The organism is Paenibacillus sp. FSL R5-0519, assembly GCF_037974275.1.
In the GTDB taxonomy this organism is placed as follows: Bacteria; Bacillota; Bacilli; order Paenibacillales; family Paenibacillaceae; genus Paenibacillus.
This window is the reverse complement of the sequence record NZ_CP150234.1, coordinates 5,302,721-5,360,391: the sequence shown is the minus strand read 5'-3', so window position 1 is coordinate 5,360,391 and position 57,671 is coordinate 5,302,721. Positions and strand designations below refer to the sequence as shown.

The window sequence follows — 57,671 nt, the reverse complement described above, 5'->3', positions numbered from 1 at the left end:
GTAACGCTTTTGAAGCAATGACAGACCCAGGTGAGGTTCACATGGATTTGTTGCAGGACGGAGACGCAGTACTCATCTCAATTACAGATACAGGAAGCGGTATTCCCGAAAATTCGCTATCTACAATCTTTAATCCCTTTTATACAACCAAAGAAGAAGGTACGGGACTGGGACTTGCACTCTGCCAGAAAATCGTTCAGGATCACAATGGTAAAATTACCGTCCACAGCGAAATGGGGGTAGGTTCCACCTTCACGCTTCATTTGCCAATGGAGACGTAAATCGTATAACTTACCCAGAGACAGCAATTACACAGTCATTAGACAAAATCATAAAAACGCCGCCTGGGTCCTGAAGAACCCCATGCGGCGTTTAGTATTTTGATTAAACGAATGTGCAGAAGCCACATCGGTTCAGATCAGACTATATTGGGTTGAACTAATCATTTACACGTAACGGAGAGGACAGAAAAAACTGAAAAAGCGGAGCTAAAAGCTTTCTGAAAGAAAGCTACTTCGGAAGCATACATCTCGCCTTTATCCACGGATTTTCCCCTTGTGAAAGGGAATCGATAAAATCTGGGGCTAACCGCGATTGGAAGGTTATTCTGTCATCGTAGTGTCTGTGTGAATAATCATTAGTTCGACTTATTTAGATGCCCCTGATGTAACTGATAGTAGAATCCTTGTTGCTGCATCAATGCGTCATGACTTCCACGTTCAGCGATCTGTCCATCATTAATGACGAGAATCTGATCGGCTTCACGAATTGTGCTCAGTCTGTGGGCGATGACAAAGCTGGTACGATCCTTCATTAACGTCCGCATCGCTTCCTGGATCTTCATCTCAGTACGCGTATCAATGCTGCTTGTTGCTTCATCCAGAATAAGAATGGCCGGATCAGCCAGAATTGCCCGGGCAATGGTCAACAGCTGTCGTTGTCCTTGGCTTAGATTGCTTCCCCCGGAAATAATGGGGGTATCGTAGCCCTGTGACAGTTTGCGGATGAACGAATGTGCATTCGCAAGCATAGCCGCTTGCCTGATCTGTTCATCCGTTGCATCCGGCTTGCCGTAGGCGAGATTGTCGCGAATGGTACCCGAGAACAGGTAGGCATCCTGAAGTACAATGCCGAGTTGCCGACGGAGTTGATCCTTCTCCAGTTCCGAGATATCACATCCATCGATGGTGATCCGTCCACCTGTAATCTCGTAGAAACGGGGTAACAGGTTGATAATGGTCGTTTTGCCTGCGCCGGTGGGTCCAACAAGTGCAATCATCTCGCCAGGTTTGGCAGTAAAGCTAACCTTCTTCAGAATGTCTCGCTCCGCACTGTACCCGAAGGAGACGTCTTCAAATACAACTTTACCTTGAATCTGCTCCAGTTGTTTCTTCTGTTCCTCCACATATTCACCAGGCGTATCCATGATGTGAAACACACGTTCAGCACCTGCGATGGCAGCCTGAATCAGATTGTACTGATTGGCCAGATCGCTCAGCGGCCGCTCAATCTGACGGGAGTAAGCGAGAAAGCTGACAATGAGTCCGATGGACGTCAGATCATGATAAGCCATCCATCCACCTACAGAAGCCAGTATGGCAAAACCGATATTGTTCATCACGTTCATCGTTGGCCCAACCAAACCCGAAACAGTCTGGGCCTGGGTGCTGGATGTACGAAGTTTCTCGTTCAGGTTCTCAAAATGTTGATGTGCTTGATCCTGACGGTTATAAGCGGCTACGACTTTTTGTCCAGCAATGGTCTCCTGCGCATACCCATTAAGCTCACCAAGTAACTTCTGCTGGGCCGTGAAGTGTTTGCGAGTTTTTGAAGCGATGAGACGAGTAGCAATGGTTATTAAGGGTACCGTTATCAGACTGAGCAATGTAAGCCGAACATCGAGTGCAAACATGATCGACAAGGAGCCAACGAGCAGAATGGCACTGGACATCAATTGGGTTACGCTTTGATTCAGCGTTGTAGATACGTTATCAATATCATTGGTGGCCCGGCTCATCAGATCCCCGCTTTGATTTTTATCAAAAAACTGGACGGGCAGCTCTTGCAGTCGGGAGAACAACGCGTGTCGCAGATCTTTAACGGTCAGTTGGGACACACCAATCATGACATAGGATTGAGCCCACATCAGGAGTGATCCAAGGACATAAACACTCAGCAAGAGGAGGCATTCCTTCAGCAATCCCGTTGTTACTTTGGGCACGATATGTTCGTTAACGGCGCGTCCGAGAAGATAGGGTCCTGCCAGATTCAGCAGTGTTCCGAGAGCGGTCAGCACTAATGCAGCAATGACGCCTTTGCGATGACGTCCCATGTATGACCATACCCGAATCAGGGCGTGGCGAGCATTCTTGGCTCTGACTTTGGGAACAGGTCCTCTGCCCGCTGGTCCGGGTCTTCCGATGGGAGGCACGACCGTTTGGTGCATGGAGGAAGAGGCGGGTTTAGCCAAATCGAACATCCTCCTTCCGTTGCTGCGAATAATAGATGGCCTGGTAGTGGGATGAATGAATCATAAGATCATCATGTGTGCCCCTGGCAACGATCTGTCCTTCATCAATGACATAGATACAGTCTGCATCCTTCACCGAGGAGATCCGCTGTGCAATCAAAAAGGTCGTGCTGTCTTTCATCAAGGATTGCAATGCCTTCTGAATACTTGCTTCCGTGCTCAGATCCACAGCACTGGTGCTATCATCCAGAATCAGCACTTCCGGTCGCATAAGCAGGGCGCGTGCAATCGATATACGTTGTTTCTGCCCACCGGACAGATTGACCCCGCGCTGACCCAGTTCCGTGTCATACCCGTCCTTCAATTTCATAATAAAATCATCCGCTGCCGCAGCTTGTGCCGCAGCACGCAATTCAGCATCCGTTGCACCGGGCCGGCCGAAGCATATGTTATCCCGGATGCTACCGCTGAACAGAATGGATTCCTGGAGCACAATGGACACACGGCTGCGAAGATCCTGAAGATCCCATTGACGAACGTTCACTCCATTCACGAGCACCTCACCTTGCGAAGCATCATACAGACGGGGAATTAGCTGTACCAGCGAGGTTTTGCCTGAACCTGTTGAACCGATCAGGGCCACTTTCTCACCTGGACGAGCGATCAGATTAATGCCGGTAAGTGCATGTTCTCCGTCATAACGGAAGGATACGTCTCTGAACTCCACTTGACCGCCTGTGTGCGAGGGAAGGGGAGACGATTGGTATGAGTTCTTATCCCGGACAGACGGCAGTGGCTGAACTTTCCCGAAGTTATCGGTACCCGATTGGATATCTGGCTGAGTATGTAACACCTCGTTGAGCCGGGCAGCAGACACCTTGGCGCGCGAGAAGCTCATCATCATCATGCCAATCGACGTGAGGGAAGAGAGTACAACTGTGACATAGTTGATAAAAGCAATCAGATCTCCGGCAGCAATATCGCCTCCAACTACCTGAAAGCCTCCGAACCACAGCACCGCTACAATGGTAGCGTTCAGCATCAGGCTGAGCACGGGTGCATTCAGCGTGACTATACGCCAGGCTTTGACGGCGGTTGAAGTATAATCTTCGTTGGATTGCTTGAACCGCTTTTTCTCCAGACGTGCACGTGCAAACGCCTTGACGACACGGATGCCGGCAAGATTCTCCTGGAGCACAGCATTGACCTGATCAAGTTTGCTCTGAACACTGGCGAACAGCGGATAGGAAGCCTTGATCAGAATAAATAAAATAATAAACAGTATCGGCACAGTGGCAATAAGAATCAAAGCCAGCTTCACACTGATCGTAAATGCCATGATGATACTACCGATGATCAGCATGGGTGAACGGATAAACATCCGCAGCAGCATCTGTACAAAGGTCTGCATCTGTGTAATATCACTGGTCAGACGAGTGATCAGCGATCCTTCCTGAAATGTATCCAGATTGCGGAAGGAGAAGGTTTGGATATGGTCAAACAGTTCCTGACGCAGATCGGTGCCGTATCCCACGGCAGCTTTGCTTGAATAAAGTGTGCAGCCTGCGCCGCCAACCCAGCCGATTAATGCAACAAGCAGCATGATCAGACCTGTAGTCACAATATGGGGTAGATTCCCTGCAAGTACACCATCATCCACGATGCTGGACATCAGCTTGGGCTGGAGCAGGTCCATGGCAACCTCAAGTACCATGAGCAGCGGGGCGATGATCGCCGCTGACTTATATGGTGTCAAGAATCGTTTTAACGTCCACAATAGGAAATCACCTCAGTTTTAATTGCATAAGTGAATCAATTTCATCAACCTTTAGCTGCTTCAAGCCAGTTGTTATTAGCGATGTCGAGAGTTTGCATCACCTCAGGATTCACGCAGGTTTTGGAGCATACGCTGTGCAAGTGCAGACATGATCTCGGATTCTTCCGGCGTAAAATCTTTCTGAGCCTGCTGTTCCAACTCCTGAATCACGATCCTCAATTCTTGCAGCGCGGAGCGTCCCTGATCCGTCAGGTATACCCGCAGACTGCGCAGATCCTTCGGGTCTGCTTCACGTCTCACATAACCGGATGTTTCCATGCGTTTGAGCATGACGGTTACCGTTGCGGGGCTGCGCTGAAGTTGTTCGGCCAGTTTTTTCTGGGATTGGCCATCTTCCCGTTCAAGCTGGAACAACAAAGGGGGCTGCCCCGGGTATAACTCGGGGTGGTTCACAAGTTTCTCATGAACCTTGTAACGTTTGAGTTTCACGAGCTCGGATAGCTGTCCCATTAACCGATCATTTTGGATTGGGTTCATATCATCTACTCCATTTCTACCTTCATTCCATCTTCTCGGTACTGAAAACCAAACCTTTTGAACACGCACATTTAGTTAGTTGACTAACTAAATCTTAAGTTTGATTTGACATATCGTCAAGTGAATACAGATCATTTATTTTGGATTGGAAATATTGACCTGAGATAAAACGATGTGATAAATTGATATTATCTAATTGTTAATAACAAAAAGTTAATAACAGAATGGGGTTTATATCGTATGACTAACGAAGGTTCCTCTGGAGGAAAAGCCCCCGATCACCGGGAGCATCACGATCAGGCACATATCAGTGAAGAACAGTTTTTGGACAGCTATGATGCTGGCGATTACGAACGTCCTTCCGTCACCGTGGACATGTTGGTATTTACGATCCGCAGTGAAGCTCAGGAGAATTATCGCAAGCTCGCGGAACCCGAACTCCAGTTGTTGCTGATCCGGCGGGGCGGTCATCCCTATCTGGGACAGTGGGCGTTACCGGGCGGATTTGTCTCCATGCAGGAATCGTTGGAAGATGCCGCTCGGCGGGAATTGTTGACGGAGACCGGGCTGGATGATATTTATCTGGAACAACTGTACACCTGGGGAGATGTGGAACGAGATCCGCGTACACGGGTCATCAGCTGTTCCTATATGGCGCTGGTTGATAGCAGTGAGCTGGAACTTCAGGCTGGTGATGATGCCAGTGAGGCCAATTGGTTTCGGGTGGAACAGCGGCTTCTGGAAGAGAAACGCCATATCCATGAGCGTGGACGTGTGATAGAACGCAGGCTGCAGTTGATTTTGACCAATGGAACAGAAGAGTTGTCGGCCATTGTTGAGACAAAAGAAACGATAGAAGGAAAAGTGCGGAGCCATCATGTGACGTTGGGTGAGGTTCAGGGGATTGCATTTGATCATGCCAAAATCATTCATTATGCACTTGAGCGTCTGCGATCCAAGATCGAGTATACGGATATTGCATTCAATCTGATGCCGGAGACGTTCACACTGACTGGACTTCAGAAAGTTCATGAGATCATCACTGGCAAAAAACTGCTGGCTGCCGCTTTCCGGCGCAAAATTGCCGATTGGGTCATTGAGACGGGAGAGTATGCGAGCAGTGCCGGTCATCGACCCTCACGTTTATACAGATTGAATCCAGAGAGGCAGAACCCATAGAAGATGGGATGCATCAACGAAATAGAATGAAGTCATTCAATACGTTTGCGGGATAATTGCATACATGAGGATCAAGTAAAGAGGGGATAAGGATGGAAAAGTTTACGTTTTTCTGGAGGACAGCATCGCCGTTCTCACAGTGGCACCCAGCGGATTTTACCGTGAACGGGGTTCACTACACGAGTGCGGAGCAATACATGATGCACCAGAAAGCACTGCTGTTTGGGGATCAGACCATGGCCGACAAGATTCTGAAGGCAAGCTCTGCTTCGGTACAAAAAAAGCTGGGCAGACAGGTCGCAGGTTTCAACCAGACGTTATGGGAAGCTGAGTGCCAGCGCATCGTTTACGAGGGAAATAGGGCCAAATTTACACAAAACGAAGAACTGCTCACCGCGCTGCGCGCCACTCGTGGAACGACCCTTGTGGAAGCAAGTCCGGATGATCGCATCTGGGGTGTGGGACTGGCGGAGGAAGACCCGCGTATTCGCAATCGAAGAACATGGCGGGGAACCAACTGGTTGGGTGAGATTCTGACCCGCCTAAGAGAAGATATAGGAAGTGATTCAGATGAGTGATAAGCGCGTCTCCAATTCACGTTCCAAGCGGGCTAATATCGCACAGCAGACGTTGGCTATTTTGGATGAAGGGCATTACGTAAATGGGTATGATCGCAAGGTTGGGATCGGTACCGATGTGCAGCAAGCCATCCGAAATTCGGTGTTATACCGTCCAGCAGCATTGTCCGCGCTCAGAGAAAAGCGTCGTATAGCACCTCGCATTGCAACTTCATCGGCAGCCCCATCCGCTGAAGTTGAAGCTGTGTCAGTTCGCATTGAAGTTACTGGTGAGACGACACTTGGAGCTGCTTTACGTTTGACCGTAGCTGAAGGAAGAGAAGATGTGGTCTGTCTAAACTTTGCATCAGCGAAAAATCCGGGCGGCGGCTTCCTTGGCGGAAGTCAGGCACAGGAAGAGAGTCTGGCCCGAGCGACAGGTCTATACCCGTGTATCGCTCAAATGGATGAAATGTACGAATACAATCGCAAACAGCGATCGGGTCTATATTCGCATTATATGATCTATTCACCGGAGGTTCCGGTAATCCGTGATGATGAAGATCGATTGCTGGACAAATATTATGTATCATCATTCATTACTGCGCCGGCGGTGAATGCGGGTGTGGTGAAAGAGCGTGGAGAAGCGGATGATTTACAGATTGAATCGGTGATGAAGGAACGCATCCGTTATATTCTGGACGTGGCTGTTGCGAATGGTCACCGCACGATTGTTCTGGGTGCGTACGGTTGCGGCGTATTTCGTAATGAACCGGCAGTAGTGGCGAAGTATTTTCATGATGTGTTAGTGGGAGAGGCTTATAAGGACGCCTTTGAACGCATTGTATTTGCCGTATATGATCGATCAGCAGGTCAGAGAACATTAAAGGCATTTCAACGTATTTTGGCAGAGGTCTAATAAATAAAAAAAGGATCTGTGTAAATAGGATAAAGGAGAGAGATGACATGCAATTTCATGAAAGACAGCAGGATTTGTTTGATCTGGGAGATGATTACTCTCTTGCGCACTGCATATCAGCCGATGCAAAGATGGGCAAGGGCATTGCGGTACAGTTCCGGGAGCGATTCGGATTGGAGAATCTTCAAGAACAGGCCAAACAAGAGCCGCTTGAGATTGGACGATGTTATCCGGTAGGACGGACGCTTAATCTGGTCACCAAGGCAAAGTTCTCCAACAAGCCGACATACCAATCGTTGACGAATGCGGTAGAATCCATGCGTGACGTATGTGTGATGGAAGGGATTACGAAACTGGCGATGCCTCGGATTGGATGCGGGTTGGACAGACTGAAATGGGAGAAAGTCAGCCCAATTATTCAGGAAGCTTTTGCCGATACGGATGTTGAGATTGTTGTCTGTACAGTGTGAGTACGCAGAGTGGGGAAGGTAGATTGCAGCTTGCTGATAGATTCAAAAGAAAAAACCTCAGCTTTGACCGGAATAGAGCGTCAGTATGATTTATACCAACGTTGTTCCCATTTCAAAGTGAGGTTTTTTTGGTTATTTTTTGGAGAACATTTCTTTCGCTTCATCCATGGCCATTTTATTGCCGATCGATGAGTAATCTAGCCAAGGTTGTGCCCCAATCGGGTAGACATGACCGGCTTTGACTGCTTTTAGACCTTGCCAGATCGGATTGTTTTGCAGCTCCTTGAACATGGTTTGAGCTTCATCATCCGAATTCACAACCACAAAGATCGCATCTGCATTATAGTCCGGCAATATTTCACGAGAGACGACCTGGTACGGTTTGGTTGAATCGATATCCGTAATGCCTTTGGCAGGCGTCAGACCGAGATCCTCATACAAAATGGGACCCATGGGACGGCGTGTACTGAACACACGCAACTCTTTGGCAGTAACACGAATCGCCATTACGGTACCATCACCAATCGTGTCATGAATCAGAGATTTCACTTCTTCCGTTTCGGTCGCATAGTCTTGAATGTACTGTTCGGCTTCCTTCTCGCGATTCACGAGTTTGCCAATGTCTTTCAGATGGTCGCGCCATGTACCGTCATCCAGATTGAAGACATGCACTGGAGCAATTTTCTCGAATTTGGCAATATCATCACCGGAGAATTCTTCGTCCAGATAGATTACATCGGGTTTCAGGGCAAGCAAAGCTTCCATATCCGGGTCTTTAACCGGACCAAGTGGCGTTGTATTTTTGAGCTGATCAGCAACATGGGACAGGAAGCCTTTGGCTTCGCCACCAATAACGGAACCCACCGGCGTAATACCGAGAGACAGCAGATCATTGGTCAGATGGATCGACATGGAGGCAATACGTGGCTCTCCTGAACTTGTACTATTGTCCTGATTCTCGGTTGATGTATCCGTGGATGAACCACCGGAAGCAGTTGATGAATTATTGGCCGTTCCACAGGCAGCGAGCACAAGCACCAGACAGATATTCATGACAAGCATAAGGTTTTTCTTTAACATGGGTAGTCACATTCTCCTTGAACATCTCTGGGATGTCTTTATTGTTTTTGTAAAAAAAGATCACTTGCTTCGTACTAACAGGTACAAAAAGTAAGGTGCGCCAATCGCGGCAACTACTACACCTGCCGGTATAGCGTTAGGCTGAAAGATCGTTCGCCCGATTGTATCAGCGCTCACCAGAATAACCATCCCAATGAGTCCGGCAGCAGGGATCAGATGCCGATGCATCGGACCGACAAGTCTGCGCGCCAGATGTGGTGCGGCCAGACCGATAAAGCCAATCCCCCCGGCCATCGATACACTGACGGCAGACAAGGCTACGGCACAGAGCAACAAAATAATACGCTGGGATCGAACAGGCGTCCCAATGCTGGTTGCGGCAGCATCTCCAAGGTTGAAGGCATCGAGCGTTTTGGATCGACTCCAAATGTACGAGATACATAGCACCACCCAGGGAAGCAACGCTTGCACATGAATCCAATCCCGGCCCCAGACGCTACCTGCCAACCAGCGAGCGGCAAAGGAATAGGTGTCTTCATCCAAACGCAGGGATAAGTAGAGGGTCAACGCGTGGAACCCGGCCGCTACTGCGATTCCCACAAGAATCAGCTTAATGGGAGATACGCCGTTATGGCGATCATAAGATAACAGCATGATGATCAGGGCGGCGGCAACACTGCCTGCAAAAGCGAACAACGGAATCAGCAAGGCTACAGAGCCATCCATTGTAAAGGAGAGACTAACAAACACCATTAGTCCAAATGCTGCCCCTGCATGTAATCCCAGAATACCCGGGTCCGCCAGCGGATTGCGGGTAATCCCTTGCAAGGCTGCTCCGGCAATACCAAGTCCCGCTCCGGCCAGTACTGTGACCAGGATGCGAGGCAGTCGGTAATCAAACAGTACAATCTGATCATCCGAACTGCCATGACCAAGCAAGGTCTGTAACACAGCTACTGGGGAGAGGCGAATGGTTCCCGTGTTCAGGCTGATCACAATTACGGCAATGGCGATGCATAGCAGTGTGATGCTGACGACTAACGAACGTTTACCTCGTGATCGTGAAGGTGTATTGAAATTCATCGCTACAAGGCCCTCCTTTCTTTACGGGCCAGATAGAGGAAGAACGGTACACCGACAAAGGCAACCATAATGCCTACTGCGAGTTCCTCCGGCGGGTTCACGATGCGTGAGCCCAGATCGGCGAGCACCAGTAATATCGCCCCAAGCAGCGAAGACATCGGAATGATGAGTCGATAATCCACACCCACCAGTTTGCGTGAGATATGGGGGATGACGAGTCCGACAAATCCAATTGAACCTACTGCCGACACGGACACACCAGCCAGCACAACAACTGCTGCGAGGGCGAGAAACCTCGTCCAGCGCAGGTTGATCCCGAGATTAATCGCGACTTCTTCACCGAGTGACATAAGGGATACACGCCGGGCGAGTGGCATAATCAGCACCAGTGTTGCGAGCAGCACGGGAAGAATCAGCTTCAGATGCCGCCATTCGATTCCGCCAAACCCTCCCGCATACCAGAAGGCCAGATCCTGACTCAGGTCAAAATAAATGGCAACGCCTGTGCTGAGCGAGGTTAACATGGCTGCAATAACGGCTCCGGCAACGGTCAGTCTGATGGAATTCAGACCACCAGGTGCTGCCATTCCAAGCAGGAAGATTAGCAGTGTGCCCAGAACAGCCCCCACGAATGATAAAACCATGATCCAGCCATATGACAGTCCGGGCCAAAAGGCGAAGCTCAGTGCTACGACAAAAGTGGCTCCAGCATTGATGCCCAGAATGCCCGTGTCTGCCAGTGGATTACGCGTTATACCTTGCATTAAAGCTCCTGCAACGGCAAAGGCAGCACCGATAATAACCGCGGCAAGGACACGAGGCAGCCGCAGCTCATGAATAATCTGATGTGGTGTCAAAGCTGGGTTGTACTGAAATATGGCAGCCCATACGGTTTCCAGCGTTAGCCCTTTGGCACCTAAAGAGATGGCGACAAACATACTTAGCAGCAGTATGGCTATGGCCGACAAAAACGTCAGCCCAACGGTTACCGCAGACTTTTTTGAATTAGATGGACGATGTGGCAGTCCCGGATGTTGAATACGGGTCACTCCTTTGGTACCAACAACGAATTTCACTGTTATTGATTATCATTATCAATTAGTCAACATTATAGAATCTTAATTCAGGCCCGTACATGGCATAAATTAAGATTTGGGAGATGGACATTTTTTAGATTACAAAAGTAAAGGTTTGTTCGTCAACATAGAGAGCGCTTCATCGAGCTGGATGTTAATGGAATATGGAGCATATACCACCCATGAGTTCCAGTCGATGAGATGCACACGTCCGTTTTTTACGGCAGGATGGCTGTTCCATAGTGGATTCGATGCCATCTCTTTCAACAGTGTTGCCTTTTCATGCATGGAATTAATCGCAAGTACCATCACATCTGCTTCCAGTCCATCCCATTCTCCTGGTGTGAAGGGTAACCAGTTGAATCCGACGCCAGGTGATTTGCCAGCCAGTTCGCGCTGAATCCGCTGAGGAGCGGTCAATCGCAGACTGCGATAGAAGACATGTCCGAAGTTGCGATGGCTGTACATCCGGGGACCTTTAGGTGTTAACGTGCCAACAGCGACGGTAATATCTCCGACGAGTTCCTTCATTTTTTTGCGTGCACGCTCCGCTTTGCGCTCATGTCGATCCAGCCAATCTGTCGCGGCTTGGGTACGATCCACAATCGATGCAATCTGATGCAGATGACCAAAGACGTCAGTCTGGTTCCAGGGAATCGTGATGATGGGGGAGACATCGCCAATATGCTCCATAGCTTTTGTGGTCGCATTGTCCTTGGTCAGAATCAAATCAGGATTCACATTGAGGAATGCCTGACGTCCTTGTTCCCACGGTTCGTAAGCATGGAAGGGCAGTGCCAGCGATTTGGGCAGATGAGGCAGGTGCCCCTGGATCTGAGCTGCGCATGGTGTGACGCCAAGTGTCATCAGATGGTCCGTGTATGGGTAGGAGAGCGACACGATATTCCGATGCACCTGCTTCGCATAGGAAGTGGGAGCATATCCAGCATGGTTCCGGAAACGTCGGCTGAAATAGAATTCGTCACGGTAACCCACTTCACGAGCCACATCACGGATACGCAGATCGGAAGTGAGCAGCAATTCCTTGGCCCGGTTCATACGCAGATGAGTGATATATTCAATCGGATTCTTCTGCATGCGGCTCTTGAATAGCTGCGAGTAATAGGATGGATGCATGTCAGCCAGCTCGGCCAGCTTTTCCAGCTTGATCTCGTGCATGTAGTTTTCGCGCATGTATTGCAGGGTGGACCTGAGCCACTGTTCCGGTTCCTCCTGCCCAGCCGCTGCGTCCGTCTGATCTTCTTGAGGCCACAGTATATGTAACAGTTCCGTCAGGAAGAGCTGTGCTTTCAAGTCTTTTTGCGAATCTGCGTTATTAAGTTGTGTAAGCTGCACGGCAATGCGCTGTATACCGTAAAATGGACCCTGAATCCAGCCTGTAACCGGTGAACTGAGTTCACGTTCGTAGATGCGTCTGGCTTTGGTTTTCTCCGTAGCCCGATATAGATCGAAGTGAATGATATACAGTTCAATATCATGGTCTTCATTTCCGATCAGTTCAATTGAAGCACCGGGTGTACACAGACAAGCTGATTTGTGAACCACGTGGGATTCGGTCCCATTCATGATCAGTTGGCCTGTGAATTTGTGCATGTATATAAAGGTATGATGAGCAAGTTCAGTAGTGGACCAGCGCCATTTACCACGGGTTATGATATGTTCTGCCTGACGAAGTTCGATTAGGGTATCATTCAGGAATGCATCCAGATCTGCCCGGTTTGAGGGTTCCTTTTCTGAACGGGGATTTGTCTGCTGATGCAACAGGTGTGATGTTATGCTGCTGTTGGCGGTACCTGGGATGGTTGTCATGGTGCTAAGCGACCTCCTTTCTTTTTTAACAGCTATTTAGGTCATGATTGAAGCAGGAACGTGCTATATATTTGCGGACCTGAACGTTTTTCTTGAACATTTATTGATGCGCGTAGCATTAGGCAAGAATTCTATCGATTGAACAGGGGGATACCCGGTTTTTGCCGTGTGGACACATGTGTAAAATCTGGATCGCATCTTTGTGATAACGATATATCTAGAGCTTACCGTAGGCTCGGAGAAGTTGGAGTATAGTTATTGGCTGCCTTGTCTGTCAGGGCCCGTTCGCGGTATAGTCTATTTTTTTTATATCTGTAAGACAGGGATATGATGTGGTTGATCAGGTGTGATGGTTAATTTAACAGGATTACTTGTTTCAAGCGTGTATAGGACAAGATGGCTTGGCCCTGGTCTGCTGATAATCTTAGCAAATCTATTGAAGAATTGAAATGTACACCAATATGTTCGAGATGCTGATGAGGTGGAAGTCTCATGAACGTAAATAAAAGTTAATAATCGAAAACGTTTTCTGACGTGAACGTTTCTTTTTGGTAAAATAAAGGGGATACCATGTTGGCCTGATCTGAATCATGAACCTTTTCAACTAAATATGCAGTAGGGAGGCTTCGATATGACAGAAGTAGTGGGACGGGATAAAGTACGTTGGGGCATTATGGGCACCGGATGGATTGCATCCCAGTTCGCAAAGGATCTGGAGCATGCCGGGAACGCGGTGAAAGCAGCGGTAGGTTCACGGACGGCGGGAAGCGCGGAGAAGTTTGCAGCTGAATATGGTTTTGCACGCGCTTACGGCTCGTATGATGAGATGCTGCAAGATCCTGAAGTGGATATTATCTATGTGGCAACGCCTCATCCTGTGCATAAAGAAAATGTGATGGCTTGTCTGGAGGCAGGCAAGGCGGTGCTCTGTGAAAAGCCGTTCACGATGAATGCGCGTCAATTGGAGCAACTGGTGGAAACGGCACGGGAGCGCAACCTTTTTCTGATGGAAGGCATGTGGACACGCTTTTTGCCGCCGATCGCTCAAGCCCGAGCATGGATTGCAGAAGGACGGATCGGTGAAGTACGTTTACTCCAGGCAGACTTTGGATTCCGTGTCGGCTGGGAGCCGGAAGGAAGGTTGCTTAATCCAGATCTGGGTGGGGGAGCTTTGCTGGATGCAGGGGTGTATCCGATCTCCTTTGCTTCAATGATCTTTGGCGAACAGCCCCAGCATGTATGGAGTACGGCCAATATCGGTGAGACGGGTGTAGACGAGCAGTTTTCGGTGTTGTTGTCCTACTCCGAGGGACGGTCTGCCTCACTGAGTGCGGCCATTCGTCTGAACCTCAGCAATGAAGCGGTCATATATGGTACGGAAGGCAAGATTCGTCTACCTTTATTCCTGGCGGGCAAAGAAGCCTATCTGCATGTGAACGGTCAGGACGATCCGGAGAAATTCACGGATGATCGGACATGTATTGGTTATGCTTTTGAGGCGGAAGAAGCGGGACGTTGTATCTTGGAAGGCCGCACGGAGAGCAATACCATCAAACTGGACGAGTCCCTGGAAATCATGAAGCTGATGGATACCATTCGGGGTCAGTGGGGACTGCGTTACAAATCGGAGTAACAGACGGGAGCTGACATATGATGGTGAAGATTCTGATATCCGGGTTTGAACCTTTTGGCGGGGATACGGTGAATCCAACAGGAGCGTTAATGGAAGCTCTTGCGAACGAAGTGATGGAGGGTGCTGAGCTAAAAACAGTGCTGTTGCCAGTACACTTCGATGAATGTGCAGATCTGCTCATCGCAGAGATGGAAGCCTATCGGCCTGACGTCGTCATCGCTTGCGGGCTGGCCAAGGGCAGAACATGCATCACACCGGAGCGAATCGCCGTGAATGTCAAAGACATTCCGCCTGGTTCCTACGCGGATAACCAGGGACAGGCTCCGGTGGACGAGCCCATTGTAGATGGCAGCCCCGACGGGTTGTTCTCCACATTGCCCATCCGAGCCATGGTGAATGACATGTCAGCAGCAGGTATTCCCGCAGCCGTCTCTAATACAGCAGGCACGTATATCTGCAACAACACGATGTACCGGGTGCTGGATCACATTCGAATAGGGCAACTTCCGATCCGTGCCGGATTTGTACACTTTCCGGCTTCGACAGAGATAGCTGTTTTGCAGCCATCCGTCCCTTCGTTACCTATACCCGTGATGCTGGATGCGCTGCGGATGATGATTCGCACCATTGTGGCTGAATCATAGGGAAGGTTTGCTATCGTTCGGTTGTGGTTGCAGCAGATCGTAGGCGATGGTTGGATTTGTAGCTCACAGTTGTGAATGGGATAGCAGTGGGTTGGGATGATGGAGTACAGTAGGGTTCAAGATGACGTGGAGAGCATGGAGTTGCATGGGGTTCTTTCTGCTTTGATCTTGGGTTGAGTAGAGTGATAGATATGAAGTTGAACATGAAGTAGAATAAAAAGTTGAAATAAGAAGTTGAATATAGAATTGTATATAGAGTCAAAAAAAAGAGTTGTCCCATCGTCATGAATCTGACGTTAGGGGACAGCTCTTTCTGCTTCTATGTCGAGATCGTGTGTCGCTCAAGTCTAACGAACCCAGCGCACGCTATTCGCTTGAAATTTGCACATACCCATTTCTAACGAATCGTAGAAGCGTTATTGTGTGGAATGATCCAAGTTTGTTGGTGCTATGACCCATTTCTAGATGAATAGAGTGTCTGAGATTCGTTAGAATTCTCAACGCATGATATTAGGCTAAATAGGGTACGTAGGGTTCGTTAGGTTTAGAGCGTACAGATTATAGCTAACAAAATAGATAAAGAAATAACTAAAGAAATAGTTAAGAAATAGCTGAAAAAAATCTAATATTAGATCCGCAACAGATCAAGATCGAACTCGGGAACGAGTCCTTCTTTCATGGCACGTCCAAGTAGTGCAGTAATCGCACCGTAGCCATCATCGCCCAGATTAGCGCTGAATTCGTTAACATACAGTCCGATATGCTGTGCAGCCACGTCAGGATCCATTTCTTGAGCATGTTCCATCACGTATGCTCTCGACTCATCCGGGTGCGCCCATGCATATTCAACGGAGGCGCGTGCCCATCCGGCGAGGGCGTGAGCATCCATGTCGCGACGTGCAATGATTGCTCCGAGCGGAATCGGAAGACCGGTATCGCTTTCCCACCAGTTACCAAGATCCGTCATCAGTTTGAGATCATAGTTCTGGTACGTGAAGCGTGCTTCATGGATGACAAGTCCGGCATCGATCTTGCCGTCCCGCACAGCAGGCATGATCTGGTCAAATGGCATGACCACAATCTCACCTACGCCGCCAGGAACATTTTGTGCTGCCCACAGACGAAATAATAGATATGCTGTTGAGCGTTCGCTCGGCACAGCAACTCGTCGTCCAGACAGATAGGCTGGATCGGTCGTACCGTTTGCGGTCAGAACCAGCGGACCGCATCCTCTGCCGAGTGCACCTCCAGCTGGAAGCAGAGCGTAGTCAGATAACACGTATGGCAGTGCTGCATAAGATATTTTCATCACTTCAGGTGTGTCGGGTCCATCCGGATTAGCCGCCAGACCATTGGTAATATCAATATCAGCATACCGGACATCCAGCTCAGGTGCGCCCGGGATCAAACCGTGCACCCATGCGTGAAAGATAAATGTATCGTTTGGACAAGGGGAAAATGCAATTTTCATGATGTAATAACCTCCCGTAAAATGGAACTTGCAGCCTGGAGCGCATCGAGGGCATCCTTGATGCGCCAAGCGTCGCGGTCGCGTGGACCGACCGCGTTGGATATGGCCCGCAGTTCGAGTGCTGGCACGCCGAACTGCTGGGCAGCTGTTGCCACGCCGAAGCCTTCCATGCCTTCGGCGGCGGCATCTGGCACGCGGCGCAATAGCTCCGCGGCCGTCTCCGCTGTTCCGGTCGCTGTGGACACGGTGACCGCAGTGCCTCCGCTGACAGCGAGCCCGGCCCGCTGCAGCTCATGGCGCAGGTGAGCGGCAAGCTCCGCGTCCGCCGCCACAATGGACGAGCCGAATCCGAGCTCGTCCACACTAAGGAAGCCGTCTGGCGTCTGCGAGCCCAGATCGGCAGCAACCATGGCGTCGGCTACCACAAGGGAGCCGACGTCCGCCCGGCCGGGGAACCCGCCGCCGATGCCGGCACTGATCACCAGCCTGTAGGCTGGTGAATATCCGGCCCCGGCAAGGGGCCCCGGCCTTGAAGATGTGGCAGATGTCTGTGCCACATCCGATGGGCTTGGCGCGGTGGAACCGTGCGCCAACGCACTTGTGCTCGCTGCCGCTACGGCATATGCCAATGTAGCGGCTGTTCCAGCTGCGGCCGAGGCTGGGCCAACGCCCGCAGCAATGACGTCAAAACGTTCCGCGGCCGTGTCGCCCAAGCCGCGGAGGACCGCATCTTTTTCCGCATCCACCGCGGTGACAATTAACACACGTTGTGATGAATTTGCTGGGACAGAACTTATATCTGAAGTGTCTGAAGTGATTGTTTCCCCAATTAAATCCCCGTGATGTCCACTTCTTACGAATGATGCGTTTCGTTCATTATTCTGCTCTTCATCTTGCTTATGTTCATTCATGGCCGATTCTCCTTGTGAGGTATTAGAAGTGTAGCCTATGCCTACATAGTATCTTTCTCACAGCAAGCTTTTAGCTACACTTCTTCGGGTTATGACTTATTTCTATATTTCTGTGTAAATGTATAGCTCAACTTATATAAATTAAAATTTGGTTATATATTTGTCCACTACAAGAGGACATATCTTGTAATTTTGTCTTTCAAAGAGTGGACACTTTTTCTAAAAAGGCACTCTATCCAGTCAGAAAGATGAAACACTACATATAGACGTTTTCGGATAGAAAATCAAAAATAATCTACATGTAGAATGCCAATTCCAGGTGGATTACTTAGGTCCGTGTCCACCCTTTGAAAGACATATCTATCATATGTATGCTCAGTGTGGACAGCGCAAGTTGGCACTCTAAACGAACAAATAAACGTTTAAAAAGGCTGAAGACTGCCCCGACTCAATCAACACTAATCATACATATATCGCCTTCGGATTTTTGACCACAACAAACCCAATGAATAACAAGCGAAGTCTACACTCAACCACTGCATAGTAGGTCATTCTTACCAACCCCAAACTTAAAGCCAATACATAGTCTTGCTACTCTAATGTAGATGCCTGCTGAACAGCCAACCACCGTGCAGACAATGAATCTATGATGCAGCGCAATATATTTATGCATAACAGAGCTAACCGACCTTCAGGTTAAAAGCGCAATAAAAAGTAATCAAGATATAGTGATTATTGAACAATAGTTCATCTCCATCATAACGGAAGGGGAAAGACCTGAACAACCTTTGCATGTAATTCTGTCATAAGCGTCAAGCAAAGGTCTCGCTTAGGCGTATCACATCAAATAACTAAAACGCTTCAAGTAGACGTATCACTTCAGTAAGCCTATCTCACCTGACCTCATATGAATGCCACTCTAATTATGCCCCGTCCTAAGACGAGACGAACTTGCTCCCAAATATTTTGATATGTCAAATAAACCATATGTTATCACTCTCTTTAACGTACTCCGAATAAAACAGGAAGTCAAAGTTAACGGTTGACAATCCGATTTAACTGTATTAATAATAGTAGTACAGTTAATACACCTTGAAGTTGGACACACACATCTTGGCTATTATCTTATTGATCTACACCTCAGATAGAGTCATTCTTCAACTCATTGTAATAAACACATTTTTCGAAAGGAGGTGCGGGATGTTCGAATTAGATGTACGCAGCCGTAAGGCGATCTACGAGCAACTGGTGGACAAAGTCAAAGAAATGATCGTATACGGTATTCTAAAGCCCGACGAGCAGCTTCCTTCCGTTCGTGCGTTATCCACGCAGCTGACTGTGAATCCGAATACGATTCAAAAAGCGTATCGCGAGCTTGAACGTGAAGGTTACATTTATTCTTTGCAGGGAAAAGGGAGCTTCGTATCATCGTCAGTGGAACATCCGAATGAAGCCATGAGAGATGAGATCAGGGAGTCTCTGGTGAAGTTGATTGCAGAAGCTTCGTATTCCGGTATGACCAGAGCGGATATGACGCTTTTGTTTGAGGAAGCGATGGCCCGTATAGAGAAGGAGGAGCCTCATGATTGAACTGAATCAAGTCGTCAAAGCGTTTGAACAGGAAAAGGCAGTGGATGGCGTTACGATGAACATACATAAGGGATCGATCTATGGTTTGCTCGGTTCCAACGGGGCAGGCAAGACATCGCTGCTCAAAATGATGGCTGGTATTTACCGTCAGGATAGCGGGACAGTTCGTATCGAAGATAATGAGATTTATGAAAATATGGATCTCAAAGGCCGCACGATCTTTATGGCAGATTCGCCCTACTTTTTCCCGCAATCTTCAATAACACAGATGGCTGCATTCTATCGTTCCGTATATCCACGCTGGAATGAGGATCGGTTCAAGCAACTGGCCACCGTATTCAAACTGGATGTCAAACGCAAGCTGCATCGCATGTCCAAAGGCATGCGCCGTCAGGCAGCCGTATGGCTGGGACTTAGCTGCATGCCTGAAGTGCTGCTGATGGATGAGCCGATTGACGGCCTCGACCCGGTCATGCGCCAGCAGATCAAAAACTTGCTCTTCCAGGAAGCAGCTGAGCGTCAGGTAACCATTGTTATCTCGTCACACAACTTGCGTGAGATTGAAGATCTGTGTGACCATGTGGCGATTATGCACAAAGGCCGAATTATTGTAGAGAAGGATCTCGATGATCTGAAGGCCGATACGCACAAAATTCAGGTTGCTTTCCGACATCCGGACCATGCCAAAGCCATGGATGAACAGATTAATATTTTGCATGAAGAAAAACGGGGAAGTGTATCCCTGTACATTGTCAAAGGCAACCGACAACAGGTAACGGATCAATTCCGTATACATGATCCTTATCTGCTGGATGTACTGCCTCTGACGCTCGAAGAAATCTTTATCTACGAAATGGAGGACGCAGGGTATGATATTCAACCGATTGTTCTGTAACCGGGGCATCCTGATCCAAAATTTCAGACAACATGGATGGATCGGCATTTTGTACCTGATCACATTGTTGTTCTCACTTCCGTTATATATCGCTACCGAGTACAGGGACGTTCCACAGCAGATTACAAGTCTGTTTCAGGCTAATGGTGAAGTGCAGATTCTGTTCGCCATTACACTGCCTGTAGCGGCTGGAATCTTTCTTTTTCGGTACATTCAGTCCGGTGCACCTTCTGATCTGTATCATAGTTTGCCTTTACGACGTAAACATCTGTTAACGGTTAATCTGTTGACTGGATATGCCATGATCCTGCTTCCAATCTGGATTACAACTGCAATTACCGGCTGGGTATGGGTAGTACTGGATCAACCTGCTTTTCTGTTCGATGGCAGTACGATCTGGATGTGGGGCTTGAGCATGAGTATCTACTCGCTGTTTATGTTCATGATAACTGTGACGGTCGGCATGTGTATTGGGCAATCTGTATTGCAGGGGCTCACCGTGTACGCGATCCTCTTATTACCTGTTGTTGTGTGGTTCATTATGTCACTTCATCTCCAGCATTATTTGCTTGGATATCCGTACGATGAATTGGGACGTAATGCAGAAATGTCAATTGTTCTTCGCATGGCTTCAATCAGTTATTCTCCTATCACCAATGGAGAACTTATAATCTATTCGATATTCGCAATCCTGTTTATTCCTCTGACTTATATACTCTATGCGAGAAGACAGGTTGAATCTGCTACGCAAGCAGTTACGTTTACTCTAGTGAAACCTATATTCCGATTTGGTTTAATGTTTACGTTGGTTCTGATTGGCGGAGCTTACTTCACGCTTATTGCTCCTAGAGGATCAGCCGGATGGGGAATCTTCGGATATATTCTTGGTGGAATTGTAGGTTATATCGTTGCCGAGATGATTATTCGTAAAACATGGTTGATCTGGAGCAACAGGCTGCTGCCCAAGCTGATTCTGTATGGTATCGTCGCTGGTTTGGTATTGTACATCCCTATTGCCGACTGGAATGGATACGCTGCCCGAGTACCTGAACTGAACAAGGTTAAAAGTATTAAGCTTGGCGGAGAGCGTTACATCTACAGTAACGGTGTCAATCAGATAATGGATGACGGTCACCTCTATTCCAATGATCCGGAATACATGGACGCAGTTATCGCTCTTCATCAAAAAATTGTGGATTCCGATCTTCCTATACTGAATGACCCAATCAATCCAGGTATGCGTAACGATGAGTATGTATTTATTAACTACAAGCTGGATAACGGCAAAGTGATGAAACGTAAATACTACATTCCAGAAGCCGAATTCCATCAGGAATTAATGGCTCTGAAACAGTCCCAGGATTACAAAAGAGTAGCCTTTGAAACGTATAAGCTGGAAGAGGATGCATTAAGTTTTGGCATTCGCTCTGCCACTAGTTCATACCGAAAGGTGTACATTAGCAATCCGGAGCAAGTCCGTGAATTCAAGGAACTCTTGAAACAGGACATTTTGGACCAGACCTATGAAGAACAGCGCTCTCCGTGGCAGTCGTTTGCTTACGCGGAGATGAATCAGGACTCTACTTCGAAAGATCCATTTCAACCGAGAGAGATGTGGAACTTTGAGATCAAACCTAGCTATGATCGGGTATTGGCTTGGCTGAAGGAGAACAAATTATACGACCAGTTGCTTGTCCAGGCAGATGAGATTGTCTCCGCTCAGTTTGCGAAGCAGGAGATTAACAGTCCGGGCTCGCTTCAGTGGGCGACTCCACAGCCCGAATATATCGATGGGGGTCTAAGCATCAAGAAGCAGGTCGCGACCCAAAATAAAGAAATCATTAGCGATCTGCTCAAACGTCAGCGGTCTGGTTATCTAACAGAGAAAGATACCATTTATCAGATCAAGTTGAATGTAACTCGTGGCGAGAACATCTACATGATGCTGAAAGAAGAAGATCTGACCGAGGAAATGAAAGCCATACTGGTCAATCAATAAGCTGAGTTATATAAGTTGTTAACTATTAGCGGAAAGGGTTCTCCCGTTGATTAAAGGGTTGATATTAGACCAAAAAAACTAGCACGACTTGACCAGATACAGCGAATGGAATATATTAGAAAAAGGGAAGGTTCGAGCGACTCGTTCAATCGAATCTCATATGGAACGGCTTATGAGGGAAGCACCCGTAAGAGCAGGCAAATGCCTGTCTTGCGGGTGCTTTTTTGTCGTTCGCTGATTTCGTTGGCGATTCTGCTACATATTTTAGAAGAAAGGGTGTAGAGACGCATGCAAACAGAAGTGTGGAAGGAAACGATAAACGATCAGGAGGCCATGATAGCGATGATATGTGGTTGTTCCCTATTGGAACGATCAAGCTCACATCACTTCATAGACCATCATGGTTTCTTGGAAGGAAAGAAGGGTCGACAGCCTATCGAAGATTTAGCTTTAGAGGAAGAAATGGCTTCAATGGAGACAAGTGTAGGTCCATCTCATGTTCTGACAGGACATAGCGTTAGTCACGCAGCACGTCAACGTAAAGTCCAACGATCTCATTTGCGATCATTCGCTCCTCTTTTATTTGGATCACGCCTACTTATAGGGCTTGTGATTTTGTTCGGCGCAGGCATGAGCTATTTTGCTTCTTCAGTCGAGGCGGCGGGCATAGATCTTGGTGTAACCGCTCAGAAGGCCTGGGATTCCGTTTTGAACAAAGCCGATGTCCATACTAACCAAACGTTGAATCAAGCGTATGAGAAAGTGGGGAACTGGAAGGCTCAAGAGCAGGCTTGGGAACAAAAAATAAAGACACTTCATGCCGCCAATACCGCGGAATTGGAGCGATTACGTGTAGTAATAAGACAAACTGATGACGCGAAGATCGCAGCTCTAACTGAAAAGGTAAAACAAACCCAAGCCCGATATGAACCGCTATTCGCCCTCTATAGTTCAGTCAATCGACAGTTGGATGCAGCCAAAGCCATCAAAAATAAGGAATGGAGTGCTGCAATTCGCACGCAGGCGGAGACTTTAAAACCCGTTGTGCAGCTTGCCAGAGAAGACATTCGGATCAAGAAAAAGGAACTTGCTGAAGCTCGTAAACGGAAGAGCACTGAAATAAAACGTTTACGAGTTATGTTAACAGGGGCCGACTCCGCGAAAAAACAGATTCAAACGGCTAAAAAGCAGGCAACTCTGGCAAAAGAACGATATTCGGGCGCGCTACAACAGTTCAAGCAGAGTGCAAAGCAAGGCCAAGCGTCACGTGTACTCAGCTCATTGAACGCATTGGCTTCTGCAGCAGAGAAGTGGGCAGGCACAAAACAACATATCCACACTTTGGAGCAGAAAGTATCCACTACATATATGAAAGTCAGACAGGAAATCGCCAAGAGATCCAAATAAGAGGAAACCCGGTCCTCTCCGCAACGTACACCACTTTAGATGTAAAGATGCTTCGATGATGATGGAACGAGGTGAAGCTGTTGCAGTCCAAGTTGGAGGCAAAACGTACGGGGGCAAGAGGGTTTAAACGTAAACGGTACTGGATTCCCGGTGTTGTACTCATTTTCATCATAGGTTTTGTTGGAATTGGTGCTCAATTCACACCCAAAATAACGGTATTTTTATTAAAATCATTCATTGAGATTGCTAATCAAGATACGAACAGCAAAGATCGTATGATCTCGGAGGATGTAACTCTTGTTGCGAATGTGCCCTATGCAGACCAAGGCCGTAATGACAGTACGCTGGATATCTATTATCCTTCCGCAACATCGGAACCTTTGCCTATCGTGTTGTGGGTTCATGGCGGTGGATGGGTCTTGGGAGACAAAGCGGACATCGCAAATTATGCCGTACAATTAGCCAAGCAGGGTTATGTTGTCGTCAGTATGAATTATGCGCTCGCACCAGATACGACATATCCCATTCCCGTGGTTCAAACGAATCAGGCTTTGAATTACGTGAAGAACCATGTCAGCGAGTATCAGGGTGACCCGGAAAACCTATTTCTCGCAGGCAACTCGGCAGGTGCCCAGATTGCAAGTCAGACTGCGGCCGTGGTGACGAATCCATCCCTAGCCAAGCTCATGAATATAACACCATCCGTTCAGCCAGAAGAATTACGTGGGGTTCTTCTATTCTGTGGTCCTTACAATCTGAGCACAGTAGCGGAAACAGGCTTTCCACTCATACGTACATTTCTCTGGTCATATACGGGAGTCAAAACATTTGAAGACTACCCAAGATTGAATGAAATGTCGACCGTTCTACAGACTACCGAAGCGTACCCGCCTGCATTTATTACCTCAGGCAATGATGACCCTTTGACCAGTCAATCGATTGAGCTGGCACAAGTCTTGAAGCGACTTGATGTTGATACGGAAACGTTATTTTTCTCAAACTCCTCAGAGAAGCTGGGACATGATTATCAATTTGATCTGAAGAGTGATGCTGGTCAACAGGCAATACGTTCGGCAGTACGATTTATGCAACAGTATAGTCGATGAGCAGACAAGTCTGTGGTACACTCGAAGCAAATGAGGGCGCAGGAGGAGAAGCATGGCAGACAAAGAAGATTTGACCCGGTTCGGAGTGGCGTTTCCGACACCTCTAATTGAGCAGTTTGACCAGTATATTGAGGAACAGGGATACAGAAACCGATCCGAAGCTTTCCGTGATCTTGTTCGCAAAACATTACTGCAACCCTCTGTGCTACAATCCGATCAGGATGTGGCTGGCACCATTGTGATGGTCTATGATCACCATATCAGTGATCTTCCCATTCGCTTGATGGAGCTCCAACATGAGGCGCATCATGACATCATCTCCAATATGCATGTACACCTGAACCATGACCAATGCCTGGAGGTCATTGCAGTACGGGGAAACCTGGGACGGTTGCGACATCTGCATCAACAGATCCAGGTGCAAAAAGGGGTCTTGTATGCTGAGCTTTCTGTGACTTATGTGGATGAACTCAACAAACTGGCTCATGCTCAGAGTCTAGATCAGGAAGACAATCCGAATCAAAGTCAGGATCACAATCACAATGCGAGTCAGCATGGTCATAGTCATCATCATCATCGTTCTGCCGATTAAGATGAAGTGTGTGTTTAATGTCTATGAAAATATAGCGAATCTAAAAAACAGACCTTTGGTTAGATGCCAACCGTCTGTTTTTTTTGTTGTTTGTTACAATACCTAACTTTATGAAGCGATACAGTTGCCGGTTTATATGGATTTTTAATGATTAAATCGTATATATGAAAATATTTGGATTTTGGAGTTAACTTTATTGACATAAGTTTTGCGTTTTGTGCTACAATTTCCGTAAAAAGTAACACGGAATAAGTGAGTGCAGCACATATTTAGAGGGGGAACGACCAGAATGGACAGATTTACATGGAGATGGGGAAAACGAAGAACAGTTAGAACAGGATTAGGCATCCTGCTTATATGTTCCATTGGATTATCGGGTTGTGCACAGGGATCGGCGCCAACAGCTTCATCAGCAGAGAATAGCCAGTCCGGAACAACCTCAACCAAGGACGAATTGGTGCTGGCTGTTGGTACCGAGCCGGAAGGCGGGTTTGATCCGACAACCGGATGGGGGCAATATGGTTCACCGCTTTTCCAGAGTACTTTGCTGAAGAGAGACGCCAAGCTTCAACTGGTTAACGATCTGGCTACGGCATACTCCGTTAGTGAAGATGGGTTAACCTGGAAGATTACGCTTCGGGATGATGTGAAGTTCTCTGATGGGGAACCTTTGACGTCTGAGGATGTGAAATTTACGTTTGAAACGGCTGCTCAGAGTGGTTCTGTGATTGATTTGACGAATATGGCTGATGTGCAGGCACCTGATGATCAAACGGTCGTATTCACACTGAAGTCGCCGCAGTCAACATTCATCAGCCTGCTGACGACACTCGGCATTGTGCCTGAACACGCCTATGGTGCTGATTATGCAGAGCATCCGGTTGGATCAGGACCGTACAAGCTGGTTCAGTGGGACAAAGGACAACAGGCCATCGTTGAAGCCAATGAAGAGTATTACGGTAACAAGTCTGTATTCCACAAACTCACCTTTCTCTATCTGGATGAAGATGCGGCCTATGCTGCTGCACAGGCAGGTACAGTGGATATCGCTGCGATCCCGGCAGCATTTAGCAAACAACAGGTGAATGGCATGACATTAGAGGCCGTAAAAACGGTAGATAACCGGGGCATTATGTTCCCCATGCAGCCTGCTGGTGCCGAGTCGGGCGATGGTCTCCCCGCAGGGAATGATGTGACATCCGATCTGGCGATTCGCCAAGCGGTGAATGTTGTGATTGATCGTAAGGCTTTGGTTGAGGGTGTACTTGAAGGATATGGTCGTCCTTCTTATTCCGTCAGTGATGATCTGCCTTGGAGCAATGCAGAAGCTGTATTTACGGATGCCAATCTCAATGAAGCGAAGCGCATTCTGGCGTCTGGTGGCTGGGTGGATGCAGATGGTGATGGTATCGTCGAGAAAAACGGCATGAAGGCCGAGTTCAATCTGCTTTATTTTGCAGGTGATTTAACAAGACAATCTCTCGCGTTAGCTACTGCGGATATGGTTGCCCAGGCGGGAATTAAAATCAATGTGGAAGGCAAAAGTCGTGAAGAGACGAAAAAGATGGCTTACTCCAACGCTGTATTATTTGGTTGGGGAAGTCATGACCCACTCGAAACCTATAACCTCTATAGCAGTACCCACAAGGGAGAGGGATATTACAATGTAGGACTGTACAGTAATCCTGTCGTAGATTCATGGATGGAGAAGGCCCTTCAGGCCACCAGTGAGGAAGAGGCATTGCCCTTCTGGCAAAAAGCGGAGTGGGATGGAACAACAGGTTTCAGTTATCAGGGGGATGCACCTTGGGCGTGGCTCGTAAATATAGACCATCTGTATCTGGTTACGAATGGATTAAACATTGGCGAGCAGCAGATTCACCCTCATGGTCACGGCTGGCCAGTGACATCCAATCTGGAGGAATGGTCCTGGGATAACAGCGCGAAATAAGAAGCATAGCGGTAGCTTTAGCCTGAATTGGGGAGAGATTGGATGACAGGCAGGAATGGATGGGCCAGATTTGTTGGTAATAAAGTGTTGCGACTCGTATCTCTATTGGTTGGAGTCAGTGTGTTGTCTTTTATATTAATGCAATTCTCTCCTGTTGATCCGATCGAAGCCTACATAGGTGGAGACATGATCAGGGTAAGTGCCGAACAGCGCAGTTTAATCGAAGAACGTTGGGGATTGAATGAATCTCCCATGGAACGATTGCTAACTTGGGGACAAGCACTGATTCAGGGAGATTTGGGAACATCAATGATCTACAGACAGCCTGTAGCGGATATTATCCAGGAACGGTTCATGAATTCTGTCGCGCTTATGGCTGTGGCCTGGCTACTATCGGGTATCTTTGGGTTCACTCTTGGTGTCGTTGCTGCCATGAGACGGGATTCGAAGCTGGATCGTCTGATCTGCTGGTATTGTTATACGCTGGCCTCCACGCCGGTATTCTGGATTGCGCTGTTGATGCTGATGGTATTTGGGGTGTGGCTCGGATGGCTACCGGTTGGCCTTGGAGTACCCGCAGGCATGTCGGCTGATCAGGTGACCTGGGGAGATCGGGCTATTCATATGATTCTGCCAGCGTTGACCCTCAGTTTGACCGGGGTAGCTTCCATCGCTTTGCATACCCGGCAGAAGCTCATGGATGTGCTGGAGTCAGATTATATTCTGTTTGCGAGAGCACGAGGTGAGCGTGGATTTCAGCTGTTCCGTCGACATGGGTTCAGACATGTTGTTTTGCCAGCGATTACGCTGCAGTTTGCTTCGTTCAGTGAACTGTTCGGCGGGGCTGTGCTAGCAGAGCAGGTATTTTCATACCCGGGCCTTGGTCAGGCAACGGTTCAAGCAGGGTTGCGTGGAGATGTTCCACTGCTGCTTGGACTTGTGATGTGCAGTGCAATTTTTGTGTTTACAGGTAATATGGTGGCTGACATTCTGTATCGCTTGATCGACCCACGAATGAAGGAGGAGTTGATGTCATGAAACAGACGATTGAACGCTCCTCTGAGCAGAAGGCAGATACAGCCCAAGTACAGAAAGTGAAAACTGCAAAACAAGAGATAAGGTACAACATTACTTCGGAATTTCTGCAAGTGGGGGCTGAACGAGAAACAAGCCAAACTAGAAAAGGAGGATATGCTCGTACCAAAGACCAACATTTCCGCAATCCTCGCCAAAGGGCGGTGATCTGGGGAAGCCTTGCAGTGATCTGGATTGCCGTTGTCTGGTCGACGGGAAGATTGTTTCCCGCTGGTTCTACGTTGACATCATTAATGGATCGAAATCTGTCTCCAACCTGGGCGCATCCATTTGGCACAGATTGGCTCGGAAGAGATATGTTCATGCGTACGTTAAAAGGACTGGCAACCAGCATTCAAGTGGGACTATTTGCTGCATGTGGTGGCGGATTGATCGCACTGCTGCTGGGTTTGGGGGCGGCTTCTAGCCGAGTTGCTGACCGGGTAATCTCCTGGATCATCGACCTGTTCCTGAGTGTGCCTCATCTGGTATCGCTGGTTATGCTGGCCTTTGTATTTGGTGGGGGTTTGGCAGGAGTGGCGGCAGCCATCGCGCTGACGCACTGGCCGAATCTGGCCCGGATTGTACGAGCGGAGATGATTCAACTGAAATCCGCGGAGTACATTCAGATTTCACACAAGTTGGGTCAATCGCGATTACGGATTGCGGTGCAGCATATGCTGCCACATTTAGTCCCGCAACTGTTTGTGGGCGTACTGTTAATTTTCCCCCATGCGATTCTGCATGAGGCAGCCATTACGTTTCTGGGGCTGGGGTTATCCCCGCAGCAACCGGCCATTGGCATTATTTTGTCAGAGTCGATGAGATATTTATCTGCTGGCATGTGGTGGCTCGCCTTTTTCCCGGGACTGGCATTGTTGCTGGTTGTTCGTGCGTTTGATGTATTGGGCAGCAGTCTCAAGACGTTAACGGGTACAGATAGTTCAAGGGAGGTGAGGTAAACATGGCTCTGCTTGATATTGAGGGAGTGTCAGTGTCATTTCGGCGCGCTCGTGGCTGGTTTGGATACGAACAGACGTATGTCATTCAGAATCTGGATCTTTCCATAAACGAGGGCGAGATTGTGGCGGTTGTAGGCGCAAGTGGATCAGGTAAAAGTGTGCTGGCGCAGGCCATCATGGGTATTCTGCCTGCCAATGCCAAGTTGGAAGGCAGCATTAGTTACAATAGCGAGCCTTTGACCCCGGAGCGGCAGCTTCAACTGCGTGGAGACAAACTGATGTTGATTCCACAATCCGTCAGTTACTTGGACCCGCTGATGAAGGTGGGGAGCCAGGTTCAGCCGGTAAGCCGGGATGCCGGACGGAAGCGCAGATTCATGAATCGATCCCATATGAAAAAGACGGAGCAGGAGCTGATGGAGCGGTATCAACTCCCACGGGGAACAGTTGGGAAATACCCGTTTGAGTTGTCCGGAGGTATGGCGAGGCGGGTGCTGATGGCGACAGCGACCTCAGGCCAGCCCAAGCTGATCATTGCCGATGAGCCGACACCAGGCATTCATCCCGAAGTGCTGGCCGAGACGATGAAGCAATTCCGCGAACTCGCAGATCAAGGCGCAGGCATTTTATGGATTACCCATGATGTCACGACTGCCCTGACGGCAGCCGATCGTATCGCTGTTTTTTATGCGGGTGCCAATGTGGAGACAGCGAAGGTGGATGATTTTGCGGGAATTGGAGAACGCCTGCGTCACCCTTATACGAAAGCCCTCTGGAATGCGTTACCGCAGAATGGTTTTCAGCCACTTCCAGGCTCACAGCCGTTGGCAGGTCAAGAGATCACGACAGGATGTTCTTTTGCTCCCCGATGTAGCGCAGCAACCGCTGCATGTATCTCTGAACGTCCTCCGCTTCGTCAGATACGAGGCGGGGAAGTGAGGTGTCTCCATGTCACTTAAAGCACAGGATGTAAGTTATCGTTACGATCAGAAATCGTGGGTGTTTCAGCAGATGAACATGCAGGTACAACAAGGCGAAGTCGTTGGCTTGTGGGGACCGAGTGGCTGTGGGAAAACAAGTCTTGGGCGCATCCTTGCAGGATATGCCGAACCCGTGGCAGGACAAGTGTTACTGGATGGTGAACCGCTCCCTCGTACAGGCGTATGTCCGGTTCAGCTGGTGTATCAGCACCCGGAGAAAGCTGTGAATCCACGCTGGCGGATGCGTCGTGTCCTTCAGGAGGCGGCTGTACAGGATGAGCAGTTGCTCGAAGCTTTGGGGATTCAGCAAGCTTGGCTGGACCGCAGACCGGGTGAATTATCCGGTGGGGAACTGCAACGATTCTGTGTGGCGCGAGCACTCGGTACATCGACACGTTATGTGATTGCAGATGAAATGACCACAATGCTGGATGCGATCACGCAGGCACAGATCTGGCATACCGTGATGGACGTGGCTCGCCAGCGTGATCTGGGATTACTGATCATAAGCCATGATCGGGATCTGCTGAACAGGCTGTGCGATAAAATTATTCCGATGCCGATTGCGATGTCACTGTAAGGTTAATTATGTTTCAATAAATATATGGATTGAGTAGAAAAAAAGAGAAAAGAAAACGAAAAGGGGTGCCCCTAGTACTTTCATTGACCATGAATGTGTATCATGGACTTGACTACGGGGCACCCCTTGTTCCATTTACAGATATTCGTCTTATCGATCTACGTTCTGTTTGCCACGTGCATAGAGTTAACTGTCAGCTTATTTGTCCGACAAGTTGTTGAGCAACACAGATAATCTGCGCATCGCCTCTTCCACCGTGGAACGCGGACAGGCTACATTAATACGCATGAATCCTGTACCTTCCGTTCCAAAGGAACTCCCATCATTAAAAGCAAGCCCTGCATCATGAAGCAGCATATTGCATAGTTGCGCATGTGGGATATTCAACTCCCGGAAATCCATCCATAACAGATAGGTTGCTTCGGGCAGAAGCATTTTGACCTTTGGCAGATGTTGCGCAACATATTGCTGTACATACTCCATATTTCCGCGGATATATACCAGGCACTCCTCCAGCCATTCCTCTGCATCATTGTAAGCAGCTTCGGTTGCAACAGCCCCCAGTGTGCTGATACCGGCAAGTCCCATCATTCTTACACCCTGCGCGAAAGATTCCCGTAACTTGGCATTTGGGATGATGATGTTGGACGTGCAGAGGCCGGGAATGTTGAACGTTTTACTTGGAGCTGTACAGATGATACTTAGATCAGAGACGGCGTCCGAGATCAGGGTCAGCGGTGTATGAGCTCCACGTTGGTGAACAAGATCGGCGTGAATTTCATCGGATACCATCAGTACGTTATATTGAACGCACAGCGACGTAAGCTTCTCGAGTTCCTCGCGAGTCCATACACGTCCAACCGGATTATGTGGACTGCACAGAATCAGCATTTTGACCCGACCGGTCTGCAAGCTGGATTCCAGTTGTTCCAGATCCATCGTGTAATGACCTTTATTCTCTACCAAAGGATTGGTAATCAGTTCACGGCCTTGACCACGTACGACCTCGTAGAAGGGAGCATACACCGGAGTCTGGATGACCACTGCATCTCCAGGATCAGTGAACCGTTGTACAGCAATGCTGAGTGCAGGCACAATACCTGGCGTGAATACGATCCAGTCATCGTTAATTTTCCAGTTGTGGCGCCGCTGCATCCAACCTGCAACGGCTGTATGATACGCCTCGGTCCGCACTGTATAACCGAAAATTCCGTGCTCCATCCGTGTTTGCAGGGCCTGGATTACGGACGGTGGAGCAGCGAAATCCATATCAGCCACCCACATCGGAAGCGCATCAGCGACGCCGAAGATATCCTCAAGTGCATCCCACTTCTCCGATCCGGTAGAGACCCGGTTAATAGACTGATCAAATGTACTTTTATTGTTCATCGTATAAATCCCCCTTGAGTTCCGTTCCTTCGACCACAATTCGACATATCATTATCTAATACATTGGTTCATTTCGCAACTGTTGTGCGTGTATGATTAGCTTCATAGGTATGGTCCGGAATTCAGGACTTTATTCATATAAGACCAACTTATCGAGTCAGTGAACAGATGCGTACGACAAAGACTATTTTTATACGTCCTTGGTCCTGTTTTGTTCATATACCGTTTACAACCTCTTGTTAGATGCTATTATATTGCTAACATTTGATGGGACAAATGGCTGTTATCCGAATAAGCTTGTACCCATACATGATGAGCATAACGATAGGAGTCTTTTGCGTAAATCATGCGGTTGATATGAATTGTATAATGCATAAGGCATAAGGCTAACATTTGAACTCAGGAGGCGTTTTAGAGATGAAAAGCAAAAAGTGGTTGATTACTGCAAGTGTATTCGGCATGGTGTTAACCGGTTCGGCAGGCGTATATGCAGGTACACAACTGGAGACGATCAAAGCTTATCTGAATCATGGGCTCGCCATCGAAGTGAACGGACAGAAATTTACACCGACAGGTGACCAGGGCAAAAAGCTTGCGCCAATTACATATCAGGGCAGTACCTATCTTCCCGTTCGTTCGATTGCGGATGCGCTTAATACCGAAGTGAAGTATGATTCCCAGAATAATAAAGTGAGTATCGGCTCCTCAAGCTCCTCTGGTGGGTCTGCATCCACAGGCAACAGCGGATCAACATCACCCTCAACAGGTGCTAACACTCAGGCTGCGGGTGTGAAGTCCAAGTATCTGCCAGCAGATTTCCCGTTACCGAAGGATGCGAAGGCGACAAGTATCGTTGAGAACATCATGGATGGCAACAAAAAAGTGGTGCTCACGTACACAACAAAAGAAACGTTGCTGAACGTTGGAACATCCTACAAAGACTACTATCAGACCAAAAACTTGACTCAGAATACTCAGGATATAGAGGCAGACGGATTCAGTATCGTGGGTCGTGAAGATGGTAAATATGCTGTAACCATTACGGGTTCTGTGTCTGCAACCAACAAGGATCTGAATGAAGTTACCGTGGTATGGGGCGAAGAGTAAGCGACGAATATAACCACATGTCCTCATACTACCCTGCTTGAGTCGTTCAAAGTATAGTGATCCGTATTCTTCTATTATTCAAAAGGTAACGCCAAAAGCCGCCCGTTGAAATCGAAACAGATTTCAACGGGCGGCTTTTATGCTTGAATTCATATCTGGTTCTATTTTTCTCGGAAACTTGATGTTATTTACAGGTACTCGTTAAACCAACCGGCAATATGCTCCAGACGGCGTACCCTCAAGTGGGGATGACCCCCGCGAGACAATTCGTGGTTGGCCCCTGGGAAACGAACGAGACGAGTGGTTTGCTTGCGCCGTTTCAACGCAATGTATAATTGCTCCGCCTGTTCAATCGGACACCGCAGATCCTGTTCACCATGCAAAATGAGCAGCGGAGTACTCACGTTGCCGACATAAGCGAGCGGGGAATGTTTCCACAGTTTTTCCGTGTCATCCCACGCGTTACCGCCAATCTGATCTTCCGTGAAGAAATAGCCAATGTCACTGACACCGTAGAAAGATAACCAGTTGGAGATGGAACGTTGAGTAACAGCAGCCTTGAAGCGATCGGTGTGCCCAACAATCCAATTGGTCATGAAGCCGCCATAACTGCCACCGGTTACGCCCAGTCTGGACTCATCGATAAACTCATACTGGGACAGGGCATGATCTACGCTTTCCATAAGATCGCGATAGTCGCCACCGCCGTAATCGCCACGACAGGCATCTACAAACTGCTGCCCGTATCCGAGCCCTCCGCGTGGATTAATGTATATAACAGCGTAGCCTTGTGCGGCGAGAATCTGAAATTCGTGCATAAATGTAAAACCATACATCATGTGCGGGCCGCCATGAATCTCAAGAATGGTGGGGATTTTGACCCCGTCGACCATGCCACGAGGTTTCATGATCCACCCTTGCAGCCGCAGGCCATCCGAGGAATTGAACCAGAAGGTCTCTGGTGCACTAAGATGGATCTCATCCTCAAGCTGTGGATTGCTGCGGGTGAGCTGAATTGGTGCTACACCGGAATCTTCTGGCTGTTCATATATATAGAGGTCACCAGGACTTCGCGTATCGGCAACAGCGGCAACGATCTGTCCGTTTTCCAATTCGGCAAATTGATAAATCTCCCGTTCGTCAGGCAATATATACTCGGCACTGCTGCCGTCTCGTGCGAATTTGGCGATGCGTACACTACCGTGCATGGTTGCCAGACAGAAGATGGATGAACCATCCCGACTGAATACAGGTCCCGTTGTTGTCAGATGTGATCGCATGTCACCAACAATGCTGTGATTCAGCTGTACGTCCCAATCCGTGCTTAGACATACAGGTTCACCACCTGATATAGGAAGGGTGTATAGCTTCGTAAGCGTGGCATTTCCATAAGAACGGTCACTGGCGAGCAGGGCCAGGGATTGTCCATCCGGTGCAAATGTCAGTCGGCTGAATGTATATCCTTCCGGGGTCAACTGCTGCACATCCGAACCGTCTGCCTTGGCAAGGTATACATGATTGGTCAGGGTGTAATCGTTGTGTTCCTCGCCTGTCTCGGGCATCTGTGCAATGCATGCGATGGATTTTCCGTCCGGGGACCAAACGTAGTCTCCAACGTCATAGTGACCCGTAGTTACAGGAATGGCTTCCGCATCAATGGGTGCAAGAGCAAAGAGATGGGATCGTTTTCCGTCCCACAATCCGCCCGCATCCGATTTCATGCGAATTCGGTCCACAACATGTTCTTGCGGCAGTTTATGGTCATCGTCGTTAGAATCGGTACGTTTTGATTCGTCTTCTCCGCTCATATCCACGGATGATTTCACAAGTAGGGTATGGCCATCTGGTGACCAGAGCAAGGAGCTGACACCATGTTTCAGGTGACTGATCTGCTGTGCTTCTCCGCCATCTGTTGCGATAATCCACACCTGGGGTTTCCCATCAACCTCTCGTAAAAAAGCAAGTTGGGACCCATCCGGTGACCAGGCAGGGGAATGATCCTTCTCTCCAGAGGTAAAGGGCCTGTCCTTCTGACTTCCCAGATGCAGCAGTCTCAGGTGAGAACAATAACCGTCACGTGCTTCATTCGTTTTCCGGCTTACATATACCAGTTGTCCGCCTTGAGGAGACGGAGTCGGATCGTTAACCCATGTAATCTGATAAAGATCTTCCGATGTTATGCCGCGCTGACTCATCATTGCTTGTCCTCCCACCATGAATTAGAATTGGTTAATTTCCTAACCTTTCCATTTATATTAACGGAAAGCAAGGGACAGGACAATATGACGAAGGATGGGAGAGGAGGCTTTTTTAACAGCGATCGGAAGGTTGTTCTGTCATCGGAGTGGCCAGTGTAAATATCCTTTATTCAATTCATATAGGTGTGTTAAAAGGAATTGCTCGAAGGATGACGAATCCTAATGTGGAATAAGCGCAGAAATGACGAGAAATAGTCTTCATTTGATGTTTAACAAGGGTGAATTTGGTTTAATGTACAATGCAATTCCTGTTCTACCTTCGGTTATTTGGTTCATAGCCATTCGTATATATAAAGAACTTGTATGATTCAGTCGTAATGAAGGAGGAACGTCACGTTGAATACACCCTATGAACAGCATGTAGAATATCCAAACCGGAAACGAATGGCGTGGCTTACGGCAGGGGCAGCCATTTTTGTGGCAGCCGGATTTTTTCTGATTTTTGATACTTCTTCCGATACGAATGATTCCATCCTTTCAAATGTAATTGGAATACTATCCATTTTGTTTTTTGGGCTATGTTTTTGCTACAGTCTGGTAAAGATGGTTAAGAAGGAACCTTCTTTTGTGATCAATGAGGATGGGTTTGTAGATGCATCTTCTTATACCGCAGGAGGGGCAGTGGCCTGGAAAGACGTTGAGAATATTTTTATGTATGAATTGATGGGACAGAAAATGATCGGGGTTAAATTGCGGGACGAGAAAGCCTTTCTGGATCGTCAGAATGGGATGAAACGCAAATTGATGACGGTCAACAGCAATATGGCCGATGCGACCATCAGCGTTGCTCAGAGTAGCCTTACCATGCCACTGGATCAGTTGTATATCATGATGATGAGGCACTGGAGACATGTAAGTGATGGCATGATTTATGATTCATATAGTCATCGTTAGAGAGGTCACAATGTCCATAAAGTCTTCAGAATGGAGGAATATAGATGATGCATGGTGATCAGACACGCACGATTCTGCTTCCAGATGGAACTGTCCTGCCCGCGATCGGACAAGGCACGTGGTACATGGGAGAGAAGCAATCCAGCCAGGAAGAAGAAGTACGGGCATTGCGTTCCGGTATTGAACTGGGAATGACCGTGATTGATACGGCAGAGATGTATGCGGAAGGCGGGGCAGAAGTTGTTACGGGTAAAGCCATCACAGGTCTTCGTGATGAAGTCTTTCTCGTATCCAAAGTGTATCCCCATCATGCAGATCGCAAGCAGATGATCACGGCCTGTGAGCGCAGTCTCAAGCGATTGGGAACAGATCGTCTGGACCTGTATTTGCTCCACTGGCGTGGAGGCATACCGCTCGAAGAGACGGTTCAGGCTTTGGAACAATTGAAACAGTCCGGTAAAATTCTGCGATGGGGTGTCTCGAATCTGGACACAAGGGATATGCAGGAATTATGGAGTTTGCCAGAGGGTTCTCAGTGCATGGTGAATCAGGTGCTGTACAATGCAACTTCGCGTGGTATTGAATATGATTTGCTCCCCTGGATGCGGGAACGTAGCGTTCCTGTTATGGCATATTGTCCACTGGCTCAGGGGGGCAGACTTCGGAGTGAATTGTTGGAGCATCCGGTCATTCAGGAGATTGCTCAGGATCGAGGAGTTACGACTTCCCAGATCGCATTAGCCTGGGTAATCCGGGACGGAGATGTGCTGGCGATTCCCAAGGCGGTACAGCTGAATCATGTGGCAGACAATGCAGCAGCAGTGAATATCGTTTTGACACAAGAGGAACGGACCCAATTGGATGAGGCTTTCCCTGCACCTAAAGGCAAGGTACCTTTAGACATCGTGTAGATGGTATCTTTGAACGATAAGCATGTGAGTAAGGTGAAAATACGAATATTGAGCGATGCAGGGCAGATCTATACGATCTGCTCTTTTTTTTGTATGTGCACAGAAATCGGAAGCATTCCATCAACGAAGCGAATATATATTTTGACAAATGGGCTTTACAACACTATATTACTAGTGTACTATGTAACTAACACACCAGTACAGAGGGGAGCGAGTGCTTTGTGACTATGGAATTTGATAACAACTTACCAATATATCTGCAGATTATGCAGTACATCAAGAGACAGATTGTAACCGGGACACTTCAGGCAGGTGACAAAATCCCTTCGGTTCGTGAACTGGCGGCTGAATTACAGATCAATCCCAATACAGTACAACGGACATTTCAGGAACTGGAGCGAGAAGAAGTGGTCGAAACCAAACGGGGCTTGGGCAGATACGTGACAAGTGAGGAGCGGAAGATTATGACGATCAAAAAAGAGATGGCCAGTGAGTTGCTGGAACGCTTTCTAACCGGAATGCAGGAACTGGGGATTGAAGAGCAGGATATCTTATCCATCGTAGCCGATGCCGTTGCGGAAGGAAAGGGAGGAACAACGCATGAGTAACATCCTTGAACTGAACCAGATTAACAAGACATATGGCAATAAGAGAGCGCTCAGTAATATTACATTGGATATTGCTCCTGGCCGAATTGTTGGCCTGCTGGGTAGCAACGGCAGTGGCAAAAGCACACTCATGAAACTGGTTGCAGGTTTGCTGCATCCTACCAGCGGAACGATTCAAGTGACAGGTAAGCCTGTTGGGCTGGATACGAAGTCATTGGTTTCATTTATGCCGGATCGCCCATTAACCGAGAAGTGGATGAGAGTGCGGGATGCGATTGCGTACTACCGCGATTTCTATGCTGATTTTGACGAGGAGAAGGCACGGGAGATGCTCGATTTCATGAACCTTGTCGAGAGTGATCGGGTGCGGCATCTATCCAAAGGGATGAATGAACGACTGCAACTAACACTGGCGCTATCCCGCAAGGCTCGTCTATATCTGTTGGATGAACCGATTGGCGGAGTAGATCCGGTTGCGCGTGGTAAGATTCTGGATGCGATCGTCAAATTCTATGATGAAGACAGCAGTCTGATCATCTCCACACATCTGGTGAATGATATCGAACGGATTTTTGATGAAGTGGTCTTTATTCGTGAAGGTCAACTGGTGATGCGGGAAGAAGTGGAAACGCTCCGTCTGAAATATGGGAAAAGTGTGGATGAGATGTTCAAGGAGGTCTATGCGGAATGATGACATTATTGAAGTATGACTTTAGAAGGAACTGGAATACACTGCTGGCGGGGCTGGTTATCCTGATTATTGCGCAAGTGGCGCTATCCCTTTTCATGTCTGAGGTCACAGGGGTTGTGCTTGGCATTATGGGTTATGTTGGAGTAGGTGTGGCTATTTATGTGAAAATGATCAAAACATACACGTCCAATATCCGCTCTTATAATCGCCGTCTTTTACCCGTAACAGGCCTATCGCATGTGTTGTCTCCTTTGATCTTTGGAGCTCTTTGCGGGCTGGGATTAGTCGTTATATTTACGATTCATGCCTACATTTATATTTCAATGAAGCTCAGAATGAACATGGCTACCCATATTGATCTTTCAGGTCTGCATGTATCGGATTATGTTAGTTTGTTACTGTTTATCGCTTGGGTTATCGTATTCATGACCGTGATCATCTTCCTTTCGATCTCGATTGCAGGCAGCTTCCGTTGGAGAACCGGACCATGGATCGGAATCGTTGCATTCTTGATCCTCGTTAATCTGATTGGCTGGTTGGAGAATATGATTATGACAGGACGCTTCAGTCCAAATGAGATGTTCCTTTATACCGAAAATAGTACAGGGATTTCAATCACAGCCAATGGCGTATTATGGTCGGATGGCATGTGGGGAAGCACTATATTCGAAGTGATCGTAGCAGTTGTCTTGGTGTGGGCTACCATTTACCTGAACAACAAAAAAGTTGAAGTCTAAGGACCGCGCTATAAGCAGGTTAGAATAAAACGACACGGGCGACGAGAGTTGCTCGTTTTGTCATACACCGAGATTTCACTTTTTGAATCGCATCCAATGAATACACGTAATTCTATATAACTACACATTTACACAAAACGGAGAGGACAGAAAGGACCTGAAGAAGCGGAGCGTTCGCCTTTATCACCGGATTTCCCCTTATAGAAGGAATCAAAAAAATCTGGGGATAACAGCGATCGGAAGGTTGTTCTGTCATCGGAGTGTACAGTGTAAATATTCTTTAGTTCAATATATATAGCGTATTCATTGGTTGCTAAACCCGGTTAAAGAGAACGAAAGGGGCCATGTAAGGGAAAGGAGAACGTAATATGGAACTATACTTTAGGGACAACTTTTTTAACGCAGGTTATACCGAAATTATGAATTCGAATCAGGAACAGGCCGGACATCTGGATTTGAAAAGTGTTTTTGGCTCTTCGCTCGATGTATTCGATAACTCGGGATTGGTCTGTAGCGGCAAATTCCGCATGTTAACCAATCGTTGGGATATCACTGCAGCCGATGGGAGACATCTGGGCGTATTGCGAGCGAGGTTTAGTTTCTTCAGCAAAAAGTATGAGTATGATGCAGGATCGCGCGGTATATACGATGTGTCTGCTCCCGCATTTTCGCAGGAATATGATATCAGTGGAAGTGGTGGACGCATCGTGGCAAGTTTCCGTCGCACCAGCGGCTGGTTTAGTTCAGGGGCATTTGTATTGGATAACCAGTCTGAACAACTGGACACATATGAATTAATTGCAGTCGTCATGGGCGTGCATGCGATCAACAAGAGACGAAATTCAGCTGCCAGCAGTGGCGGAACTTAGTTTAGGCTCATGAACAGCAAAAAGGTCTGGATGAGATCATCCAGACCTTTTTCATATGGGTTTATTTTTGGGCAAAAATTAGGGTTAATCCACTCTTACGAAATCAATGACCATCGGCTTTTGCAAGCGGTTTTTCCTCGCGTTGGCGGGGCTGAGCTTCATTGGAGTGTTCGGCATGGTTATTAGGCTCTTTTTCCGCATAACGGGCCAATGCCTTCGCAGCAGTCTCGGACATTCGCTCTCGCAACATTGGATGATCAGCGATTCGAACCCGTTTGCCGAGAAAACGCATTTTGGATAAGACGTAATCCATCTCATTTCGCGGGATGGTCAGCTCAATCCGATATGTCTGCTTGGCTTCCGTGTACTCGACCTGTTTCTCGAAGCAGGAGAAAGCATAGAGGATTCGGGACAGCTCCTGATTGAACTCTGGCAACACTTCGATGGTGATCGTCGTTTTGCGCTTCTCCGTAATTGCAGTAATTCGGGCAGTATAGCCAGAAGCGGTATCCGGGTCAACCGGTTGGGCTTCCACGGCAACGATGCTGTGCAGCTTGGTAGACATGAGTTTGTCGAAGCGAGGTGCGTACCAGAGCACGTACCATTCTTTTTTGACCATGGAGTACTCCAGTTTATACGGGAAACCAAATTCATCATGGCTTGTGCGTCCATTGCGGACGCGGCCTGTCATTCGAAATCCCTGATGATGCAGAATGATTAGCCGTAATGGTCTAAGAAGTGGATGAGAGACACTGTTTTCCTCACTTTTGGCTTTTTCGGTCAGATAGTCCTGAAGATTCAGATCCTGCTCCACGTTCAGCATGTTGTGCATTTTATCCAACGTTACAGCGCTCAGGGCTTCTCTTGCGGCAGGGTGATTCAGCATCATGCGAAGCCAGGCCCGTTCCTGTGAGGTCCAGGTGAACAGTCCGGTTTCATTCAGTCGGGTCATCATCTGGTAATTGAACATCTTCTCGAACAGGTTCATAATATTCCGCAATCTCCTTCCATTCCCGGATCATCTCCTGGCGTAGTCTCTGAGGTGCGATGATTTCACAGCTTGAGCCAAAACTCCGTAACCACGGTTTGATCTCGGTGGTACCGTTGACCTGGATTTCGTAGAGAAAGGTATGGTCGGTTTCGGGTGTGATCTTGCCCCATTGACCTTGCAGACGAACCCGATCCAGAATGAAGTTGCGCTGACCACGCTCCGGGTGGAAAAAGCGAGCTTGAACTGTCACGGTATTTCCCGTATCTACCAGCCAACTGTAGCGACTAATGTCAGTCCACTGCTGCTTCAACTCGAGCATGTATTCCTCTTCTACGGAATCCTCTTCCTCCAGTTGGGTTATGCCTTCCATGCGGAATTTCACAAAGCCACGGCGGCCCTGATATCCAATGACATACCAACGACCATACTGATGGTCATAGACCACTTCAAGGGGCACGATCCGGTTGGATCGCCCACCTGCTTCTCGTTCAAAGCGTGGATTCGTATTCTGTGAACTATAGCTGGATGGTTTTTTCGGCGAATAATATAGGAACTGCACACGTCTGCGCTGACGAATTGCACTTAGCAGCGTGTAAAGATGAGCTTCGTCCAGGATACGAGAATAGTAGTGATACTTATAGATATAGGGCTCGGTAGCTTCGTCTTGCGGATAACTTGCTGTAATGGCTTTCTTCAGACTGTCCCGCAATAAGTACCCCTGTACGGAAGGAACCTGGGTATTTGCCATCATATCCACAAAATCATACAACTCCAGCTGTTCCTCCACGGTTAATTCGGTAAGGACATCTTGCTCCAAAGCATAGCGATACGGTCTGCCACCCGGCTCTTTTCGAATAACTCCGACCTCTTCCAGATATTTCAGATCAGAGCGAATGGTTTTCTCGTCAGGTAACGCCAGATCTTCCGGCAGATCAGCACAGCAGGCGTCCAGCAGTTCCATTGCGGTCAGGGCTGTATTCTGTAGGGTATGCAAAAGGACGGAAAGACGCTGAACTTCAGTCTCTTTCATCGACTTGGCGCGGAAGAGGAAGAGCAGCATGGGCTCTGCGGATTCTCCGTACTGGAAGCGCACGAGGTCAGCCATTTCCCGGCTTGCTTCGGCACCTAAACGCTGATCAGCGACGGTCTGCATGATTTCTTTTAACCTGCGATTGGTTTTATCAAAGGTATGTACGGATATGCCAAGCCGCTCGGCGTACTGTTTGCGGGTATATGCACCACTGGTCAGGGATAACATGCGTAAGAACTGAATTTCTTTGTCAAAACTCTCTTTAGCCATGAGTATTCACTCCTTGGTGGCCTGGAGTCAGGCGGATATAATGGACGACGATGTTGGCAGAACAATTCTGCGGTATAGGAACATTCTTGAACTTCCCATTGGCGATATCCCTTTATTGTAGCAGGAAGAGTGTCAGGTTTCATTTTAAACTTATAAAGGTTGACTCCATTGCAGAAATTCAGTCGTCGTCATACTTTCGCCATGTTCGCGTGCAGATGTGTGAGGCATAATGAGGATGTGAAGCGGGGCAGCAACAAGCACTGTGGATCAAGGTTCCGAGGCGCCAGGGAGGGTTACTTCGACTGTTAATCGACCAGGTCGTTGGTTCGAATCCAATCGCCGCCGTCCATGGCGGTGTAGCTCAGCGGTAGAGCGGGTATTATACCTTCCCACCTTTTTCCTCGGAACATTTTATTATAAAAGAACAGCCATTAGACTCACACCAGGAGGTCATGAGTGATGAGCAGAGCGAAACAATTATTCAATCAACCTCAGCCAACGACACGTAATCATGGGGGCTACGGAGCCTATGAGCGATTGGTGGAGGAACAATATATTCAGATGTTGATGACCAATACATTGAACAATACGTTCTATGCCGATACCCAGCAACTGATGGACGACGCGATGGTCAGTCATCAGGAGATGGCTGCGGTCGATGCAGGGTATATGGCGCGGGCACTGGTCTATGCTCGTAATGAAGGTTTGATGCGATTACAGCCTCTATATGGGCTGGCACTATTGTCCAAAGTGGACGCGGATCAGTTTGCAAAGGTATTCTCCCAAGTCGTACAGACGCCGGCTGATCTGGCTGATTTTCTGACCATTCTGAGAGGAATGGGTCGGGGGCAGGGCGGCCGGGCAGTGAAGCGTCAAGTGAGTCTCTTTTTGAACGGGATCAGTGAATACTGGGCGATCAAATACAACGGACGCGGGCGAGGATACAGTCTGGGTGATATGATCGCTACAGCACACCCCAAACCGATAGATATGAAGCAGCAAGCCTTGTTTCGTTATTTGCGCGGGCATGAGGTGGATCTTACGGAACTGCCACAGTTGCAAGCGCTGGAAGAACTGAAAGCTACGCCCAACCCCGCAAGCCGGATGCATCTGATCGAGAAAGGTAAACTCCCGTACTCGGTGGTCACCTCGATCATGCAACCTACACGTACGGTGTGGGAGGCGTTAATGTCACAAATGCCGACCTTTGCGTTGCTGCGTCATCTGAACGCAATGGATCGGGCAGGGGTTTTTGAAAAATCGAAAAATATCGATGTTGTTACACGTCGTCTAACGGATGCGGAAGCTTTGCGCAAATCGCGCATATTGCCTTTTCGATTCGCCAGTGCGTATGAAATGATTGCGAGGGAAGAGCTGCGGGATGCTTTGCGACAAGCGGTGGAGCTATCGATTGGCAACCTGCCAACGCTGCCGGGAAGAACGGCTATTTTCCTGGATCGTTCCGGTTCCATGCAAGGGGATTATTTACGCATTGGTTCGGTGCTGGCGCTGGCACTTTATAAACAAACGAGAGGTAACGCACTGTTCTGGTTATTCGACCATTTGGTTGAGGATGCTCGGCCACAGATGCATGAGAGCATTCTTTCGCAAGCTCACCGGATTCGCGCACAAGGTGGAACAGATACAGGTCGACCCGTGCGGGAACTTCGGGATATCGGAGAGAAAGTGGATCAGATCATTATGATTACCGATGAACAGCAGAATGAAGGCAGTCCGTTATATGCCGAGCTTGAGCGATATCGCCGAATGATGAATCCGGAGTTGAAGGCATTTATTGTGGATATAGCACCTTATCAGCAGGCACTGGTACCGCCACGGGATGGCAAAACCTTTTACATCTACGGTTGGAGTGAAACGGTATTGACGTATATTGCGGAGACTGTGGCCGGATATGATACACTCGCGGACCGGGTGAGAGCGATAGATATTTAATGTGGGAATTTGGAGGAGACTGATCATGACCTATGTTCATGAAGAAATGAAAGATACGATTAGGCAACAGCTCAAGCAGATTGAACAGGAGGAGCAGGTACGTATTATCTATGCCTGTGAATCAGGCAGCCGGGCGTGGGGGTTTCCTTCCCAGGATAGTGATTATGATGTGCGTTTTCTGTATGTGAGACCGCTGGAATGGTACTTGTCGATTGAGGATCGAAGGGATGTGATTGAGCGCCCGATCAGTGATCAGCTCGATATCAATGGTTGGGATCTGCGCAAGGCATTGAAGCTGTTTCGCAAATCAAACCCGCCCCTGCTGGAGTGGCTGCAATCCCCCATCCAGTATGATGAACGGTATAACGTGGCACAGCATATCCGTGCACTTTCACCGTTGACCTTCTCGCCCAAGTCCTGCATGTATCATTATCTGAATATGGCAAAGGGGAACTTCCGTGATTATTTACAAGGTGAGCATGTGAAGATCAAAAAGTATTTCTATGTTCTACGTCCATTGCTCGCTTGTGGATGGATCGAACGTTATGATGCGATGCCACCGATGGCATTCGAAGAGCTGGTACAAGAACTTATACCTGCCAATACACCGCTGTATACGGAGATTCATGAGTTATTACGCCGGAAAAAAGCGGGCGAGGAACTGGATCTGGAGCCGCAGCTGCCGGCAATACAGACTTTTTTGGCGGAGAAGATCGAGCATTTTGAACAACTGGCCGGACAGATGGATAATGAACAAATCATTCAATTGGAAGAATTGGATCGGATTTTTCGTTTGGCATTGCAAGAGGTGTGGGGCGAAGGGGAATAAGAGAGAGAACGTGAAAGAATAAAAATAAGAAATCATACAGAAGCAGGTTGGGATCTAATCCTAACCTGCTTCTTCTATTGTAGTTATACATGCATTTATTTTGAGGCGATTCTCATCGCACGTCGTATCTTGAGCAGGGACGTATGAGGTGAGTCGGATCAGTTGGTATGTGCAACCGCGCGAATCTCAACCAGTTGATGAGGGAAAGCCAGACCCGATGTCCCAACCATTGTGACAGCCGGACGATGCGTACCAATGTACTCTTTGTACACGGCAACACATGGCTCAAGATGCTCCTGTGGATGAACCAAGAAAATCTCCAGTTCAGCAATGTTCGACTTGGTCACGTTGAATCCTGCGAGTACGCGATCCAGGTTATCCAGTGTCTGGCGAACCTGTGCTTCAATATCATCCACACCAATGAACGTCCCCTGCATATCATGCGAAAATTGCCCTGCAATGTAGATCATACCGTTAACGCTGTATCCCTGAGCCACGCTGAATGCTTCTTCCCACGGTACACCGTGGCTATAGATTTGAGTTGTAGTCATATGTTTTTCTCCTTTGTAATTCAAGATATGCCCTAGTATAAACGGAGAAAAACAACTTGGGCAGTACGCACTTTCATGACAGTGACTATCCCAAAGGATAGTATTAACACGTTGTTTTGTGAGCCTAACGACTCATTTTGGGAAATCTTTATATCAGGATATTTAATTTAGATATAACTAACTTAAGTCCTATATCCTTCCCCTAGAATCTGGGTAATAATTAGAGTAGGCAAGTGATTGATGGAATCTCATAACGTAACGATAGGGGGTAACCTGTATGGCATCCGTAATTCTGCTGGTGAAACAGACGGAGGACGAGGAGAAGGTTATTTATCGATTCGGACCGAATGAGCGTAAGATGGGGCTCATTGAGATGAATAAGATCAAGGAAAGTGTGAGAGAACTGGAACCTGTCCAAGTGGATGGGGTGAGTCCAAGTTTTTTCTTTAACCGAGCCGCGCAGCGACTGGTACGATGTTTATTCAGGGAAGGCGGCAAATTCCCGGAACGAACGACGTTTGAATCATAGTCCTATGGCAGGCTGCATGACAAGTAGGCTCAGCAGGCAGTTGAGAGCTCATGGGTTAAATAATGGAAGAAGTCCAAGAGACCAAAGGTAGTGGCTCTTGGACTTTTTTGCGTGTGCTGCACATTTAAGTATGGGAGACAGGGACAGCGAAACGATCGATCCATTCTCGCAATTGTTTACGAAAGGAAGAATTGGTATGCTGGTCAATCTCAATGTTAGAATCATTTTCACTGGTGGAATCTCTGCTAGTCATGCTCCAGATACCTTGTTCGGTATGAAGCAGCAGGAGAGCTTGATCGGGCAGAGGAATTACATCTTCGGCATAATTAATGATACTGAGGTTATCCACACTACGACCAGAAGTTTCAAAAGAGTTATGCCATACCTTCAACAACTCGCGTGTTTCTAGAGGTAGCTCCCAATCCTCCATGAATTTATCAAACAGCATATGGTTTTCCTCGTTCGTCAGGATAGCCCATTGTTCCTCTGTTATCGTGAACTGAGTAGGTTGATCAATGAAAGGTGTGTGTTGCCCTATGTAAAATTGGAACAATTCCTCTTCCCATTCCTCAGGTTCTGTCCAGGTGAACAAATGCACACGTTGATCCACTGCCAAATGATAGAGGTATGTATCGTTGTTATCCGTACTTTTGTGAATGGTTAATACCTTTTCTTGTTCAAGGCTGTCTGAGTATGCTCTAATCATGCTGTGACTTTGGGTAAAATGCATAAGCATCTTCAGGAACTCCGGCTCGATCTCTATCGTAGTATCTTCCATATGCAAGATGAGCCCCTTGGATAAAAGACCGTGAGAGGCAGCTCTTAGAACGAGTTCCCAGTGTTGTTCAGATAACTCGCCATACATCGGTTTTAGGAGACCGGCTGCAATGTCCTCCCCGCCAAGTGTGGCCAGCGCAAATCCGAATTCTTCAATGGATAAAGTGACAAGTGGTTTATTCATGAACTTAACCGCCTACTTTCCATGTAGATTGATAGATATAGGTTGCTTTTTTAGAAGGTCATTTGTGCTCATTCCAGGTTTTCCGAAGTAATTTAAGAATATCGTTTTCCTGATGTTTCAGTAGACTATACGTATATACTTTATAGCTCTTTCCATCAACCATTTTGAATAAGTAATAGGATGGAGTAGGCTGAATCCATTTGTTTAGTCCCGGTGCTACGAAATCAATGGTGCGTATATCCTTCCAAGATAACTGTTTTTCTGCATTTGTCTTAATACCAGACAGATCGAAGGAAAATAAGATGTTTGTTCCAAATACTCTCGTGATGTTCCAGATCAACAGACGTCCCACAAACCAAAAGCTTAAGAATGCCGCACTAGTAAAGTACAAGGTTTGAAGAACGCTATTGTCACCATAGATAACATCTCCAATCAAGACAAGTCCAGCAATGATAAAAAGAGCAGATATTAACGTATGACGAATTGCATATTTGCGTTGGTATGTAACGAGCTGCATGGATACCTCCTAGTGTTACTTGAAGAGTTTACTAACCCATCGAATTCCTTTTTCAGCCGCTGAGGCTATATGTTTTCCTGCGTAACTACCTATAGCTCCACCTACATAAGCTCCAACTGCTGTTCCTGCAGGCCCGGCAAACGATAATAGGGTCCCGCCAACAATAGCCCCGGCTCCTGCAGAGGCAGACTTGATCACGATATTCGATGTGGACACGGTGAGATCTGTTTTGGTTAATGTTCCTTCCTTATACTTGGAAACTGTTTTAACCCCTTCATCCCAAACATTAAGTCCTACGTTGATAGGGAACAGTTTTTTGCTTATCATTGTAGGTATTTTGGAAATCTTCATACCGTATTGACCTTTATTCACACCGGCAATAACATTGCGGGTCCATTGACCGAAGCTGTTGGCTTTGTTGAAACCAAGCCCGATATCACCTACTTTTAATTTACCTGCAAGTCGATCGAAACCCTTCAATCCTTTCATGACCAGACCTGGGCTGCGGAATTGTTTATCCAGTTTCCGTGCCATGTTACTCAGAAAGGAATTCCCCTTTCCCTTCACCCAAGGAGCATTATGGACTTTGGCACGGCTGGAGTTCCGGGGATCTACTTTGAAATGAACCGTTTTGGAGAGTACCATGGATGTAGCCATAGCAGAATATAGTCCTGTTCCAATCAGGCCTACATTTCCATGAATCCCATTCATTTTATTCCAAGACTTACTTCCTTGATCATATATATCCGATAGCGTCGTTTTTACATCTTTCCCGGAAGTGGATTGGCTTGAACTGGTCTGTAAACCATGCCCTTGAGATTGATCCGCTTGTGAGAAACGAGTTGCGATCGTATGTAGTTCCGTGCCGATCGCAGAGACTGAGCTAGAAAATCTCTCCATTTGCCGATGAGCCACCTGAAAGTTCTGAAAGAAACGCTCCTGTGTGATTCCTGACCACTGGCCCTGTAACGTACTTATATGTCTGCTTAAATTGTTAATCATGCTGCGACTATGTTCCGAAGCTTGAGCAAATTGGTTGGAAATTGCCTGAAGCTGCTCAGGCGTTACAATAATCCTGGTCACGACATTCACCTCGTGGAAGATAAAATTAAGAATTTCTACAGATTATGTATAGATCAAAAATGAAATGCTGTGAAATATTTACCCACTAATTTTAAAGGTCGAAACGTTTATTCGCAACGGATAATAAGCAATTGACGCGCAAAACAGTCCTTTGGTCGGGTTAAATATGTGCTCTTCGTAATACTTTGTTCCTGCAAATGGGACGAACAGTATAAACAAAGAAGCCCACAACCTTCTATAAGGGCGTGGACTTGTAAATTTTATTTTGGTCTTAACGGAGGGATATACTTATGAACAATCCTCATCTAGAACGTTTTGGCATAAGAGATCAGTGCCGTAATCGTGATGATGTTCAAGAGCGTTGAGATCAGCACTGTCTGGGCTGCAAAATCAGGTTCGTTATCGTATTCTTCCGCCAGGATGGATGCGTTGACACCGGTCGGCATACCGGAAGCGATAATGAGAGCCTGTGCAGCGATGCCTTCCAACCCTAACATGAGCACAATCGAAATCCCGATCGCGGGGCCGATCAGGAGTCGCAAAAATGTGCTAATATACACATCAAGACGGTACAGCCGGATTGGGTATTTTACAATCTGCGCCCCTAGTGTAAGTAGCGCTACGGCAACCATACTTTGCTGCGCATAGGTCAGTGGCATGGACAGAAACGTCGGCAAGGGAAGCTTCCACATGTGAAACAGAATCCCCAGCAAGAGCGCATAAGGAACGGGCATTTTAAGAAATCCAATAATCACCGCACGGTAATTACCTTTGAGCTTCGCGCCCTGAATGGACAACACGCCATAGGTGAATGTCAGTAATGCCTGTAAAGACATGACCAGCGCCTGAATGGAAGAGGCGAGTGGATCACCACGGAATACCAGTGCGTTGATGGGCAGCCCATAGTTGCCTGCGTTATCCAGCATGATACTGTTATTGAAGGCAGCCTTCATGCCTTTATTCATCTTAAGAGAACGGGAAACGACTGAACCTATAATATAGAGAATCAATACATAGATTGCGTAAAATAATGTCACAGTCCCGAGCAGTTCGCCCGACATATCCGAGTGATACATGCTCATAAAGACGGCTGCGGGGGTAATACAATAGAAATTGATTTTGGCGAGAGTGTACAAGTCCAGCTTGAACACCTTTTGCATCCAGGATCCGACGGCGATCAGGAGAAAAACGGGTAGGACGACTTCAAGCATGATGTCTGCAATCATTAGTTCAGCTTCCTTTTTCATGAAAATTTCATCCGATTTCGAAAATGCTTTGCTTATTATATCATTTTATACACAACGAAATGTGGGAATAGGCTAAAAAAGATCAGGAGGTGTTGCATCATGATTCCAGATCATCTGGATGTTGGTTTATCGATATTGTTTATTGGTTTCAATCCTAGCATTACGTCTGGAGAGACAGGTCATCATTACGCGTACAAAGGAAACCGGTTCTGGCGCATCCTTGAACGGTCGGGATTAACTCCGCGTTTGTATGATGCACAGGAGGATGGAGAGTTGCTGAAGCTGGGATACGGATTCACCAATATCGTGGCCCGCCCCACCAGAAGCGTGGAAGATATTATGAAGGAAGAGTACGCAGAAGGACGCCAGATTTTGCGGCAAAAGCTGGAGGACTACCGGCCGGACATCGCCTGTTTTGTAGGAAAAGGGGTATACACCCAGTACAGCAAACGTTCCAAAGTGCAGTGGGGATTTCAGGATGATCCGATCGTCAAGGAAATTCAGGAATTCGTCGCTCCATCGTCCAGTGGACTCGTGCGCATGTCGATGGATGAGATTGTGGGGATCTATTCACAGCTTGCTGATTTTGTTGCGGACAAGAACAGGGAGAATTAAGAGGAAGAAAGACAGGAGAGATAAGATAGCAGCAGTAATAGGCTACCACGAAATCTATAGAGAATGTGCAGCGACAATCACAGAATGTTGGTACGCAGAGTTCACCCTGTCGGCTTCGCCGATGAGGGCGAATTCTTTTTTTTGGATAAAGTGAGAGGTTTCGGGAACGGCTTCCGTCTATATAGTACAGAACCATGCATGGAAGCTGTAGAGAAGGGGGATTACATGACTCAACAGATACCGGAGGAGGAGCTTATTGAGCGCATTATTGCAGGAGATAAGCAGTTGTTCTCTGTGCTAGTAGATCGATATAAAAATAAAGTCTACGGCATCATGCGCGGAATGGGTGCGAGTCATCCGGATGCCCAGGATCTCGCTCAGGATACGTTTATTCGCATTTATCGTTATCTCCCGTCGAGGCGGGAGGGAAGTCGTTTCTCGTCGTGGGTGTACACCATTGCGGTGAATCGGATGCGGGATTTTATACGGGAAAAGAAACCCGTCATGTCTCCGGTCGATCAGGGGATCGAACCTGTCAGTAACGAGACACCGGAAAAGCGTGTGCTGCATAAAGAGATGCAGCGTGAAATATATCGACATCTCGAACAGTTGCCTGATTCGTATCGGCTGGTGTTATTACTGAAGTACACAAACGAGTTGAGCTATGAAGAGATTGCGGATGTTACGGGCTTGAGTTCAACCAAAGTGCGTAACGCCCTTTATCGCGGGAAAAAAACGCTGAGGAAGCAGATGGAACGCAAAGGAGGTTTAGCCACGTATGAAGCCTATTTCAAAGGATGAAGATCGGTTGTGGGAGGAGCACCTATACCGTGAGGAGCCGGATGCGGATTTTACGCTGAAGCTCATGCAGAAGCTGGATAGCGTGTCCATGGAAAGTGGAGAAGACGAGCATCCATTCGTGAAAAAATCTATGAGAGCGCATTGGATGCGCCGGGCGGGTATCGCTGCAGCGGCTGTTGTGATCCTTGCCGGAGGGGCCTGGTTTGCTTTTGACCGAACAGCAGAGCCAGCGCAACCTGTGGTAAATGCTGTGGATAAGCGGCTACCCGACATACCCGTACCAGAAGAGATAAGATCGGCTTATCTTACGGACGATTACAAACGTCTGAAACCACTTGATCTTGTAATTAACCCGAATATTCAAATTGTAGATCAGGGGTATACACTCAAGATTAGCGATGTCCTAGTGGATCGTTCACAAATTATTATTATAACAGAACAAAGCAATCCTGAAGGAAGCACAATACCGCTTGTTTATCCGGAAGCGGGAAGGATTCATGTTACAGATGAAAAAGGGATCAGCGTTACTTTCATGGCTGTAGATACGAGGCGTAGCAGTAGTAAGTATCAAAGGTTTGTATTCCAATTGAATGATGATATTCCAGATCACGTATTTGTACGGGGGGAACTAAGTTATTTAAAGATTCCAGATCATTATAATCTTGATACTGGAAAAATTACAGCAAGTAATACAACAGTGGATTGGAGCTTCCGATTCAAGATCGACATGACAAAAGCAAAAGCAATGGCTGTTGAGGCTCCCATGAACAACACCTATACTACTCCTGAGGGCTTGCAACTAGATATGACACAGCTTGTACGCACGCCAAACGGTACCCGCCTTGACATGAACATCAGTCTGGATGATCAACTTCGTGCCAAGGTCGGAGAGAATTGGGCGGATGATATGGATTTCATGTATCATATCGAAATTCCGGAGACGAATGAGTATCGAATTTTTAACGAGAACAAACCCAATGCCCGTCAAGCCAAATTTCGGTTACGAGATATGAGTAAACTGAGTGAGAATAATGTTGGTCAGATGAGGCTTTCTGAGACATGGGACCCCGCTTATGTCACGGTGGATGCGAAGAAGATTCGCTTTGTCCTCGATGGCTACACCATCCCGGTGTGGGAGGAGAAGTCCGTGGAAGTGGATTTGGAAAAGATGCGTAAGGATGCTGAATTCTACACCTACGTACTACGATTTGAACAATTTGGAGATGAAATTTTGTTTTCCAGATACAATTATTGGCCAGTGCAGCAATCATTAAAGCTACCTGAAAGAAACTTTGAAGGGGTTTCTTCTCTTGTTTTGGAGGGAGTGGGGACATTCCAAAATGATATTAATGGGGATCAATGGGTGGCTATAGATCGTGAAGGAAAGGAGTATCCCGTTGAAGTAATGGGAACTACGAATCAGCCTAACAAAAACGAAGAATACATCGTAGATGATCTCAGGTTGATTATCCATGGTTTTAAAAAAGAAAATGGAACGAAATTCACTTTGAAACGAACCGCAGTTAACCGAGAGGTCCGTGATGTAAATTGGGAAGTGGATCTTCCGTCGTACAGTAGCCTGCCTTGGCTGAAATGATCACTAGTACATTTCTCAGACATGAAGTAAATCAAAGCTTCGAATGGATGTATAAGGATGGATCGACATATTTAAGTGTGGATGTATAGACATATAAGGATATAAGCCAAATATATAAAAAAAGGCCCTGCATAATGGTATGCGGGGCCTCTTTCGTATGCACCAGACTTACGGGGACAGCAAGTACCTAACGAATCCATCTTAGAAAAGAGTAGTTGCCATTTCCAAATTATGCTGATTCTCTTGGAATCAACGTGGTTGATAACATAACCGTTTCTTTCGGCGTCCCCGGGCGTTCGATCCGGCGTTGTAAAGCTTCTACCGCACGCTGCCCAAGCTCCTCTTTGCATAGATTAACTGTGGTCAGGGGCGGAGAAGACGTAACGGCAGAGTGTACATTGTCGATACCGATGACAAGGCAATCTTTAGGTGTGGAGATGCCCATCTCCTGTAATTTGTGCATCCACTGCAAAGCAATATCATCATTAACACCAATCCATGCATCGGGACGTTCGTCATCTGGCATGTTTTGAATGTTAGTGGCTAACTGGTTAACCCATTCCCCGTTCTCATACGGAATATTCCATTCTCTGAAGCTGGTCGTATGACTGGTATCCACATGGAAATGATTCAAGGCCAACTCAATCCCGATCTTCCGCTGCGCGAAGCTTGCAGCACGCCCATCATCTGTGATGAGTCCGATCCGTCGGCAATTCATAGACATTAGATATCTTGCAACAGTAATGCCAGCTTCCAGATTATCATGGCTGATCGTATCACAATTCAGCAGCGGCTCCTGATGATCTACGAGAATAATAGGCCGACCCGTCTGAGAGAGGCGTTGCAGAACCGTATGAGGAAAAGCACCCATGACAATAATTCCTGCACAACGTTCCCAGTCCAAATGAGGAGCAATCGCTTTTTCGGGAGAGGTGTTCTCGTCCGTCACTCCGAGTGAGGGAGATACAATGGCATGATGCCAACCACGCTCATTACAAGCGGAGATCATGCCTGACAGAACACGTTGCCAGTAGTGGGGTTCACCGCGGTTAAGCTGATTCATGCATATGAGAACAAACGGGGGGGCGGACGGATCTGCATGGTTTGCGGCAGTAGAACTGTTAGTAGCCCCCGGCGTACTTTGGCGATATCCCAAAGCCCGGGCGAGTTCCAGTACCCGTGCACGTGTGGCTTCACTGACACCCGTCTTGCCACTGAGTGCGCGGGAGACGGCATATTTGGATAATCCGAGCTGGTCAGCCAGCGTCTGAATGGATACTTTGCGTGACATATCATTACTCCTTCATTTGACGATCATCTTCTGACACAGTACACTTACAAATAATAATGTTATTATAATTTATCATAACAAAAATAACAATAGTGTTAGGATCATATATTCAATCTAAACCAATCTATATAAGTTGAACTAATCATTTACACGATAACGGAGAGGACAGAAAAAAATTGACAAAGCGAAGCGTGCGCCTTTATCACCGGATTTCCCCTTGAGAAAGGGGATCGAAAAAATCTGGGGATAACAGCGATTGGAGAGTTGTTCTGTCATCGTAGTGCCAGTGTAAATAATCTTTTGTCAACTTATATATAAAACCTCAATTCAAAGGAGACAACATCCATGGAACAGTTCAAATTACCGAAAATCCCTATGCCGCATCTGGAGTTGCCACAAGCTGTGCAGGATATCCTGACTGAGGCGGCCGAGCGTTTGCAACATCGACCGAGATTACTGACTCAGTTTCGTAATTGTTTTCCCAATACGTTGGAAACGACCACGAAGCTGCATGATGATGGGACAACCTTTGTGATTACAGGGGATATTCCCGCCATGTGGTTAAGGGATTCGGTAGAGCAGGTCATGCATTATGTTCCACTTGCGAAGCATGACGAGAAGTTACAGCGAATCATCGGAGGCCTGGTCAAAAAACATACATTTTATGCTGATAAGGATATCTACGCCAATGCGTTCAATGAAACGGCGAATGGATGGCATTGGGATGCCAATGATGAGACACAGATGTCACAGTGGGTATGGGAACGGAAGTTTGAGCTGGACTCTCTATGTTTCTCCATGAAGCTGGCTTATACATATTGGCGGGAGACGGAACTGACGGATATATTTGACGACCGCTTCAAGAGCGTAATGGAAAATATTGTAGAAATGTGGGAGACAGAACAGCATCACGGAGAGCGTTCATCTTACCGGTTCATGCGTCGCAATTGTCCAGCCCATGATACGCTGCGTAATGAAGGATTGGGTATGCCTGTGAATTATACCGGTATGATCTGGTCCGGATTCCGTCCGAGCGATGATGCCTGTGATTTTCATTATAATATTCCGGCGAACATGTTCGCGGCGGTAACCTTAAGCCAGATGGGGGAAATCGCGAAGTGGGTGTTCCGGGATGAACAACTGGTGAGCCGGATGGCTCGATTGGAGGAAGACATACGACATGGTATTTCTCTGTACGGTACTTATCGTCATCCAGAGTATGGACAGATCTATGCCTATGAGACGGACGGTTACGGCAACTTTTGTCTGATGGATGATGCGGGTACGCCGGGACTGATGTCCATCCCGTATATGGAGTATGCTTCGGTGGAGGATGCTGTGTATCAGAACACACGCCGATTTATTTTGAGTAAGGAGAATCCGTTCTACTATGAAGGGAAGGCAGCCAAAGGGATCGGTAGCCCACACACCCCGCCGGGATACATCTGGCACATGGCGTTATCCATGCAGGGTCTGACCGCAGACAATGACGAGGAAATGCTGGCCATGATTGAATTACTGGAGAACACGGATGCAGGTACTGGATATATGCATGAGGGTTTCCATGCCGATGATCCCAGCACGTTCACAAGACCATGGTTTGCCTGGTCCAACAGCCTGTTCTCGCAGTTGGTGTATAAGGCAATGAAAAAAGGAATTCTATAAATGGTACATTTAAAAAAAGAGTTCTTACTGCTCGTAAAGCGGCCGTTTCGGTTACGAATCGTTCTTTCGATCGCTGTTATCCCCGGATTTCCTGATCGACTTTTGTAAAGTCGAAATCCGGGGATAAAGGCGACCGCGTTGCTTCTTCAGAATCGATTTCGTCCCCTACACTACTTCGAGTTTTTGTCAGAATTTTTTTTGTACCCTGTATAGGCAAGGGAAGTGGGTAAAAAAATCAGGAAAGCCCAAACTGCTGAAATTTGCAGTTTGGGCTTTGTTTAATTGATGTACACAGGCGCTTTGCTATGTGTTTTTTAGCAAATCGGCGATGAATACTTTCTGGCCTGTCCGTGCGCTTTCCAAAGATGCGAGGACCATAGCCATGCTGAACTGATTATCACTGCAATCCGTTTCAGGCAATCGGCCTGATTCGAGTGCAGCGAACATGTCTTCGAGGCAGCCATGATGACCTGTTTTGTCCATGACAGGCAGTTCCGCTTCAATCCGCTCACTTGGCTGGAAAAAGGATGGTTTGCCGTCGGCATCCAGGCTTTGCGCAGCAACGACCTCAGCATAGATGTCATCATGACCATCCCAGATGGCGGTTCCTGTTTCACCGATTACGCGCCAGCTTGCTTCCCATGATGTGGGTACGCCTTCTGCGCACCAGGAACCGCGATAGTTGAATAAGGACCCGTCAGACATCTCAAATATACATAACGCCATCGCATTGCCCTGATACCAGGAACCTGGAGGATTGAACTCATGGCAGTACACCGATATCGGGTTGGCTCCGAGAATATAGCGTGCCTGATCAAACGTATGTATTGCCATATCGAGCAGCAGCGGGCTATCCATCAGATCCCGGAATCCACCGAAGTGTGGCCCGAGGAAAAAGTCTGCCCCTGCGTAACCTACCTGCCCTATAGCTCCACCGGAAATGAGGTGCTGGTAGGCACGGATCCGCGGATCGAACCGGCGATTCTGCATCACGGCTTGAATACGTCCCGTGCTACGAGCGGTTTGCACAATATCCGTGCAGTCGGAGAAGGACTCCGCAAGGGGTTTTTCGCCAAAAACGTGACATCCTTCCTTCAGCGCTGTCATGGCAATGCCGTAATGACTCGCGGGAATTGTGACATCGAATACGATATTCGCGCCAGTCGCTTGAATGGCCTCACGGATATCGGTGAACGTAGGGCAGGTGAGGCCGTGTCTTGTAGCAAAAGCAAGGGCTGTCTGTTCATACAGATCAACCAGCCCGACGATTTCTGTATCCGGCCTTTGCAAGGCATAGTCCGCCCATGTGTTTGCCATGGCACCGCAGCCAGCGATAATTACCCGATAAGGATGACTCATCAGCTCATCTCCTTCGTATGGATTGTGTTGTGTAGTACTTTATACCGGATTGGGCACAAAATCGCCGCCGCGGCATTGTTTCAAATATCGTAATGCATGTACCTGTCCTGTCATTTCGAGTTCATCTTTGTAGACGGGATCATGC

Annotated in this window: 53 protein-coding genes (2 of these 53 running past the window's edge); 32 read left to right on the top strand and 21 right to left on the bottom strand. The window is 47.6% G+C overall.

What is annotated here, in order from left to right; genetic code table 11:
* Window positions 1–281, top strand: the 3' end of a protein-coding gene (locus MKY73_RS24180) for an ATP-binding protein (protein WP_339303775.1). 1,291 nt of this gene lie to the left of the window's left edge; 281 of the gene's 1,572 nt are visible here — the last part of the coding sequence; its start codon lies beyond the left edge, outside the window; it ends in the stop codon at window positions 279–281.
* 356 nt (window positions 282–637) lie between these two features.
* Here MKY73_RS24180 and MKY73_RS24175 read toward each other — a convergent pair whose 3' ends face one another.
* The 3 genes from MKY73_RS24175 to MKY73_RS24165 all read right to left on the bottom strand — a co-directional run bounded on the left by MKY73_RS24175 (window position 638) and on the right by MKY73_RS24165 (window position 4,784).
* On the bottom strand, window positions 638–2,479 hold the full coding sequence (locus MKY73_RS24175) for an ABC transporter ATP-binding protein (protein ID WP_339303774.1): 1,842 nt from the start codon (window positions 2,477–2,479) through the stop codon (window positions 638–640).
* A complete protein-coding gene (locus MKY73_RS24170) occupies window positions 2,463–4,247 on the bottom strand; it encodes an ABC transporter ATP-binding protein (protein WP_339303773.1) in 1,785 nt (594 codons plus the stop codon). Before MKY73_RS24170 ends, MKY73_RS24175 begins: the two co-directional genes overlap by 17 nt.
* A 102-nt stretch (window positions 4,248–4,349) precedes the next feature.
* The gene (locus MKY73_RS24165) at window positions 4,350–4,784 is read right to left on the bottom strand and encodes a MarR family transcriptional regulator (RefSeq protein ID WP_339303772.1); all 435 of its coding nucleotides are present in this window, start codon (window positions 4,782–4,784) and stop codon (window positions 4,350–4,352) included.
* A gap of 240 nt (window positions 4,785–5,024) precedes the next feature.
* Between MKY73_RS24165 and MKY73_RS24160 the strand changes: the two genes are divergently transcribed.
* From MKY73_RS24160 to MKY73_RS24145, 4 genes are all read left to right on the top strand, one after another.
* The gene (locus MKY73_RS24160; RefSeq protein WP_339303771.1) at window positions 5,025–5,963 is read left to right on the top strand and encodes an NUDIX domain-containing protein; all 939 of its coding nucleotides are present in this window, start codon (window positions 5,025–5,027) and stop codon (window positions 5,961–5,963) included.
* A 92-nt stretch (window positions 5,964–6,055) separates the two neighbouring features.
* Complete coding sequence (locus MKY73_RS24155) at window positions 6,056–6,541, top strand: NADAR family protein (protein ID WP_339303770.1); 486 nt, start codon at window positions 6,056–6,058, stop codon at window positions 6,539–6,541.
* A complete protein-coding gene (locus tag MKY73_RS24150) occupies window positions 6,534–7,439 on the top strand; it encodes a TIGR02452 family protein (RefSeq protein ID WP_339303769.1) in 906 nt (301 codons plus the stop codon). Before MKY73_RS24155 ends, MKY73_RS24150 begins: the two co-directional genes overlap by 8 nt.
* Before the next feature lie 47 nt (window positions 7,440–7,486).
* Window positions 7,487–7,909, top strand: coding sequence for a macro domain-containing protein (locus MKY73_RS24145; protein ID WP_339303768.1), 423 nt, complete (start codon window positions 7,487–7,489; stop codon window positions 7,907–7,909).
* Between the two features lie 132 nt (window positions 7,910–8,041).
* Here the strand turns inward: MKY73_RS24145 and MKY73_RS24140 are convergent, their stop codons facing one another.
* From MKY73_RS24140 to MKY73_RS24125, 4 genes are all read right to left on the bottom strand, one after another.
* Complete coding sequence (locus MKY73_RS24140) at window positions 8,042–8,989, bottom strand: iron-hydroxamate ABC transporter substrate-binding protein (RefSeq protein WP_339303767.1); 948 nt, start codon at window positions 8,987–8,989, stop codon at window positions 8,042–8,044.
* 60 nt (window positions 8,990–9,049) lie between these two features.
* Window positions 9,050–10,072: an iron ABC transporter permease gene (locus MKY73_RS24135; protein WP_339240037.1), complete on the bottom strand. Its 1,023-nt coding sequence runs from the start codon at window positions 10,070–10,072 to the stop codon at window positions 9,050–9,052.
* Between the two features lie 2 nt (window positions 10,073–10,074).
* Window positions 10,075–11,049, bottom strand: a complete 975-nt coding sequence (locus MKY73_RS24130; RefSeq protein WP_339308733.1) for an iron ABC transporter permease — start codon at window positions 11,047–11,049, stop codon at window positions 10,075–10,077.
* A 198-nt stretch (window positions 11,050–11,247) separates the two neighbouring features.
* Window positions 11,248–12,978, bottom strand: coding sequence for an AraC family transcriptional regulator (locus tag MKY73_RS24125; protein ID WP_339303766.1), 1,731 nt, complete (start codon window positions 12,976–12,978; stop codon window positions 11,248–11,250).
* 631 nt (window positions 12,979–13,609) lie between these two features.
* On the opposite strand from MKY73_RS24125, the gene MKY73_RS24120 reads away from it, so the two are divergent.
* Together MKY73_RS24120 and MKY73_RS24115 are read left to right on the top strand one after the other, a co-directional pair.
* A complete protein-coding gene (locus MKY73_RS24120) occupies window positions 13,610–14,611 on the top strand; it encodes a Gfo/Idh/MocA family oxidoreductase (protein WP_339303765.1) in 1,002 nt (333 codons plus the stop codon).
* 20 nt (window positions 14,612–14,631) lie between these two features.
* Window positions 14,632–15,255, top strand: a complete 624-nt coding sequence (locus MKY73_RS24115; protein WP_339308731.1) for a pyroglutamyl-peptidase I — start codon at window positions 14,632–14,634, stop codon at window positions 15,253–15,255.
* 628 nt (window positions 15,256–15,883) lie between these two features.
* On the opposite strand, the gene MKY73_RS24110 is transcribed toward MKY73_RS24115, so the two are convergent.
* Both MKY73_RS24110 and MKY73_RS24105 read right to left on the bottom strand, forming a co-directional pair.
* Window positions 15,884–16,726: a 1,4-dihydroxy-6-naphthoate synthase gene (locus MKY73_RS24110; protein WP_339303764.1), complete on the bottom strand. Its 843-nt coding sequence runs from the start codon at window positions 16,724–16,726 to the stop codon at window positions 15,884–15,886.
* A complete protein-coding gene (locus MKY73_RS24105; RefSeq protein WP_339303763.1) occupies window positions 16,723–17,637 on the bottom strand; it encodes a futalosine hydrolase in 915 nt (304 codons plus the stop codon). The genes MKY73_RS24110 and MKY73_RS24105 overlap by 4 nt, the downstream gene beginning before the upstream one ends.
* Window positions 17,638–18,837: 1,200 nt before the next feature.
* On the opposite strand from MKY73_RS24105, the gene MKY73_RS24100 reads away from it, so the two are divergent.
* From MKY73_RS24100 to MKY73_RS24050, 11 genes are all read left to right on the top strand, one after another.
* Complete coding sequence (locus MKY73_RS24100) at window positions 18,838–19,227, top strand: GntR family transcriptional regulator (protein ID WP_339303762.1); 390 nt, start codon at window positions 18,838–18,840, stop codon at window positions 19,225–19,227.
* Window positions 19,220–20,122 (top strand): ABC transporter ATP-binding protein, encoded by a 903-nt coding sequence (locus MKY73_RS24095; protein WP_339240048.1) that lies wholly within the window; start codon window positions 19,220–19,222, stop codon window positions 20,120–20,122. The genes MKY73_RS24100 and MKY73_RS24095 overlap by 8 nt, the downstream gene beginning before the upstream one ends.
* Window positions 20,097–22,121, top strand: coding sequence for a hypothetical protein (locus tag MKY73_RS24090; RefSeq protein ID WP_339303761.1), 2,025 nt, complete (start codon window positions 20,097–20,099; stop codon window positions 22,119–22,121). Before MKY73_RS24095 ends, MKY73_RS24090 begins: the two co-directional genes overlap by 26 nt.
* A gap of 471 nt (window positions 22,122–22,592) precedes the next feature.
* Window positions 22,593–23,528: a hypothetical protein gene (locus MKY73_RS24085; protein WP_339303760.1), complete on the top strand. Its 936-nt coding sequence runs from the start codon at window positions 22,593–22,595 to the stop codon at window positions 23,526–23,528.
* Window positions 23,529–23,608: 80 nt separating this feature from the next.
* Window positions 23,609–24,634: an alpha/beta hydrolase gene (locus MKY73_RS24080; RefSeq protein WP_339303759.1), complete on the top strand. Its 1,026-nt coding sequence runs from the start codon at window positions 23,609–23,611 to the stop codon at window positions 24,632–24,634.
* A 52-nt stretch (window positions 24,635–24,686) separates the two neighbouring features.
* Entirely contained in the window at window positions 24,687–25,226 is a 540-nt protein-coding gene (nikR, locus tag MKY73_RS24075) for a nickel-responsive transcriptional regulator NikR (RefSeq protein ID WP_339303758.1), read from the top strand.
* 289 nt (window positions 25,227–25,515) lie between these two features.
* On the top strand, window positions 25,516–27,177 hold the full coding sequence (locus MKY73_RS24070; protein WP_339303757.1) for an ABC transporter substrate-binding protein: 1,662 nt from the start codon (window positions 25,516–25,518) through the stop codon (window positions 27,175–27,177).
* A 42-nt stretch (window positions 27,178–27,219) separates the two neighbouring features.
* Window positions 27,220–28,215, top strand: a complete 996-nt coding sequence (locus MKY73_RS24065) for an ABC transporter permease (protein WP_339303756.1) — start codon at window positions 27,220–27,222, stop codon at window positions 28,213–28,215.
* Entirely contained in the window at window positions 28,212–29,213 is a 1,002-nt protein-coding gene (locus tag MKY73_RS24060) for an ABC transporter permease (RefSeq protein ID WP_339303755.1), read from the top strand. Before MKY73_RS24065 ends, MKY73_RS24060 begins: the two co-directional genes overlap by 4 nt.
* A 2-nt stretch (window positions 29,214–29,215) precedes the next feature.
* On the top strand, window positions 29,216–30,172 hold the full coding sequence (locus tag MKY73_RS24055) for an ABC transporter ATP-binding protein (RefSeq protein WP_339303754.1): 957 nt from the start codon (window positions 29,216–29,218) through the stop codon (window positions 30,170–30,172).
* A complete protein-coding gene (locus tag MKY73_RS24050) occupies window positions 30,162–30,773 on the top strand; it encodes an ATP-binding cassette domain-containing protein (protein WP_339259213.1) in 612 nt (203 codons plus the stop codon). The genes MKY73_RS24055 and MKY73_RS24050 overlap by 11 nt, the downstream gene beginning before the upstream one ends.
* A 198-nt stretch (window positions 30,774–30,971) precedes the next feature.
* Here the strand turns inward: MKY73_RS24050 and MKY73_RS24045 are convergent, their stop codons facing one another.
* Window positions 30,972–32,162 (bottom strand): MalY/PatB family protein, encoded by a 1,191-nt coding sequence (locus MKY73_RS24045; RefSeq protein WP_339303753.1) that lies wholly within the window; start codon window positions 32,160–32,162, stop codon window positions 30,972–30,974.
* Between the two features lie 417 nt (window positions 32,163–32,579).
* Here MKY73_RS24045 and MKY73_RS24040 point away from each other — a divergent pair, with 417 nt between their 5' ends.
* Window positions 32,580–33,269, top strand: coding sequence for a stalk domain-containing protein (locus tag MKY73_RS24040; RefSeq protein ID WP_339303752.1), 690 nt, complete (start codon window positions 32,580–32,582; stop codon window positions 33,267–33,269).
* 188 nt (window positions 33,270–33,457) lie between these two features.
* Here MKY73_RS24040 and MKY73_RS24035 read toward each other — a convergent pair whose 3' ends face one another.
* Window positions 33,458–35,467: a S9 family peptidase gene (locus MKY73_RS24035; protein ID WP_339303751.1), complete on the bottom strand. Its 2,010-nt coding sequence runs from the start codon at window positions 35,465–35,467 to the stop codon at window positions 33,458–33,460.
* A 396-nt stretch (window positions 35,468–35,863) separates the two neighbouring features.
* On the opposite strand from MKY73_RS24035, the gene MKY73_RS24030 reads away from it, so the two are divergent.
* The 6 genes from MKY73_RS24030 to MKY73_RS24005 all read left to right on the top strand — a co-directional run bounded on the left by MKY73_RS24030 (window position 35,864) and on the right by MKY73_RS24005 (window position 40,237).
* On the top strand, window positions 35,864–36,421 hold the full coding sequence (locus MKY73_RS24030; RefSeq protein ID WP_339303750.1) for an STM3941 family protein: 558 nt from the start codon (window positions 35,864–35,866) through the stop codon (window positions 36,419–36,421).
* Window positions 36,422–36,465: 44 nt separating this feature from the next.
* Entirely contained in the window at window positions 36,466–37,332 is an 867-nt protein-coding gene (locus MKY73_RS24025; protein WP_339303749.1) for an aldo/keto reductase, read from the top strand.
* Between the two features lie 221 nt (window positions 37,333–37,553).
* Window positions 37,554–37,940: a GntR family transcriptional regulator gene (locus tag MKY73_RS24020; RefSeq protein ID WP_076331852.1), complete on the top strand. Its 387-nt coding sequence runs from the start codon at window positions 37,554–37,556 to the stop codon at window positions 37,938–37,940.
* A complete protein-coding gene (locus MKY73_RS24015; protein WP_339259224.1) occupies window positions 37,933–38,631 on the top strand; it encodes an ABC transporter ATP-binding protein in 699 nt (232 codons plus the stop codon). The genes MKY73_RS24020 and MKY73_RS24015 overlap by 8 nt, the downstream gene beginning before the upstream one ends.
* Window positions 38,628–39,368 carry a hypothetical protein gene (locus tag MKY73_RS24010; protein ID WP_339303748.1) on the top strand — a complete coding sequence of 247 codons (741 nt, stop codon included), beginning with the start codon at window positions 38,628–38,630 and terminating at the stop codon, window positions 39,366–39,368. The genes MKY73_RS24015 and MKY73_RS24010 overlap by 4 nt, the downstream gene beginning before the upstream one ends.
* Window positions 39,369–39,736: 368 nt before the next feature.
* A complete protein-coding gene (locus MKY73_RS24005; RefSeq protein ID WP_339303747.1) occupies window positions 39,737–40,237 on the top strand; it encodes a hypothetical protein in 501 nt (166 codons plus the stop codon).
* A gap of 103 nt (window positions 40,238–40,340) precedes the next feature.
* Here MKY73_RS24005 and MKY73_RS24000 read toward each other — a convergent pair whose 3' ends face one another.
* Both MKY73_RS24000 and MKY73_RS23995 read right to left on the bottom strand, forming a co-directional pair.
* A complete protein-coding gene (locus tag MKY73_RS24000; RefSeq protein WP_339303746.1) occupies window positions 40,341–41,225 on the bottom strand; it encodes a WYL domain-containing protein in 885 nt (294 codons plus the stop codon).
* Window positions 41,173–42,528, bottom strand: coding sequence for a WYL domain-containing protein (locus tag MKY73_RS23995; RefSeq protein ID WP_339303745.1), 1,356 nt, complete (start codon window positions 42,526–42,528; stop codon window positions 41,173–41,175). Before MKY73_RS23995 ends, MKY73_RS24000 begins: the two co-directional genes overlap by 53 nt.
* A gap of 459 nt (window positions 42,529–42,987) precedes the next feature.
* Here MKY73_RS23995 and MKY73_RS23990 point away from each other — a divergent pair, with 459 nt between their 5' ends.
* The gene (locus MKY73_RS23990; protein ID WP_339303744.1) at window positions 42,988–44,481 is read left to right on the top strand and encodes a TROVE domain-containing protein; all 1,494 of its coding nucleotides are present in this window, start codon (window positions 42,988–42,990) and stop codon (window positions 44,479–44,481) included.
* A gap of 25 nt (window positions 44,482–44,506) precedes the next feature.
* Complete coding sequence (locus tag MKY73_RS23985; protein WP_339303743.1) at window positions 44,507–45,310, top strand: nucleotidyltransferase domain-containing protein; 804 nt, start codon at window positions 44,507–44,509, stop codon at window positions 45,308–45,310.
* A gap of 158 nt (window positions 45,311–45,468) precedes the next feature.
* Here MKY73_RS23985 and MKY73_RS23980 read toward each other — a convergent pair whose 3' ends face one another.
* The gene (locus MKY73_RS23980) at window positions 45,469–45,861 is read right to left on the bottom strand and encodes a RidA family protein (RefSeq protein WP_339259235.1); all 393 of its coding nucleotides are present in this window, start codon (window positions 45,859–45,861) and stop codon (window positions 45,469–45,471) included.
* 277 nt (window positions 45,862–46,138) lie between these two features.
* Between MKY73_RS23980 and MKY73_RS23975 the strand changes: the two genes are divergently transcribed.
* On the top strand, window positions 46,139–46,390 hold the full coding sequence (locus MKY73_RS23975) for a hypothetical protein (RefSeq protein WP_339259237.1): 252 nt from the start codon (window positions 46,139–46,141) through the stop codon (window positions 46,388–46,390).
* Window positions 46,391–46,514: 124 nt separating this feature from the next.
* Here the strand turns inward: MKY73_RS23975 and MKY73_RS23970 are convergent, their stop codons facing one another.
* The 4 genes from MKY73_RS23970 to MKY73_RS23955 all read right to left on the bottom strand — a co-directional run bounded on the left by MKY73_RS23970 (window position 46,515) and on the right by MKY73_RS23955 (window position 50,177).
* The gene (locus MKY73_RS23970) at window positions 46,515–47,351 is read right to left on the bottom strand and encodes a hypothetical protein (protein ID WP_339303742.1); all 837 of its coding nucleotides are present in this window, start codon (window positions 47,349–47,351) and stop codon (window positions 46,515–46,517) included.
* Window positions 47,352–47,409: 58 nt separating this feature from the next.
* Window positions 47,410–47,868 (bottom strand): hypothetical protein, encoded by a 459-nt coding sequence (locus MKY73_RS23965; protein ID WP_339303741.1) that lies wholly within the window; start codon window positions 47,866–47,868, stop codon window positions 47,410–47,412.
* A 15-nt stretch (window positions 47,869–47,883) separates the two neighbouring features.
* A complete protein-coding gene (locus MKY73_RS23960) occupies window positions 47,884–48,951 on the bottom strand; it encodes a WXG100 family type VII secretion target (RefSeq protein WP_339303740.1) in 1,068 nt (355 codons plus the stop codon).
* A gap of 305 nt (window positions 48,952–49,256) precedes the next feature.
* The gene (locus MKY73_RS23955) at window positions 49,257–50,177 is read right to left on the bottom strand and encodes an AEC family transporter (RefSeq protein WP_339308729.1); all 921 of its coding nucleotides are present in this window, start codon (window positions 50,175–50,177) and stop codon (window positions 49,257–49,259) included.
* Between the two features lie 120 nt (window positions 50,178–50,297).
* Here MKY73_RS23955 and MKY73_RS23950 point away from each other — a divergent pair, with 120 nt between their 5' ends.
* From MKY73_RS23950 to MKY73_RS23940, 3 genes are all read left to right on the top strand, one after another.
* Complete coding sequence (locus MKY73_RS23950) at window positions 50,298–50,813, top strand: mismatch-specific DNA-glycosylase (protein ID WP_339303739.1); 516 nt, start codon at window positions 50,298–50,300, stop codon at window positions 50,811–50,813.
* A gap of 225 nt (window positions 50,814–51,038) precedes the next feature.
* Complete coding sequence (locus MKY73_RS23945; protein ID WP_339303738.1) at window positions 51,039–51,614, top strand: sigma-70 family RNA polymerase sigma factor; 576 nt, start codon at window positions 51,039–51,041, stop codon at window positions 51,612–51,614.
* Complete coding sequence (locus tag MKY73_RS23940; protein WP_339303737.1) at window positions 51,592–53,211, top strand: hypothetical protein; 1,620 nt, start codon at window positions 51,592–51,594, stop codon at window positions 53,209–53,211. Before MKY73_RS23945 ends, MKY73_RS23940 begins: the two co-directional genes overlap by 23 nt.
* A gap of 229 nt (window positions 53,212–53,440) precedes the next feature.
* Here MKY73_RS23940 and MKY73_RS23935 read toward each other — a convergent pair whose 3' ends face one another.
* Window positions 53,441–54,502, bottom strand: coding sequence for a LacI family DNA-binding transcriptional regulator (locus MKY73_RS23935; RefSeq protein ID WP_339303736.1), 1,062 nt, complete (start codon window positions 54,500–54,502; stop codon window positions 53,441–53,443).
* A gap of 345 nt (window positions 54,503–54,847) precedes the next feature.
* Here MKY73_RS23935 and MKY73_RS23930 point away from each other — a divergent pair, with 345 nt between their 5' ends.
* A complete protein-coding gene (locus MKY73_RS23930; protein WP_339303735.1) occupies window positions 54,848–56,167 on the top strand; it encodes a glycoside hydrolase family 125 protein in 1,320 nt (439 codons plus the stop codon).
* A gap of 303 nt (window positions 56,168–56,470) precedes the next feature.
* Here the strand turns inward: MKY73_RS23930 and MKY73_RS23925 are convergent, their stop codons facing one another.
* Window positions 56,471–57,526 (bottom strand): Gfo/Idh/MocA family oxidoreductase, encoded by a 1,056-nt coding sequence (locus tag MKY73_RS23925; protein ID WP_339303734.1) that lies wholly within the window; start codon window positions 57,524–57,526, stop codon window positions 56,471–56,473.
* Window positions 57,527–57,565: 39 nt separating this feature from the next.
* Window positions 57,566–57,671, bottom strand: the end of a protein-coding gene (locus MKY73_RS23920; protein ID WP_076214488.1) for a sugar phosphate isomerase/epimerase. Its footprint extends 782 nt past the window's final position; 106 of the gene's 888 nt are visible here — the last part of the coding sequence; its start codon lies beyond the right edge, outside the window — the gene reads right to left on this strand; the stop codon is at window positions 57,566–57,568.

What these genes read in the sequence shown, in the direction of transcription:
- MKY73_RS24175 (WP_339303774.1), bottom strand. Translation starts at nt 2,479, where the DNA reads ATGTTCGATTTGGCTAAACCCGCCTCTTCCTCCATGCACCAAACGGTC.
- MKY73_RS24165 (WP_339303772.1), bottom strand. Translation starts at nt 4,784, where the DNA reads ATGAACCCAATCCAAAATGATCGGTTAATGGGACAGCTATCCGAGCTC.
- MKY73_RS24160 (WP_339303771.1), top strand. Translation starts at nt 5,025, where the DNA reads ATGACTAACGAAGGTTCCTCTGGAGGAAAAGCCCCCGATCACCGGGAG.
- MKY73_RS24155 (WP_339303770.1), top strand. Translation starts at nt 6,056, where the DNA reads ATGGAAAAGTTTACGTTTTTCTGGAGGACAGCATCGCCGTTCTCACAG.
- MKY73_RS24150 (WP_339303769.1), top strand. Translation starts at nt 6,534, where the DNA reads ATGAGTGATAAGCGCGTCTCCAATTCACGTTCCAAGCGGGCTAATATC.
- MKY73_RS24145 (WP_339303768.1), top strand. Translation starts at nt 7,487, where the DNA reads ATGCAATTTCATGAAAGACAGCAGGATTTGTTTGATCTGGGAGATGAT.
- MKY73_RS24140 (WP_339303767.1), bottom strand. Translation starts at nt 8,989, where the DNA reads ATGTTAAAGAAAAACCTTATGCTTGTCATGAATATCTGTCTGGTGCTT.
- MKY73_RS24135 (WP_339240037.1), bottom strand. Translation starts at nt 10,072, where the DNA reads ATGAATTTCAATACACCTTCACGATCACGAGGTAAACGTTCGTTAGTC.
- MKY73_RS24125 (WP_339303766.1), bottom strand. Translation starts at nt 12,978, where the DNA reads ATGACAACCATCCCAGGTACCGCCAACAGCAGCATAACATCACACCTG.
- MKY73_RS24120 (WP_339303765.1), top strand. Translation starts at nt 13,610, where the DNA reads ATGACAGAAGTAGTGGGACGGGATAAAGTACGTTGGGGCATTATGGGC.
- MKY73_RS24115 (WP_339308731.1), top strand. Translation starts at nt 14,632, where the DNA reads ATGGTGAAGATTCTGATATCCGGGTTTGAACCTTTTGGCGGGGATACG.
- MKY73_RS24110 (WP_339303764.1), bottom strand. Translation starts at nt 16,726, where the DNA reads ATGAAAATTGCATTTTCCCCTTGTCCAAACGATACATTTATCTTTCAC.
- MKY73_RS24105 (WP_339303763.1), bottom strand. Translation starts at nt 17,637, where the DNA reads ATGAATGAACATAAGCAAGATGAAGAGCAGAATAATGAACGAAACGCA.
- MKY73_RS24100 (WP_339303762.1), top strand. Translation starts at nt 18,838, where the DNA reads ATGTTCGAATTAGATGTACGCAGCCGTAAGGCGATCTACGAGCAACTG.
- MKY73_RS24095 (WP_339240048.1), top strand. Translation starts at nt 19,220, where the DNA reads ATGATTGAACTGAATCAAGTCGTCAAAGCGTTTGAACAGGAAAAGGCA.
- MKY73_RS24090 (WP_339303761.1), top strand. Translation starts at nt 20,097, where the DNA reads ATGATATTCAACCGATTGTTCTGTAACCGGGGCATCCTGATCCAAAAT.
- MKY73_RS24085 (WP_339303760.1), top strand. Translation starts at nt 22,593, where the DNA reads ATGGAGACAAGTGTAGGTCCATCTCATGTTCTGACAGGACATAGCGTT.
- nikR (WP_339303758.1), top strand. Translation starts at nt 24,687, where the DNA reads ATGGCAGACAAAGAAGATTTGACCCGGTTCGGAGTGGCGTTTCCGACA.
- MKY73_RS24070 (WP_339303757.1), top strand. Translation starts at nt 25,516, where the DNA reads ATGGACAGATTTACATGGAGATGGGGAAAACGAAGAACAGTTAGAACA.
- MKY73_RS24065 (WP_339303756.1), top strand. Translation starts at nt 27,220, where the DNA reads ATGACAGGCAGGAATGGATGGGCCAGATTTGTTGGTAATAAAGTGTTG.
- MKY73_RS24060 (WP_339303755.1), top strand. Translation starts at nt 28,212, where the DNA reads ATGAAACAGACGATTGAACGCTCCTCTGAGCAGAAGGCAGATACAGCC.
- MKY73_RS24055 (WP_339303754.1), top strand. Translation starts at nt 29,216, where the DNA reads ATGGCTCTGCTTGATATTGAGGGAGTGTCAGTGTCATTTCGGCGCGCT.
- MKY73_RS24050 (WP_339259213.1), top strand. Translation starts at nt 30,162, where the DNA reads ATGTCACTTAAAGCACAGGATGTAAGTTATCGTTACGATCAGAAATCG.
- MKY73_RS24045 (WP_339303753.1), bottom strand. Translation starts at nt 32,162, where the DNA reads ATGAACAATAAAAGTACATTTGATCAGTCTATTAACCGGGTCTCTACC.
- MKY73_RS24040 (WP_339303752.1), top strand. Translation starts at nt 32,580, where the DNA reads ATGAAAAGCAAAAAGTGGTTGATTACTGCAAGTGTATTCGGCATGGTG.
- MKY73_RS24035 (WP_339303751.1), bottom strand. Translation starts at nt 35,467, where the DNA reads ATGATGAGTCAGCGCGGCATAACATCGGAAGATCTTTATCAGATTACA.
- MKY73_RS24025 (WP_339303749.1), top strand. Translation starts at nt 36,466, where the DNA reads ATGATGCATGGTGATCAGACACGCACGATTCTGCTTCCAGATGGAACT.
- MKY73_RS24015 (WP_339259224.1), top strand. Translation starts at nt 37,933, where the DNA reads ATGAGTAACATCCTTGAACTGAACCAGATTAACAAGACATATGGCAAT.
- MKY73_RS24010 (WP_339303748.1), top strand. Translation starts at nt 38,628, where the DNA reads ATGATGACATTATTGAAGTATGACTTTAGAAGGAACTGGAATACACTG.
- MKY73_RS24005 (WP_339303747.1), top strand. Translation starts at nt 39,737, where the DNA reads ATGGAACTATACTTTAGGGACAACTTTTTTAACGCAGGTTATACCGAA.
- MKY73_RS24000 (WP_339303746.1), bottom strand. Translation starts at nt 41,225, where the DNA reads ATGAACCTGTTCGAGAAGATGTTCAATTACCAGATGATGACCCGACTG.
- MKY73_RS23995 (WP_339303745.1), bottom strand. Translation starts at nt 42,528, where the DNA reads ATGGCTAAAGAGAGTTTTGACAAAGAAATTCAGTTCTTACGCATGTTA.
- MKY73_RS23990 (WP_339303744.1), top strand. Translation starts at nt 42,988, where the DNA reads ATGAGCAGAGCGAAACAATTATTCAATCAACCTCAGCCAACGACACGT.
- MKY73_RS23985 (WP_339303743.1), top strand. Translation starts at nt 44,507, where the DNA reads ATGACCTATGTTCATGAAGAAATGAAAGATACGATTAGGCAACAGCTC.
- MKY73_RS23980 (WP_339259235.1), bottom strand. Translation starts at nt 45,861, where the DNA reads ATGACTACAACTCAAATCTATAGCCACGGTGTACCGTGGGAAGAAGCA.
- MKY73_RS23975 (WP_339259237.1), top strand. Translation starts at nt 46,139, where the DNA reads ATGGCATCCGTAATTCTGCTGGTGAAACAGACGGAGGACGAGGAGAAG.
- MKY73_RS23970 (WP_339303742.1), bottom strand. Translation starts at nt 47,351, where the DNA reads ATGAATAAACCACTTGTCACTTTATCCATTGAAGAATTCGGATTTGCG.
- MKY73_RS23965 (WP_339303741.1), bottom strand. Translation starts at nt 47,868, where the DNA reads ATGCAGCTCGTTACATACCAACGCAAATATGCAATTCGTCATACGTTA.
- MKY73_RS23955 (WP_339308729.1), bottom strand. Translation starts at nt 50,177, where the DNA reads ATGATTGCAGACATCATGCTTGAAGTCGTCCTACCCGTTTTTCTCCTG.
- MKY73_RS23950 (WP_339303739.1), top strand. Translation starts at nt 50,298, where the DNA reads ATGATTCCAGATCATCTGGATGTTGGTTTATCGATATTGTTTATTGGT.
- MKY73_RS23945 (WP_339303738.1), top strand. Translation starts at nt 51,039, where the DNA reads ATGACTCAACAGATACCGGAGGAGGAGCTTATTGAGCGCATTATTGCA.
- MKY73_RS23940 (WP_339303737.1), top strand. Translation starts at nt 51,592, where the DNA reads ATGAAGCCTATTTCAAAGGATGAAGATCGGTTGTGGGAGGAGCACCTA.
- MKY73_RS23935 (WP_339303736.1), bottom strand. Translation starts at nt 54,502, where the DNA reads ATGTCACGCAAAGTATCCATTCAGACGCTGGCTGACCAGCTCGGATTA.
- MKY73_RS23930 (WP_339303735.1), top strand. Translation starts at nt 54,848, where the DNA reads ATGGAACAGTTCAAATTACCGAAAATCCCTATGCCGCATCTGGAGTTG.
- MKY73_RS23925 (WP_339303734.1), bottom strand. Translation starts at nt 57,526, where the DNA reads ATGAGTCATCCTTATCGGGTAATTATCGCTGGCTGCGGTGCCATGGCA.